This is a genomic window from Bacillus sp. AFS098217 (assembly GCF_002551815.1).
Lineage (GTDB): Bacteria > Bacillota > Bacilli > Bacillales > Bacillaceae_G > Bacillus_A.
On sequence record NZ_NVPR01000062.1, the window covers coordinates 57,672 to 105,845 of the forward strand.

Genomic DNA, 48,174 nt, shown 5'->3' on the forward strand with positions numbered 1-48,174 from the left:
TCCATCCTTGCAATTCCTTTCTTTTATCCATTCTAACTCATGCTTTATCACGTTCTACCTATATAATTTCTTAGTGAAAAAGAGCTATTAGCTTGCGCTTCTAGCTCTCTTATCCCGTTATTTGCAGGTTACATTCTTCTATCATTTCAAAGTAAAGTAATTAAAAGAAAAAGCGCGATTACAGATTATAACTGCGCTCTATTCTCTCTCTTTTTGCAGTATATCTTTTAATTCTTCAATGAATACATTTAAATCTTTAAATTGACGGTATACGGAAGCAAAACGTACATAAGCAACATCATCGATATCTCGCAAAGCTTCCATCACGATCTCACCAATCATATCACTTTTCACTTCTGATATACCTAAATTACGAAGTTCACGCTCTACATTTTGCGTTACTTCTTCTAATTGTTTTAAGGATACAGGTCTTTTTTCGCACGCTTTAATTAATCCACGTAAAATCTTTTCTTTATTAAACTCTTCTCGTGTTCCTTCTTTTTTTACAACAATAAGAGGTGGTTCTTCCACTCGTTCAAATGTCGTAAATCGATGTAAGCAACTTTCACACTCTCTCCTTCTTCGAATAGAGCGTCCTTCATCTACTGGACGTGAATCCAACACTCTCGTGCCATTATGAAAACAGGATGGACAACGCAACTCATTCACTCCCTTACAAAGTAATCTGTACTCTCTTCCATTCACCTACACGTAAATATATATACAATATTATATAACCTATTTGTCTGCGCTTACCACTTTAAGCCGATACTTATGATCATTTTCTCCCTCTTTAACGGGTAATGATATTCCCACCTCAACATTCGGCGAAAACAAAAAACTTGCACGGGAGATAAAAAACTGCCCGTAAAAGCCCGATTGGTGCGGTCTAGCCATCAATGAAAAAACAACTGATGGAAATTTCACTTTATATAAACTAAAAAAGAGGTGCATTATACACCTCTTTACATTTTAAATCAATTATGTTCTTTTTTAAAGAGCTTTTGTTTCTCTATGCTTAATTTCGAAGCTACCTGTGCCTCGAGGAAGCTCGATGCTCTCTCGCGTTTTCGCATTTAAACCTTCTGCAATATATTCTGCAGCAACATTTGGATCAATACGATCCCCGCAAGTATAAACATCAATACTCGCATAGCCGTGTTCTGGAAAACTGTGAATTGTTAAGTGTGATTCTGAAATAATTACCACTCCACTTACACCCTGTGGCGCAAACTTATGGAAGGCAACCTCACGCACTTCAGCACCAGCTCTTAGTGCTGCATCCACAAATAATTGTTCAATAAACGGCATATCATTAAGCTTGTCGAAATCGCAATCCCAAAGTTCAGCGATTACGTGACGACCCATCGTGTCCATAGTATCCATTCTACAGTTCCCCCTTGTAAATTTAATTCTAACTGTTCGAATTGAAAACTAATTTGCAATTTGGCTTGCTCCACTACCACGGGGGAAAGTTAGTCCAGAGAGGTCCTAACCCTTTAAGTAGTGACTACGTACCTCAGCTCTTAAGTTTACGAGTGTTAGTATACTTTGTTTATTTTCATTTTGCAACAACAGTTTTTTCGATTTTTTGTCATATTCTCTTCTTTACTTTTCCCAAAAAAAAATAAAAGATTCGCAAATACAGTAATCACAATGTTTCTAAGTATGTATCACTCAAAAAATTATATTCGTGTAATTTTTTTCCTTTTCAGAAAAAAATAAAAAGAAGGCAAGCAATCGCTTGCCCTCTCCCTTTTTCACTTAAATATGTTGTACGTTGTCTTGTTTTGCTAATTCGCTAACAACTAACTTTACAAGATCAACAACACGGCGAGAGTAACCCCACTCGTTATCATACCAAGCAAGTACTTTCACTTTGCGTTCGCCCATTACCATTGTGGATAAACCATCAATGATAGCTGAATGCGTATTTGTATTAAAGTCAATAGAAACTAAAGGTTCTTCGCTGAACTCTACAATTCCTTTCATTGCACCGTTTGCAACAGTTTTAAACGCTTCATTAATTTCTTCAACTGTTACATCACGTTTCACATCTACTACTAAATCAACAAGAGACACGTTTGGTGTTGGAACACGAAGTGCCATACCATGAAGTTTTCCATTTAAATGTGGAAGAACTTTTGCTAGTGCTTTCGCAGCACCTGTTGTTGTAGGAATAATAGACTGTCCACAAGCACGTGCTCTTCTTAAATCTTTATGTGGGTTATCAATATTTTTTTGGTCATTTGTATAAGCGTGAACAGTTGTCATTAAACCGTTTTCAATTCCGAACTGCTCATCTAACACCTTAACAACAGGCGCTAAACAGTTTGTTGTACAAGATGCATTGGAAATAACTGTATGTTTTGTAATATCTAATTGATCGTCATTTACACCAACTACAATTGTTACATCTTCATTTTTACCAGGTGCTGTTAAAATAACTTTTTTCGCCCCAGCTTCTACATGAAGAATCGCTTTTTCTTTTGCATTAAATTTTCCAGTTGCTTCAATTACAACTTCAACATCTAATTCTTTCCAAGGCAATTCTTTTGGATCGCGGTTGTTTAGAAGGCGAATCATTTTCCCATCTACTAATAAATGATCTTCAAATGCTTCTACTGTTCCGTCAAACTTGCCATGAATTGTATCATACTTGATTAAATGCGCTAATGTTTCTGATGGATAGCTTGCATTGATTGCTACAATTTCGAATGCGCTTTCTTTTATTGCTTGACGAAATACCATTCTACCAATACGTCCAAATCCATTAATTGCCACACGAGTCATAATATGTTATCCCCCTTGAATGCGTTATACTAATTATCTCTAATCCCAATAATAGTATAACACAAAAAGAAGATATGTCACTAAGCATTTTTATTAATTTCACAATTTTTTAGTTAATAATGTTCCATTCCTTTAAAATGCGCTGTAATTGTGCTTTTGTTTCAGTAATTGTGCCATCATTATGAATGATTTTATCAGCCAATGTTACCTTTTCTATTAAAGGCATTTGGGAATCAATACGCGCCTTCGCTTCCTCTTCTGAAAAACCATTTCGTTTCATTAAACGTTCTAACTGCGTACTAGGCGCAACAGCTACAACTAAAATTTGATCAACAAGATTCGTTAGCTTACTTTCAAATAAAAGCGGAATATCTAGCACAACCGCTTGCATTCCTTCCTTTATGTACATATCCTTTTGATCATTCATTTCTTTACGAACAGCTGGATGAACAATTCCATTTAACTGCAATCGTTTTTCCTCATTATGAAATACAATACTTCCAAGTTTCGGACGATCAAGCTCCCCATCCGCTTGCAATATCTCTTTCCCAAACACCTCTACAATTTTGTTATATGCCGGTTTCCCTTGTTCTACAACTTCTCTTGCAATAATATCTGCATCAATCACAGGAATGCTTAGTTCACGAAACATTTGTGAAACCGTACTTTTTCCGCTTGCAATGCCTCCCGTTAATCCAATTACAACTGTCATCATTCTTCCTCCTCAACAATAAAGGCGTGAAACTTATGTTCCACGCCTTCTACATTTTCCAAATTCCAATAATAATGAGTAAAATCCCAGGCAGGAAAGTGAATTTTTGTAACCATCGCATACTTGATAAAACTGTGCCAAGCTTCATTCCAATAAATAAGAACAAAGAACTCATAATCGCAACTGATATTGCCATCATTACAGGTGCATATCCTAGTAAAGATGCACCTATTCCAGCTCCAAACGAATCTATCGACAGAGCAATACCAAGAAGTAAAGCCTCTCCTCCAGAGATTGTGCCCGATTTATCAAAATCAGCGACAGTTGGTTTCCTTAAAATTTGAATGACTAATCCAAGCGAAGCAATTTCTAATTTCCAAATTTTCTCTTCTTGCTGAGGTTCCTCTTTTTTATCACCTCTAAAAAATTGATATAATACCCACACACCCATACCAACGAGGACAAGCCCACCGATGCGCGTCGCAATAACAGGTGAAAATACTTTAGCAATCATATGTCCAATTCCCATTGAAGCAAGCATCACAGCTGCCGAACATACCCCAATGATTATGATTGATTTAAACGGAATCCGCACGCTTCTTAGTCCATAAGTAAGCCCTACGCTACAACTATCTAAACTTAATGTAAAAGCTAATAAAACAAGAGAAAAATAAAGGTACATCGGTAAGCTCCTTCCCTATACACAGCTTTGCTGTATGTATATGACAAATGCCTATCCGATGTTATTGGAAAATCGCTTTCTTAGCTTCTAGGCTGACAAGTTGGACAATAATGTGTGCCGCGCCCACCAACAACTGTTTTTTCAATTACAGTACCACAGGTTACGCACGGTTCACCTTTTCTTCCATACACATTCAACAGCTCTTGAAACGAACCGATTTGGCCTTGTGAATTTATATACGTCCGAATGGTACTTCCACCGCGTTCAACTGCTTCTCTTAATGTTATAACGGTTGCCTCATAAATCTTTTCTATTTCAGCTTTCGTTAAAGATGAAGCTTCTCGTTCCGGGTAAATCCCAGAACGGAACAATACTTCATCTACATATATATTACCAAGCCCAACTAAAAGACGTTGGTCTAGCAATACAACTTTTATTTTACGATTTGTTTTTTGCAATCTTTCTTGTAAATATCCTGGCGTCAATTCAACGTCAAACGGCTCTGGTCCTAAATCAGCGAGCGGCATTTGTTCAAATTCTTCACCTTTTTTAAAGAGGTGCATCGTACCAAACTTTCTCACATCTTTATAGTGTAACTCCGTACCATCTGTAAACCGAAAACGTACATGCGTATGTTTATCTATCGGCTCATCACCTTTATGAAGTAAATATTTTCCCTCCATACGTAAATGTGAAACAATCACATACTTTGTTACATAAAGAAGTAAAAACTTACCTCTTCGTTCAATTCGTTCGATCGTTTCACCTCGCAACATTTCCTTAAAGAGTTCTGCATCATCTGGTCGTTTTACTAATTTCGGATATGTTACAATTACATCTTTAATTGTTTTTCCTGTTACAAGATTTTCAAGCGTCCTTCTAACATTTTCAACCTCTGGTAATTCAGGCATTTCATCACTTCCTTATTTTGCGTCATACCAAGTTGGACCGTAAGAGTAATCAACTTTCAGCGGAACTACAAGTTCAATCGCATGTTCCATCACTTCAGGTACAAGCTTCTCTAGTTTTTCTACTTCTTCTTTTGGCACCTCAAAGATTAATTCATCGTGTACTTGCAGAAGAAGACGCGCTTGTAATCCTTCTTCTTCTAAACGATCTGCCATAATAATCATCGCTTTTTTAATAATATCTGCCGCACTGCCTTGAATTGGTGTATTCATTGCAGTACGCTCTGCAAAACTGCGTAAATTAAAGTTACGGCTCGTAATTTCTGGAATATAGCGGCGACGATTTAATAATGTAGAAACGTACCCTTTTTGCTTTGCTTCTTGTACAATCTCATCCATATATTCTTTCACGCCAGGGAAGCTAGCGAAATACTTTTCAATAAATTCCCCTGCTGCTTTTCGTGTAATTCCTAAGTTTTGTGAAAGTCCATAATCACTAATACCGTACACAATTCCGAAGTTAACTGCTTTTGCTTGACGTCTCATGTTCGATGTTACTTCATTTTTTCCAACGCCAAATACGTCCATTGCCGTTTTCGTATGAATATCCATATCATGCTGGAACGCTTCTACTAACCCTTTGTCTTTTGCAATATGCGCCAGTACACGTAATTCAATTTGCGAATAATCGGCTGCATACATAATCCATCCTTCTTTTGAAGGAACGAACGCTTGGCGAATCTTTCTTCCTTCTTCTAAACGGATTGGGATATTTTGTAAATTTGGATCTGTAGAACTTAATCGACCTGTTTGCGTTAACACTTGATTAAAGCGAGTATGAATTTTAGAAGAATCTTCATGAACAACTTTTAACAATCCTTCAATATACGTCGAATTTAATTTTCCTAATTGACGATAGTGTAGAATCTTAGGAATGATTTCATGATGGTCCATCAGCTTGTCCAATACGTCAGCTGATGTAGAATATCCTGTTTTCGTCTTTTTTATAACTGGCAAGTTTAAGGTTTCAAATAGGACAACACCTAGCTGCTTTGGTGAGTTAATATTAAACTCTGTTCCTGCAAGCTCATAAATCTCTTGTTCCATTTCCTTGAGTCTTCCAGCAAGCTCATCTCCCATATTACGCAAGCGCTCTGTATCAACCATAACACCTTTTACTTCCATTTCAGCTAACACGCGAGCAAGTGGCATTTCGAGCTCTGTAAACAGTTCATACTGTTCATTTTTTTCTAGTTCCTCTACAAATGTTTGTTGCACATCATATAATACATGAACCTTACGAGCTACGTGTTCTGCCACTATATCTTGCTCTGGAACCGCACGTTTTGCCCCTTTTCCATATACTTCTTCATCCGATTTAACAGCATGCGTTTCTTTCATTTTCGCTACGGCACGGAAATCTTTATCTGTATCAGCTGGATCAAGTAAATAAGCGGCAATTAGTAAATCAAAGTCGATCCCCTTGATTTCTACACCTTTCCACTTAAGCGCAACAATTGCACGTTTTGCATCAAATGTATACTTTCTCATTTCATCATTTGCAAGCCACTTCGTAAAAGCTTCAGATTGAAGCGCAACATCTGATGGAATGAAATAACAACCATTTTCATTTTGAATACCAAATCCTTGAATGTCGGCTTTATGATAATTTTCTTCTTGTACTTCCACGATGATTGCACTATCTTGCTGAAGCATTTCTTCTGTGACTTCCTCAGCAATATCAAATGAAATATCATCTAGTTCAGCTGGAGCTGTTTCTATAGGAGTAGCCCCAAGTTTATTTAATAAAGAAGTAAACCCTAAATTCTCGAACATCGGGATAACGTCGCTTGCTTCATATCCTTTATATTCAATATCATCTACATGTACTGTAATTGGGGCATCAGTAATAATCGTCGCAAGCTCTTTACTCATAAGTGCCTGCTCTTTATTTTCTTCTAATTTTTCTTTTAATTTCTTTCCGCTCACTTTGTCTAGGTTCTCATACACAGCTTCTACCGTTTCAAATTGCGTTAACAATTTAATCGCCGTCTTCTCACCAACACCCGGTACACCAGGAATATTATCAGATTGGTCTCCCATTAAACCTTTCATATCAATAATTTGTTTTGGTGATAAACTATATTTTTCAAATAGAGCTTCTTTCGTATATTCATCTACCTCTGTAATTCCTTTACGCGGAATACATACAAGCGTGTTATCAGAAACAAGCTGTAGTAAATCTTTATCTCCAGAAATCACTTTAACATGAGCACCTTGTTCACTCGCTTCTTTCGCTAGCGTACCCATAATATCATCCGCTTCATAATTCTCTAATTCATAGCGCGGTACATGAAACGCGTCTAACAGTTCGCGAATAAACGGGAATTGCTCTGAAAGCTCAGGTGGCGTTTTTTGACGACCTCCCTTATATTCACTAAATGTCTTATGACGGAATGTTGTTTTGCCTGCATCAAATGCGACAAGCATATGCGTTGGCTTTTCTTCTTCTAATATTCTCATTAGCATCATCGTAAAACCATAAATTGCGTTCGTATGTATACCTTTGTCGTTATTTAAAAGCGGCAGTGCAAAGAAAGCACGATACGCGATATTATTCCCATCGACTAATACAACCTTTTTCTCCAAATTGGAAACCTCCCATACAAATTTAAAACGATTTTTCATATAGAAAAAAACCGTTCTTTCCTTCTCTCTATATTAACATGACTCAGAGAGAGAAGAAAAATAACGGTTTTTCCTACTACATATATTTTTAGACATATACATGAACATGCTACATTTTACAAAAAGGGAAGTGACGAGAACAGAGCACCTATTCTCGTCCCAATTTACTCCTTGGATGAAGGGGTTTTCATGTATTATATTAACAGAGTTTTATTAATATTTGATGAAGCCATTGTTAATATAATGTAAATATCCATCATCTAAGATATACTTCTTATTATCCCTACTGCAATTTAGCTTTTTTGCAAAGCTACTGTAAATGTCGTTCCTACACCTACTTCACTTTCTACTGTAATCGTTCCGTGGTGAGCCTCAACTAAATGCTTCACAATAGATAATCCAAGTCCTGTTCCGCCCGTATTTCGACTTCTTGCTTTATCTACACGATAAAAACGTTCAAAAATACGCGGAATTTCTTCTTTACTAATCCCGATTCCTGTATCAGACACTTTTATATATGCACTATGATCATCTTCAAATAATGTAACAGATACTGTACCTCCAGAAGGTGTATATACAATCGCATTATTAATTAAATTAATGAAGATTTGCTTCAATCGACTAGAGTCCCCGATAACAGAAACTGGTTTGTTTACGTCCACTTGTAAAACAATTTCTTTATCTTCTGACTTTTTATCTAACACCATTTGAATTTCTTCAAGTAACCCTTTTATATCAACAGTGCCCATATTTAATTTAAAGCCTTGCTGCTCAATCTTCGACAAGTCTAATAAATCTTCAATTAAGCCTTGCATACGCTCGCTTTCTTTTAAAATAATATGTAAGAAATGCTCGCAAAACTGTTGATTTTCCATCGCTCCATCAAGCAATGTTTCAGAAAATCCTTTAATAGAAGTAATCGGTGTCTTCAGTTCATGAGAAACATTCGCTAAAAAGTCTTTTCGCATTTGCTCTAGTTTCTTTAATTCTGTAATGTCATGGAATACGAGAACAATCCCTTTCCACTCATGGTTCGTCCCAATAATCGGCGCGCCATATACTTCAAAATGCTTTCGTTCAATTCCAAGCGGCAATAAGACTTGTTTACGCACTTTCACTTCTGTCATAAAAATTTCTTCTACAAGTTCAACAATTTCTGTATGATGAAATGATTCATAATATAAGCGATCTAAATACTCTTCATCTGTTACATGAAAAATCTCCTTATAGGAACGGTTTACAAGGCTAATATAGCCCCGGCTATCAATTAAAATCATACCGCTTCCCATATTTTCAATAAGTGTATGTAAACGATCTTGTTGCATTTCTTGTTCTAACGTCATCTCTTGTAAATTGCGAGCTAAAATATTCATAGCCTTGCTTAGCATTCCTGTTTCATCTGAATGACTTTCATAAGCACGTGCCTTATAATTCCCCTTCGCTAATTCAATCGCTACTTTCGTAACAGATTCAATTGGGCGGATATATTGCCCTGTAATTTTCACCCCAAGAAAAACAACGATGAGACAAGCAATTACAAATCCTATAATCAATAGTGCCCATGTTTTCTGATGGACATCTTTCAAAGGTTCAATTGTACTTTTTACAAGTAGATATCCTTGTTTTCCTTGCGTGTCTTTGATAAACACCGCATGATAAAATACATTCTTCTGATTTGTTTCCTTCGTAATCACTCTATTTTTTTGTTTTGCGGTTTCAGAGGAAAGTTCTTCAATCGTTGCCTGATCGAACACAGCGTGCTTACTTTTACTATATTGAACCTTCTTCGCTTGATCAGTAAATAGAATGGACATAGGCATTTGCTCTTCTAATTTTTCAAATATATTCGGTTCTTTTAAAACCTTATCAATCCCTTCTGCCTCTACTAATAAAGCGACGTACTGCGTCTCTTTTACCATTCTCTCCTTGACATGATCAATATAATAATTCTCAAACACCGCTTCTAGCAATACCCCTAGTCCAAATAGAATAAAAATAATAAGAGAAACAAATGTAAAAAGAAGCCTGGAGCGAAATTTATTCATCCCCTTTTGGCTCCTCTAATTTATAACCTAGCCCACGAATTGTTTTAATGTATGCTGGTTTTTTCGTATTCTGTTCAATTTTATCTCGCAAATGGCTAATATGAACGTCGACAATTCTTGTATCACCAGCAAAATCATAATTCCATACAGCACTTAATAACTGATCACGTGTTAACACACGGCCTTTATTCCTTGCAAGATAAACGAGTAATTCAAATTCTTTCGGTGTTAGTTCTAACTTTTCTCCTCGGAAATACGCCTCATAAAATTCCGGTAAAATCTTTAAATCAGCAATTGTTATATTATTTTCATCTGGTACTTCCTGAACTTGTTCCTCCTGTAGTTTTGTGCGGCGTAAAATTGCCTTTACACGAGCAACAACTTCCCTTGGGCTAAACGGCTTTGTCATATAATCATCCGCCCCAAGTTCAAGACCTAGTACTTTATCAAATTCATCATCTTTTGCAGTTAACATTAAAATAGGTGTCATAATGCGCTGCAAACGTAATTCTTTACACACTTCCATGCCATCCATCTTTGGTAGCATTAAATCTAATATAATCAGATCCGGACGTTCCGTTGTTGCCTTCTGAAGTGCTGCTTCACCGTCCATCGCCGTTATGACTTCAAATCCAGCTTGCTGTAAATTAAATTCAATTAAAGTTAAGATAAACTCCTCATCATCAACGACTAAAATTCGATTGCTCATTCTCTTCCTCCAAGTAATAGACTTGAAACCTTCTTCATCCTAGTATTTACCCCGTTATTCTCATCATACTAGAAAACAATGCCCCTCTCAACAGAATTGTCCGTTCACGAATCGTGATTGTGCTATAGTTATAAAGTGAAGCTTTAATCAATGTGGGTTTTCTCCATCCCCCACTAATTATTAACCCTTACCAATCGGACTTTTACGAACCGTTCATCTCCGACCTAACTTCTTTTGAGGCGGGAGTGTTACTGTCCGCAAATAGCGTGGTAAAAGAGAATTACATATCTAATAGAAAATAATGATAGAAAGTGAAGGGATATATTTATGTTGAAAGCAGGGCTTATTTTCATTCTTGCAGGGCTAGCTGAAATTGGCGGTGGATATCTCATCTGGAAATGGCTAAGAGAAGGTAGTTCTATCGGATTCGGTCTAATCGGAGGCATTGTTTTATGTTTATATGGTGTGATTGCCACATTCCAAGTATTTTCTAGCTTCGGACGCGTATATGCAGCTTACGGCGGTGTATTTATTGTGATGAGTTTATTATGGGGATGGATGGTCGATAAGAAAGCACCAGATGTATTTGACTGGGCTGGTGCTGCCGTCTGCCTAGTTGGTGTGTTCATTATTCTTTGGCCTCGCGGGTAAAAAAAATATATACATCAATTAAAAAAACGACATCCCCCTTCTTTTTAGATAGAAGAGAGCATCTGACCATGCATAGAAGCGGTCAGAGCCTTTTTCTGCCACATGCGAGGTAAAAGCAGAAAGAGCAAACGAGTGTAGGTTACTTTTTATTCTGCATAGCAGGGATTTAGATGTCGAAACATTAAAATGGGTATCTATTTTTACCCTTATTATTTGTAATTCGTTTTACTTTCGGATTCCCAAACTGGAATACACTAAAAATAGGCTTCTCTAATTTCTCAGAAGGGTTCGCAAAAGGATTTTTCAATTAAGTAACACTTTGATTCGATAATATTCAAAAAAAGTGCTAATCATATGCCTATTAGGCAATATGTTAGCACTTTTTTCATATCATTCACCGTTCAAACTTCGTAGTGAGTCATTAAAAATTATCTAACGCTTTTTCTAAAATAGAAGCTGATTTATAAGGAGGTGCTACCGTTAATACACCTTTTACAACTACTTCCTCTTTTTCATCATAAGCAAATACACGCATATCAATCGTATGCTCCTCTTTTGAAACTGCCACAACTTCAAACTGAATTTGCAATGTTTCATAATGGTAAACAGGCTTCACAAAAGTAAGATCCTTCCTAATAACATGACTTCCCGGACCCGGTAAGTATTTTGTAACTGCTGTTGTAATCATACCGGTTAACATAATGCTCGGCACAATTGGTTGTTCATACGGAGTTTGGGATGCGTAATCATGCTGGATATATAATGGATTTGAATCATTTGTTAATCCTAAATACAATAACAAATCTTTATCCTCAATTTTTTCAGTGATAGATAATTTCTCTCCTACTGCAATTTCATCCATTCGACGACCAATTTGAACTTTTTTCTTTAACATGCTACATTCCCCCCGAATTTTACTTTATTATCCTACCAAAAGCGATATATTATCCGAAGCGCTGCTATAATGAGGGCAAAGTATGTTACAATCTACATTTCCATCATAGAACACAATTTATGATAGCGTTTTCATATTATTTCAAAAAAATAATCTATATAAATAGTAGAAAAAGATTCGGGGCCCCGAATCTTTTTCTTAATATATCTTTTTGTATTAAACAAGAATCTTCATAACGTTACGTACAGATTCTACTGAACGATCTAACGCTTCTTTTTCTTCTTGGCGAAGTTCTAATTCAATAATTTTTTCAATTCCGTTACCACCTAGAATTACTGGCACACCTAGGTAAAGATCGCTATAGCCATATTCACCTTCAAGGTATGCGATAGCTGGTAACACACGACGTTGATCTTTTAAGATCGCTTCAGTCATCTCAACTAGAGAAGCAGCTGGTGCGTAATATGCACTACCATTTCCTAGTAAGCTTACAATCTCACCGCCACCTTTACGTGTACGTTCTACGATTGCTTCTAAGCGATCTTTAGGAATTAATGTTTCTAATGGAATACCGCCTGCATAAGAATAACGAACAAGAGGTACCATGTCATCACCGTGGCCACCAAGAACGAATCCTGTAATATCTTTTACAGAAAGGTTTAATTCTTGTGCGATGAATGTACGGAAACGAGCTGTATCTAATACACCTGATTGACCGATAACACGTTCTTTCGGGAATCCTGCTTCTTTAAATACAGAGTATGTCATTGCATCAACTGGATTTGTTAATACAACAATAATTGCGTTTGGTGAATGTTTTGCGATATCTTGTGTAATACTTTTCATAATTTTAGAGTTTGTCGCTACTAAATCATCACGGCTCATACCCGGTTTACGTGCAATACCTGCTGTAATAACAACAACGTCAGAATCAGCAGTATCTGCGTAATCAGATGTGCCGATAATGTTAGCATCAAAACCTTGTACTGGGCTTGCTTCTAACATATCTAACGCTTTCCCTTTTGTTGGATTTTCCAGTTGTGGAATGTCCACTAATACAACATCTGCAAGCTCTTTTTGTGCTAATAAGAACGCTGTTGTTGCTCCTGTAAATCCTGCACCGATGACTGATACTTTTTTGCGTTTGATTGTCATAATTTCTCCCCCAATTTGATTATGCGTTTTTGATTGCCGCTACATCCATATTGTTAATAAGCGCATCCGCAAATTCAGAACATTTCACTTCTGTTGCACCATCCATTAGACGAGCGAAGTCATATGTTACTACTTTTGAAGCAATTGTTTTTTCCACTGAAGCAGTTACTAATTTCGCAGCTTCATTCCAACCTAAATGTTCTAATAATAATACCCCTGAAAGAAGAACAGAAGATGGATTTACTTTATCTAAACCTGCATATTTCGGAGCTGTACCATGTGTAGCTTCGAAAATAGCATGTCCAGTAACATAGTTAATGTTTGCACCAGGTGCAATACCAATTCCACCTACTTGTGCTGCAAGTGCATCAGAAATATAATCGCCATTTAAGTTCATTGTTGCAACAACATCAAACTCACGTGGACGTGTTAAGATTTGTTGTAAGAAGATATCTGCAATAGAATCTTTTACGATGATTTTGCCAGCCGCTTCAGCTTCTGCCATCGCTTTATTCGCTGCATCTTTACCGTCTTTTTCAACAATGCGATCATATTCAGCCCAAGTAAATACTTTATCGCCAAATTCTTGTTCCGCAACTTCATAACCCCAGTTTTTGAAAGCACCTTCTGTAAATTTCATAATGTTTCCTTTATGAACTATTGTAACAGAAGAACGTTTTTCGTTAATTGCATATTGAATTGCAGCACGAACAAGACGCTTTGTCCCTTCTTCTGAAATTGGTTTAATACCAATTCCTGATGTTTCTGGGAAGCGAATTTTATTTACACCCATTGTTTCTTTTAAGAACTCAAGCACTTTTTGTGCTTCTGGAGATCCTTGTGCATATTCAATACCAGCATAAATGTCTTCTGTATTTTCACGGAAAATAACCATATCAGTATCTTCCGGACGTTTTACAGGTGAAGGAACACCTTCAAAATAACGAACTGGACGTAAACATACATATAAATCTAATTCTTGACGAAGCGCTACGTTTAGAGAACGAATACCACCGCCAACAGGAGTTGTAAGCGGGCCTTTAATTGCGATTAAATATTCGCGGATTAGATTCAATGTCTCTTCTGGTAACCATTCGCCTGTTTGGTTGAATGCCTTTTCTCCTGCAAGCACTTCTTTCCAAACGATTTTCTTCTCACCGTTATAAGCTTTTTCAACAGCCGCTTCTAATACACGAGATGCAGCCGCCCAAATATCTGGTCCAATTCCATCTCCTTCAATGAACGGAATAATCGGATTGTTTGGTACATTCATAACACCATTCGTTACAGTAATTTTTTCTCCTGTCATCTGTGATAACCCCCATGTTTGAAATTTCATATGTGTGAAACTGAGGGAATAACCCCTCAGTTCAAACCGTTAGTCAAATTAAAATATTCTAACCATTACATCTTCACGAAAAAATCAGACTTTTGAAAGCGCATTTACACTATCGAGATAGTGTTTTTTACTTATCGTTGCGCTAATGGAACGTATTTTTGATGCGTTGGTCCATTATAGTCAGCACGCGGACGGATTAAGCGGTTATTTTCATATTGTTCTAGAATATGAGCTAACCATCCTGACATACGGCTAACTGCAAAGATTGGTGTAAATAAATCATGGTCAATTCCTAAACAATGGTATACAGAAGCAGAATAGAAATCGACATTTGGTGGAAGACGTTTTTCTTTTGTTACGATGTCTTCGATTTTGATAGACATATTATACCATTTTTCTTCCCCTAAAAGCTCGCATAATCTCTTAGACATTTCACGTAAATGTTTCGCACGTGGATCACCATGCTCATACACGCGGTGACCGAATCCCATAATCTTCACTTTATTTTGAAGCGCATTATGAATATAGGACTCTACATTCTCTTCATCACCAATTTCTGTTAACATCTTCATTACATTTTCATTTGCCCCGCCGTGAAGAGGCCCTTTTAACGCACCGATTGCTGCTGTAATACCAGAATATACATCTGAAAGTGTAGCAACACAAACGCGTGCTGTAAATGTAGAAGCATTTAATTCATGATCTGCATGAAGTACAAGCGCTTTATCAAAAGCTTCAATTTCTACTTCATTTGGTTCGCGATCATTTAACATATATAAAAAGTTTGCAGCTAATGATAAATCTTTTCGTGGCTCAACAACTTCTAAACCTTTGCGAATTCTTGCATATGCCGCAACAAGAGTTCCTACTTGAGCCTGTAATTTAACCGCTTTCAAATAATTGGACTTTTCATCCATTACTTCAGCGCTCTCATCGTATAATGATAACATGGAAATCGCTGTTCGTAAAACAGACATTGGATGTGCAATCTTTAAATCTACTTGTTTTAAATATGCTAAAATCTCACTTGGAACTTCAAAATATTGAGATAAAGTTTCTTTGAACTCCGTTAACTCCTCTTCGTTAGGAAGCTTGCGGTGCCATAATAAGTATACCACTTCTTCAAATGTAGCATTCTCCGCTAAATCATCAATATTATACCCCACATACGTTAATGTATCATCAATAATTGAACTCACGGATGATGTTGTTGCTACTACCCCTTCTAAACCTCGAATAACAGTCATGACATTCTCTCCTTTTTCTGAAAATTCTCCCAACCTTGTATTCACTTGCTCCCCTTCTAAATTATGAGCGCTCGTTCACTCTTTAGGCAAGCAAAATGCACGATCATGCAAATTTATTGTGATGCTCCCATCATGTAGTCTGCCTTTTGTAAAGCATGAGCGTGAGTTTCTCTCCGAATCCTCACGCTTAGAACAACAGATGGTGAGGAAAACTAGTTTCGAAGAGTTTATGATAAAAACAACATAAAACAANNTTGTTTTATGTTGTTTTTATTTTATCTGGTGTAAGTCTTCGCTGTTATGTAACCTTGTAAAAAGTTTTTCTAGCTCTATTATATACAATTATCTGACTTTTGTGAATGGAAAGAATTCAAAAAATTTATATTACTATAAAATTTTTTATTTAAACATCTGTATAATGTTCATCACAGCATAGGCAATTCCAGCTCCGATTAACGGTCCTACAGCGACTCCATTAAATAATGCAACTGCAATAATAGTCCCAAATACGAGAGCAGTTGTAATATGAGGATCGCTCGTTAATAACTGCACACCACCCTTTGCCAAAAGAGCAACTGCTATCCCTGAAGCTAATGCAATCCATGCATAATAAGATTTAGTTGCTTCCCCCAGCTGCTTAAAGCCGATTTCACCTGTAGCGATTGGAACAAGAACGGCAATTGTAATAACCGTTACTCCAAGATTAATTCCTTTCGTTTGTAAATATGGAAGAAGCTTATCTCCTAAAAATGTCCACTTTAATAAAAATAAAACACCAACAGCTACTGTAAGTGATTGATTTTTAGCAATAAGTCCAATAATAAGTAGTATGAATAAAAATAAAGTTGATTGACTAATCATGATTGCACTTCCTTTCTGAAAATAATGAACCTGTTTCCAAACAAAATTACCGTTAAACACATCGTTATACAAGTTATAGAGCGATGTATTTGTTCATTGCTATAAATCAGTCAGCAAAGAATAACAGATTACAAATAGAACTTTTATATTTTAAAACTCAAACCAGAATGAAATATTTATACTGACCGTGAAAACAGATTACTCTCCTTTCTTTTCTGATAAGAAACAGGTAAAATAAAAAGGAGATAAAGTGAGGTTCTTTCCACACAGAAAAAAGAACATCCTTGCTGTTGGTTAGCCCTCACCATCAGGCTTTTACGAGCAGATGGTTCCACCGCTTAAGGTGTGTCATAACGCCCGCAAATAGCAGGATAAATCCATCATTCCACTATAACATATTACAATTCGGAATGGGAGGTCAGCACCTTTGAATCGAAACTCACTATACATCTTATTACGACTTATTACGGTCATTGTAGCAACAGTAATTGGATTTTATGTCCTTCTATATGTTTTTGGTCTTATATACCCTTTTATCATCGCCTTAGCATTTGCTTATTTGATCAATCCAGTCGTCAATTTTCTCAATCAAAAACTACAATTCCCTCGTGCATTAGCGGTACTCGTCAGTTTAATTCTCGTGTTCGGTGCCATCGTTGGACTCGTTACATACCTTGTGACAGAAGCGATTTCCGCCACAACCTACCTGCTACAAGTTGTTACTGACAAGTTTCCAACCATCTTCCAATATGCACAACAATTTGCACTTAATAATATTATGCCTCTCTATGATGATTTAATTTCTAAATTTAATCATCTCGGGGAATCACAGCAATTTACAATTACACAAAACATTCAAAACCTAGGAACAGACGCTACAAAACAAATGAAAGAACTGTTAACCGCTATTATTAGTGGATTAACCAATTTTATCAGCGCACTTCCAAGAACTTTAACTGTCCTTGTTTTCGTCTTATTAGCAACTTTCTTTATTAGTTTCGATTGGCATAAACTGGCTCATAAAGTAAGACGATTTCTCCCAAATCGCGTACACGGATATGGAAAGACTATTTTTGTTGATTTAAGGAAAGCGCTATTTGGATTTGTAAAGGCACAACTCACACTCGTATCTATGACAACCATCATTGTATTAGTTGGACTCTTAATTTTACGCGTACCATACGCAATTACAATCGCGCTCATTACGGGTGTTGTAGATTTACTTCCTTATTTAGGAACGGGGGCCGTCTTTGTCCCTTGGATTATATATGTATTTTTCACAGGAAATACAGCGTTCGCAATCGGGCTTCTCATTTTATATATCGTCGTAATTGTCCAAAGACAACTCATGGAACCAAAAGTACTATCATCCAATATCGGACTCGATCCATTACCAACACTTATTGCCTTATTCGTCGGATTTAAGCTCTATGGTTTTTTAGGATTAATCATAGGTCCCGTTACATTAGTACTATTAAACACATTGCACAAAGCTCATGTCTTTCATGATTTATGGAAGTTTATTAAAGGATCACCATTAAAATGATTTTGGGGGCTTATACGGGATAAAGCATTCCACTCAATTTGTCTCGGTAACTTTTATTCGCAACCAAATAAAACAAGGGAATTATCTATTTGCTATGGATAATTCCCTTGTTTTTTGCGTAAAATACCCTCATTGAGAACGATTTTACATTTTTATTCTGTTTTATACATATTTATCATTACCTTTTCTTCCTTTTTCTACAAATGAATAAATATACATTTTATATTTCGACAAAAAAATAACACGTAAAGCAGGGACTGCTCTACGTGTTATTTTTGCACGATAATAGTTGTATTTCTTCTCAATTTCCACTCTAGCCATTTCATTATCATAGGCTTAAGTAGCCTTCTCGTTATTGGAAAGATGAAAACAAATCCTATTATATCCGTTACATATCCAGGTACTAACAGAAGCACGCCACCTATAAAGACAAAGATCCCATCTATTACAGCATCACCTGGCATTTCCCCTCTATTTAACCTTGATTGAATTTCCCTAAGCACCTTAAATCCTTGCTGTTTTGCTAAATATGCACCAAGGACAGCTGTAAACACAATCATAGCGAACGTCGGCCACATACCAATCAAATGACTAGAACCAATAAGCACCGTCACTTCAACTGCAGGGATTAAAATAAAAAGAACCAAAAGCCATTTCATATCCTCACACCTTTCCTCTCACAGCATTTAAACAGGCCTTATAACCCTCTCCTATCAATTCACAATTCAAAGATATCCAAGAGGTTTAAATACATCAATCATGGGATAATCTTTTTCATATCACTATATAAATCCATTTTAATTTTTCGACATCTAAATCCCTGCTATGCAGAATAAAAAGCAACCTACACTCGTTTGCTCTTTCTATTTTCACTTCGCACGTGGCAGATAAAGGCACTGACCGCTTCTATGCATAGCTAGATGCTCTCTCCCATCTAAAAAGAGGGGGTTTATGTCGGTTTTTAATTGATGTATATATAGTCGTTTGACTTTTCTCAGAATGATTTTTGTATTTTAATTGTAAAAAAAGAGAAGGATTCCCACCCTTCTCTCCATATTACTTCTTATAGCACTTCCGCATGTCCATTATAAACAATTCCGCGCGCGGCATCAACTGTTACTTCTTGGCCAGTGATTAAAGTTCTTGTTACACCTTCAATACCAACGATAACTGGGATACCGATTGATACACCCACAACAGCTGCATGGCTTGTTAGGCCACCTTCTTCTACAACTAGAGCTGCAGCTTTTTCAATTGCAGGAATCATATCCTTATCAGTACTTGTTGTAACAAGGATATCACCTTCTGTTACGTTCGCTACAGCTTCTGCAGCTGTTTTCGCTACAACTACTTTACCTTTTGCTGCTTTACGACCAATCCCTTGTCCTTTAGCGATTTCTTCACCAACAACATGGATTTTCATTAAGTTTGTTGTACCAGTTTCAGCAACCGGAACGCCAGCAGTGATTACAACTGTATCACCAAGACCAAGCAAGTCTGCATCCATAGCTGTTTGAATTGCTGTGTCTATCATTTCATCTGTAGACGCTGCGCGTTTACCAGCCATATATGCTTGTACACCCCAAACAAGCGCAAGACGGCGGCATACTTGCTCGTCAGATGTTACAGCTACGATTGGAGATTTTGGACGATATTTAGAGATCATCTTTGCAGTGTAGCCACTTTCTGTTGGCGCAACGATTGCAGCCACATCAAGAGCGATTGCTGTATGTGCAACAGATTGACTAATTGCGTCTGTAATTGTTGGTGTGAACTCTTTAATACGTTTTTTGAACATATCTTCATATTGTAATGATTTTTCAACACGTGTTGAGATGTTTGCCATCATTGTTACTGCTTCTAATGGGTATAGACCCGCTGCAGTTTCACCAGAAAGCATGATTGCATCTGTACCATCGAAGATTGCGTTTGCTACGTCACTTGCTTCCGCACGAGTTGGACGTGGGTTACGTTGCATAGAATCTAACATTTGTGTTGCTGTAATAACCGGTTTGCCTAATACGTTACATTTTTTGATTAGACGTTTTTGTACTAATGGTACTTCTTCTGGCGGAATTTCTACACCCATGTCACCACGAGCTACCATTAAACCGTCAGAAACTTCTAAGATTGAATCGATGTTGTCGATACCTTCTTGGTTTTCAATTTTCGGTACGATTTGAATGTATGATGCATTGTGCGCTTCTAATAATTCACGGATTTCTAATACGTCGGCTGCTTTACGAACGAAAGATGCTGCAATGAAATCAACTTTTTGCTCGATACCGAAGACGATATCTTTTACGTCTTTCTCAGTGATACCAGGAAGCTTAATACTTACGTTTGGTACGTTTACACCTTTTTTATTTTTTACAGTTCCGCTGTTTAATACTTTTGTGCGGATATTTCCGTCTACTTTCTCGATTACTTCTAACTCAATTAGACCGTCATCGATCAGAATACGAGAACCAGTTTCTACATCGTCATAAAGACCAGCATATGTTACAGAGAACTTCTCTGCAGTTCCTAATACTAGTTCTGTAGAAATAATTACTTCTGCACCTGTTACTAATTCGGCTTGTCCGTCTACGAAGTCATGTGTACGGATTTCTGGACCTTTTGTATCAAGTAAGATTGCAACTGTTTTACCAGTTCTCTTTGAAGCTTCACGAATACTTTTAATACGCGCTCCGTGCTCTTCATGGCTACCATGAGAGAAGTTTAAACGCGCAACGTTCATACCCGCTTCGATTAATTGCTCTAATTTTTCAATGCTTTCACTTGCAGGACCTATAGTACATACAATTTTTGTTTTACGCATATTGCACCTCCGAAAGTTATGAAACCGTTCCCAAATATCCGACATTACGCCGATTAGATGGATAATTCTTTAGATAATTGATACATATCTTTATCAATCGTATGCTTTTGAGCTAACGCTTCAATAATGTCATGATCAACTAGTTTGTTGTTTTGGATACCAACGCAGCGTCCACCTCTGCCTTCGATTAACAGTTCAACCGCTCTTGCACCAAGACGGCTTGCTAATACACGGTCTTGTGCACTTGGTGATCCACCACGTTGTACGTGACCTAATACAGTTACGCGAGTATCAAAACTTGTTGCTTCCTCGATTTGCTTACCGATGTCAATCGCACTTCCAACACCTTCAGCCACAACAATAATACTATGTTTCTTACCACGCTCACTACCGCGTTTTAAACGAGCAATAACGTCATCCATGTCATACTCTTCTTCTGGAATTAAGATTGTTTCTGCACCATCAGCTAAACCAGCCCATAATGCGATATCTCCAGCGTGGCGCCCCATTACTTCAATAACATATGTACGTTCATGAGATGTAGCTGTATCACGAATTTTATCAATTGCATCAATAACAGTGTTTAACGCTGTATCGAAACCAATTGTGAAGTCTGTTCCAGGAATATCATTATCGATTGTACCTGGTACACCCACACATGGGAATCCTTGCTCTGTTAATTTCTTAGCGCCTTGGTAAGAACCATCGCCACCAATAACAACAAGTCCTTCGATACCAAATTTATTTAACTGCTCGATTCCTTTTAGTCGTACTTCTGGGTCTTTAAACTCAGGACATCTTGCTGTATATAATTTTGTACCACCGCGGTGGATAATATCGCCAACAGAACCAAGTTCTAATTTTTCAATGTGACCAGAAATTAATCCAGCGTATCCATGGTAGATACCGTATACTTCAATATCATGGAAAATCGCTTTACGAACAACTGCACGAATGGCAGCATTCATACCAGGTGAATCTCCACCACTTGTTAATACACCAATACGTTTCATTTGTACTCACCTCATAAAGATTATTTATCTTATAATAAAATAACATGAAGAAATATAAAAATACAATGGAGAAGATGTGTCTTTTCACAATAAAAACGTGCATTCGCGAAGTGGAACGCACGCTTTTATTATTTTATCCAAATGGAAGCGTTTGAAAACGAAACTTGTCCAATTTTCATATATTTTTCATAACGTTTTTCGATTAATTCCTCTTTCGAAATACCGTTTAATTGTTGGAATGTTTTTTTAAGCATCAAATCAATATTTTCTGATTGCTTTAAAATATTACGATGTGCACCACCGCGCGCTTCTGGAATAATTTCATCAATTACACCTAATTCTTTCAAATCCGCTGCCGTAATTTTCATCGCTTCTGCAGCTTCCCTTGCCTTTCCTGCATCTTTCCAAAGGATTGCTGCTGCACCCTCTGGTGTAATAACAGAATAGGTGGAATTTTCTAGCATATGAATGTAATCTCCTACTCCAAGACCAAGCGCACCACCGCTGCCACCTTCACCAATAACAATACAAATAACAGGTACAGTAAGCCCTGCCATTTCAAATAAATTACGAGCAATGGCTTCACTTTGACCACGTTCTTCAGCTGCTTTACCAGGATAAGCACCTTTCGTATCAATGAAACAGATAATTGGACGATTAAATTTCTCTGCTTGTTTCATTAAGCGCAGTGCCTTACGATATCCTTCTGGATGAGGCATTCCAAAATTACGACGAATATTTTCTTTCGTATCTTTCCCGCGCTGGTGCCCAATTACAGTTACAGGCATTCCATCATACTTCGCAATGCCGCCGACGATCGCTGCATCATCGCCAAATAGACGATCTCCGTGACATTCAAAAAAATCAGTAAATAAGTGCTCAATATAATCGAGCGTCGTCGGTCTCTCTGCATGACGAGCAATTTGAACGCGATCCCACACTTTCATATTGCCGTATATTTCTTCCTCTAAATTTTCCAGCTTCGCTTCCAAAATACGAATTTCCTCGCTGAAATCCATCTGGCTGTGTTTCGTATAGTCTTTCAGTTCATGGATCTTATTTCTTAGCTCAACAACTGGTTTTTCAAATTCTAGTTCTGCCATACAGCCATTTCCCCTCCTTGATGAACTTCTAAAATCTTACGGAGTGACTCTTTCATATTATCACGATGCACAACCGCATCCAATTGACCATGCTCTAATAAAAACTCTGCCGTTTGAAAGTCTTCTGGCAGTTTTTCACGCACTGTTTGTTCAATTACACGTCTACCAGCGAAGCCGATAAGTGCACCTGGCTCTGCAAGATTATAGTCACCAAGTGAAGCAAAACTTGCTGAAACACCGCCTGTTGTCGGATGAGTCATAACAGAAATAAATAACCCGCCAGCATTGCTATGCTTCTTCAAAGCTACGCTCGTTTTTGCCATTTGCATTAAGCTTAATATACCTTCTTGCATACGAGCACCACCCGATGCAGTAAAGATAATAAATGGCACTTGTAAGTCATATGCTCTTTCAACTGCACGCGCAATCTTTTCACCTACAACAGAGCCCATGCTGCCCATTCGAAAACGAGAATCCATTACTGCCACAACAACAAGCATTTCATCAATTGTTCCTTCACCTGTCACAACTGCTTCATTTAATTCTGTCTTCTTGCGATCACTCTCTAGTTTCTCTTCATAGTCTGGAAACTGAAGTGGATTTAAAGAAACCATTTCTTTGTCGTACTCACGAAATGAACCTTCGTCCAATATACTATCAAGGCGCTCCCATGCGTTCATCGGGTGATGATACCCACAGTTCACACATACTTTCAAATTTTTAAGAAGCTCTTTTGTATACATGATTTTTTTACATTTCGGACATTTTGTCATAACACCGTCCGGCACATCTTTTCGTACTTGTTCTGAAGGAATTGCAGCGTACTTTTTCTTTTTCACGAATAAATCTCTTAGCACATTTTGACCCCCTTTGTTGAGAGCTAAGGTTAGCGTAGGAAGAAAACGGGGCTAACACCAAAGTTTGATGTTAGCCTTATCTTCCAATCTGTCTAATAACCTCTCTCTTTACGTTTAACTTTAACGGCTATGCGATAAATTGTTTGTCATAACGTGTCATGGTCATTTCGACAAATTTTATACACTACGAATGAAACTGTATATTTTCTACTAATTCATCATAAATTTTTAGTGACTCTTTTTCTTTTTTCGCATATAGCGCTTCATGAAGTTTTTTATAAAGCGCTATAGAATCTAGCGGGATTTCACAAGAAAGAGTTGCAACATAATCATTTACAATCATCCAAATGCGATATAACAAATAATTATCTACTTGTTCAATAAGTGTTTTAAAAAACGTTTGATGAAGGACTCGAATTGAACTTTCGTTATTCTCAAGCACTCGATTTAATTTACCTAACACGTTAGAGAACGTTTCTTGCGGCAAATCACATACGATTCGAAGCATATCTTTTTCAAGCAATCGTTTCGTTTGTAATAAATCACGAATTGTCTTCTCATCTTGAAGCAGAAACGGTGCGATTAATTGAACAAGTCCGTTGTCATAAAAGTTTCGAATAAACGTCCCTTCACCGCGTCTTGTCTCAATTAACCCTACAAGTTCTAAAGCTCGCAATGCTTCACGTACAGAAGAACGTCCGACGTTTAAACGCGCACTTAACTCACGTTCAGACGGCAAACGATCCCCTGCTACTAAGCCATCCTCTTCCATAATAGAACGGATTTTCTTTACAATTTCGAGATACACTTTTGTATTTGATGGTGTCAATGGAAATTCCTCGCTTATTCTTTACCAATCAACGCTAATTGTTTTGTTTTCTCAGCGATTTCATTTGGATCTACTTGACGGCGAGCTACTCCTGTCTCCATCGCGGCTTTTGCTACATAAGCTGCCACCTGAGGCGCCACACGCGCGTCAAACGGTGCTGGAATGATATAATCCGCATTTAACTCATCAGCCGATACAAGCTCTGCAATGGCCTCTACAGCTGCCATCTTCATTTCTTCATTAATTTGTGTTGCATGTACATCAAGTGCACCACGGAAAATACCAGGGAACGCTAGTACATTATTTACTTGGTTCGGGAAGTCAGAACGGCCAGTACCAACAACAGCTGCGCCTGCTGCTTTTGCCAGTTCCGGCATGATTTCTGGGACTGGATTTGCCATTGCAAAAATAATTGCATCGTCATTCATTGTACGAACCATTTCCTCAGTTAATGCACCTGCTGCAGATACACCAATGAATACATCCGCACCTTGTATAACCTCTGCTAAAGAACCTTCTATACGGTTCTTATTTGTATATTTTGCAACTTCGTCTTTCACCGGATTCATACCAACAGGGCGACCTTCATAAATTGCGCCTTTTCGGTCACACATAATTATGTCGCGTACACCATAGCGATATAAAAGTTTAATGATTGCAATACCCGCTGCACCTGCACCATTCGCTACAACTTTAATATTAGACATTTTCTTTCCAACTAGCTTAAGCGCGTTTACAAGACCCGCTACTGTTACAATAGCTGTTCCATGTTGATCATCATGGAATACCGGAATATTTGTTTCTTTTTTCAAACGTTCTTCAATGATAAAGCAGTTTGGTGCTGCGATATCTTCTAAGTTTACACCGCCAAATGTTGGCTCCATTAATTTTACAGTTTCAATAATTTTATCTACATCGTTTGTATTTAAGGCAATTGGGAATGCATCTACGCCGGCAAAGCTCTTAAACAATACCGCCTTACCTTCCATTACCGGAAGAGATGCTTCTGGTCCGATGTTACCAAGACCAAGTACAGCTGTTCCGTCCGTCACAACTGCTACCATGTTTCCCTTCATTGTATATTCATATACCTTACTTTTATCGTCATAAATTTCTTTACAAGGTTCTGCAACCCCTGGAGAATACGCAAGACTTAAATCTTTCGCATTTTCTACTTTTACCTTTGATACAGTTTCTAATTTTCCTTGGTGCACTTTATGCATGTGAAGTGCTTCTTCACGAAGTGTTGACAAACTATCCACTCTCCTCAAATTATTCTTGCTGATATCATTGTCTCCAAGTGGTCTGACCACGAACACTACTACTATAATAATCGAAATATAGGGAAATTGTCCATTATATTTTCACTACGATATTTTCGTCACCGACAATTTCACGAAGTGCTCTTAAACATTCTTTACTTGGATGAATTGACAAACTACGAGATAATTGTACCATCTTATGTTCCTTTTCATAATAAATTAGTACTTTCGCAAAACCTGAATAGTTAAACAATATTTTTGTAACCTGATTTAACAACTTCTTGTCATACTGTGACGGTAGTTTAACATAGATGGATGCTTCTTTCATTTCATCGTATACATCCATTTGCTCCAATGGATAAAGGCCATTCACAATCCATTGTAATTTATGGTTTCGCTGCTCAATTGTCCCTTCAACTAAAACAATTTCACCTTCTTGTAACCTTTCCGAAAAATGGATATACGTCTCTGGAAATACAACTGCTTCCATTTCATCATTTTGATCGCAAAATGTTACAAACGCCATTTTTTGCAATTTTTTCGTCCGAATGACTTTCACACTTGTTATATATACGATTGCCCTTTGTACTTTCCGTTTCTGTCTCATTGCTTGTGCCAGTGACGGAATTTCCAGCTCTTTCACAAGAGTTGCATACTGCGCGGTTGGATAACTCGACAAATAAAAACCGAGCGCTTCTTTTTCTTTATTCAATTGTTCGATAAAAGATAGTTCTTCTCCTTGTACATATACTGATTTCGGTACACTTTCTTCCCCTAATTCACGCGCAAGGTTTGCATACTCCAAAGCACCCTTAATACTATTAAACAAGGTTGTCCGTGAAACTTCGAAATCGTCAAAGCAACCCGCCCAAACAAGCGCCTCTAAATTGCGCTCTGTAACAAATTTTGCTGGCATGCGTAGACAAAACTCAAATAAATCTTGGAATGGGCCTCTCTCCCTTTCCTCAATCAAGGCGTTCACTGTAGCCATCCCAATATTTCGAATCGAAAGTAGACTATAGCGAATTGCATTTCCTTCTATCCGGAAATTGTAGCTGCTTCTATGAAGAGACGGCGGTAAAACACGAAAACCTTTGCGCTTTGTTTCGCGTATATATTGCACAATCTTATCTTCGTTCCCGATTGCACTTGATAATAGTGCTGTCATAAACTCTAGCGGGTAATTTGCCTTTAAATAAGCTAGTTGATATCCGATCATACTGTATGCTACTGCATGACTTCGGTTAAAACCGTAATTTGCAAATCTAACAATTAAATCGTAAATTTGCTCTGCAGATGTTTCATTATATCCATTTTGTAAACACCCTTGGACAAAATGTTTTCGTTCCTGATCTAAAATATCCCGATTTTTTTTACTTACTGCGCGGCGAAGCAAATCAGCTTCTCCAAGTGAAAATCCGGCCAATTTTGAAGCAATTTGCATAATTTGCTCCTGATAAACAATTACACCATATGTGCTCTCTAAAATCGGTTTCAAATCAGGGTGCAAATACTGAATTTGACGCTTTCCATGTTTCGATTCAATAAATGTTGGAATTTGCTCCATCGGTCCTGGACGATACAGAGAGTTAACGGCAACTATATCTTCAAATTCATTTGGCCTTAACCCGCGAAGGACATTCCGCATGCCCCCAGATTCGAGCTGAAATACGCCTGTTGTATCCCCTCTCCCTAGTAATTGAAATGTCTTTTCATTTTGAAGAGATACATTTCTTATATCAATTTGTTTTCCAGTTGTTGTCACAATAAAATTAAGGATGTTCTCAAGTAGCGTTAAATTACGTAATCCTAAAAAGTCCATTTTCAATAAACCAAGTTCTTCTAATACATCTGCTGGATATTGCGTAACATACACGTCGTTATGCCCTTCTTGAATCGCAATACTTCCTGTTAGCGGTTCTTGGCTCATAATGACTCCAGCTGCATGAATAGACGTATGACGCGGCAAGCCTTCTACACGCTTTGCAATTTCAAAAACACGCTCATGTAAGAGATTCCCTTGTACAAATTCACGAAGGGATTGCGACTCCTCATACGCTTCTTTTAATGTAATCCCAAGCTTGGATGGAATAAGTTTTGAAAATAGATCAATATCTCTTGGCGGCAGCCCCATTACGCGGGCAATATCCCGAATCGCTGCTTTTGCAGCAAGCGTTCCAAACGTAACAATTTGCGCAACCCGGAGCTGACCATATTTATCTTTTACATAACGAATCATCTCATCACGTCTTATATCTGGAAAATCAATATCAATATCTGGAAGCGTGACGCGTTCAGGGTTTAAAAATCGCTCAAATAATAAATTGTATGCAATTGGATCAATGTCTGTAATTTCCAGTACATAAGAAACAAGTGAACCCGCTGCTGAACCACGCCCTGGACCTGTTAAAATGCCATGTTCGTGTGCATATTTCATAAAGTCCCACACAATGAGGAAATAATCACTAAAACCCATGCGAGAGATAACTTCAAGTTCATGATTCAAACGTTTAACATGCACCTCTTTCGGTACACCATATCGTTTCCGCAATCCATCTTCGCAAATACGGCGTAAATAAGCATCACTCGTCTCATTAGATGGTACAGGAAACTGCGGTAATTGATTGACATGGAATGGGATTTCTACGTGGCAACCATCAGCGATACGAACTGTATTCTGAAGCGCTTCTTCTGCGTGAGAAAATAAAGCTGCCATTTCAGCTGATGATTTTAAATAATACTGATCTGTTTTGAGCCTTGGCCTATCTGGATCTGTCATTTTCGTTCCGCTCTGAACAGATAATAAACACTCATGCACAAGTGCATCACTTTGATTCACATAACGAATATCATTTGTTGCAACGACTGGGATACTCATCTTACTGGAAAATCCCGGTACCTTTTCTTGTAAAAACAATTCATCCTGAATCGCATGGTGCTGCAAACTCATATAGAAGCTGCCAAACATATTTTGGTACATCCGAGCTACTTCTTCAGCAACCTCGTCTTTTCCTTGTAATAACAGTTGTTCAATTTCCCCGTCTTTCCCCGGAGTAATCGCAATCAACCCTTTTGCATAGTGAGCAAGCCACTTTTTCGGGATTCCGTCTTTTGACTTGGTCATGATAGCGCTAGAAATTTTCAATAAGTTTTGATAACCTGTTTCATTTTCAGCAAGTAATACGAGCGGATAGGCCTTCTCTTCTTCCTCACTAAAAACAGAGGCCGTTAATCCGATAATAGGCTGTATGCCATTTTTCTTACATGCTTTATAAAACGGAATTACTCCGTACATCACATTTTCATCTGTAATTGCGAGAGATGAAAATCCAAGCTCTTTCGCACGAATTATAAGTTCATCAATTTTACAAGCACTTTGTAACAAACTATAAACGGTTTGACATTGTAAATGCACAAACTTCACTGTTGTACCCTCTCTTTACCTATTTGACTACTTTCATTATAGGTGATGAGGAAAGCGGAAATCAAAACATACTTCTTATACTTTGTCCATATATATGAAGAAGAAAGGGGAATGACGATGGATGTAAGAGAACATACTTTTTTCTCTCTTCTTATTATGAGTTACTTTATTGCCTTTGGAGTTATGCTTGGTGGCTCATTAATTGGTGGTATTGGTGCTTTTCTTATCGGGAAACCAGCCCTCACCTATATTAATCAATTCGCACAAAATTTAAGAATTTGGGCGCTTGTTGCGGCAATCGGCGGAACTTTCGATACCTTTTATAGCTTTGAAAGAAGTTTTTTTGAAGGAGATATGAAAGATATTGTGAAACAAATTTTGCTCATTTTTTTCGCAACAGGCGGCATGCAAACCGGTCTTATTATTATTAAATGGCTTACGCAGGATCATGTATGAGAGTACCAAGTACTTCTACAGCTAAACGATGGTATTTATTTTTAGCGGGAGCTGCTGTCGGAGGGGTTTTGAGTTGGTTTATTTTTTTGTACATATACGGTGTTTTCCAACAAGAACAAGCTAGTACAATAGCAGAACAAGAACAAATCATTAAGAAACAAGAAGAAAAGCTCCGCGTTCTTCTTGAAGACCACGACAAATTGAATGAAGAAAATAAACAGCTCTTAACAATTCAAGAAATTAAAATTAAAATTGAAAACCGGGACAAATATGATTTAGACAATCTTACTCTCGAAAACATTACAACTTCGATTCATAATGACCTTCAGCACCTCTTAACGAAAAACATACAAAGCATTGCCAAAAATAAAGAGCTACTAAAAAAAGTAATTGAGAATAAAACATACAAGCATTATGACCGAACGTATCGCTTTAAAGTTGACACAATTTCTTTTGATACCGTACTCGAAATTAGCATCGATATACAGCAAAAAAAGTAGAGCTTCTCGGCTCTACTTTTCTTATTTTTGATACAAATATATTTACTTACAAATCTCACGCAAGTCTGCAAAAAGTCGATCGGCTTCTTCCCAAGAAGAAGCTTTCGCGCCAGAAGCCATCGGATGCCCTCCGCCGTTATATTGCATCGCTAATTTATTAATAACAGGTCCTTTAGAACGAAGGCGAACACGGATTACATCGTCCTCCTCTAAAAATAGAACCCAAGCTTTTAATCCATCGATATTACCAAGCGCTCCCACAACACCAGATGCCTCTGAAGGAAGTACATGAAATTCTTCTAGCACTTCTTTTGTCAGCTTAATATACGCTGCCCCTTCTTCTGTCATCGTAAAGTTTTGCAAAATGTATCCATTTAAACGAGCAATTTTTTCTTGCGTTTTATACATCTCGTTATATAACGCTGGAAAATCAATGCCCATTGCCACAAGTTCACTCACGTAGCGAAGCGTTCTTGCTGATGTGTTCGGGAATAAGAAACGCCCTGTATCTCCCACAATCCCTGCTAAAATAAGACGAGCCGCTTCTTTCGTAATTGTTAAGCCTTTATCTTTTCCATAAGAATAAAACTCATAAATGAGCTCGCTTGTAGAACTTGATGTCGTATCAACCCACGTAATATCTCCGTACGGATCTTCATTTGGGTGATGATCAATTTTAATAAGCATCTTCCCTTTTATATAACGCTGATCACAAACGCGCTCTTGGTTTGCTGTATCGCACACAATAACAAGCGCTTCTTTATATACGCTATCCTCAATTTCATCCATTACTCGTAAATACGATAAGGAAGGCTCACTGTATCCAACCATGTAAATTTTTTTTTCTGGGAACGACTCTTGAAGAATGGTCCCAAGTCCGCATTGTGAACCAAGTGCATCTGGATCTGGACGCACATGACGGTGAATAATGATCGTATCAAACTCTTTAATCGCTGCTAAAATTTGTTCGTGCATATGTATAGTCTCCTTTTTATTCATTCCTGCCCCTGTAATCAATTTTCTCACTTTATCCTCCATTATAACTGAAAACATTTTATACATGTGGACAATTGCTTTATAATAATAGTGAGAAAGTTCTGTTAATAGCGCTTCTTTTTCTCCGCTACTCTCTCATAATGAGTGGAGATACATTATATACAAAGTAATGGAGGATTGTATCATGCCAGTATTAGTCTTTTGTATTATCGTCTCATTTATGTTATATCTCTTCTATAAAACAAAATACTTCCGTACAAACCGTCCAATGGAGAAAGGATGGCTCGCGGGAAAATCAGCAATGGCACTCGGCTTATTCGTTGCGTTGTTTGGCGCAAATCAATTTTTCCTAGAGCTCTCAACAGTACGTATTATCGTTGGTGTGTTATTTCTCTTATTTGGCGGCGCAAGTATTTTTAATGGGTTCCGTCAGTATAAGCATTTCTTGCCTCTTGCAGTCGAAGAAGCAGAAGCGTACAAAACCATGTAACACTGCAAAAAGCATCAGACATTTATGCTGATGCTTTTTTACGTCCCTTTATTTTCAAAATCATGTATGCAATAAGTGCAGATGGTATATTGAAAGGATTTCCTTGTATATGAAAATGTAATTGTTCTTCTTCAAAGGACATATTTTTATAACGTTCTTGCTGCGATTTTCCTATCCGTTTCTTTTGTTCATTTAACCCTTCAATGTACAAATATTGAATAGGAATCATTGCAAGAAAATAAAACAATGCAACACCAGCAAAAAAGAGTAATTTTGATGACATATTGAATACCACCCCTCCTCTTTTTTATACCCATTATCTTACAATCTAATCATATCACGATTAAAATACCAAATACAGGGACTTTCTGTATATTTAAGGAAACATTGAACCGTCTATGAAAATCCATTTCTATTCTAACTACTTACGTTATACGATCGTTTCTCCAGATAGTTCCTCTTCAATCTAGTTAAGATAATGTAGTATGGTATTCTCTTTCGATTGATCTCCTTTCCATCCCTTCTCTTATTCAACAATTTAGTCCACTTGCAAAAAAAGAACGGAACGAATCTCCTTTTTAAAAGGATTCTTCATTCCGCTCTTTTTGTATGCTTATCGATCAATTAATTGCACCATTAATAGCGCTTTCCCAACAACATCTCCTCCGTGACGCACTTCTACATCCACCTTTCCAAATTTACGGCCAATTTCTAACACCTGCGGATGTACAGAAACAACATTATCGATTTGAACAGGCTTTACAAAGTAGATGGTTAAGTTCTCAACAATCGAATCACTTTTCTTCTGTGCACGGATTGCGCGATTTGTTGCTTCTGTGACAACAGTTGTAAATACACCATATGATAATGTTCCAAATGAACTCGTCATTTGTGGTGTCACAGAAAATTGATAACTATGTTCGTTCTTAGCTTCCTTCGGCGTTACAAATTGATTTGTAACAATATCATCAATCGTTTCTCCGACCTGTGGTTGACGCTGAATCATTTGCAGCGCTTGAAGCACATCTTGACGGCTTATGATTCCTTGAAGTTTACTTCCTTCATCGACAACAGGAAGCATTTCAATTCCTTCCCACACCATCATACGCGCTGCAGCTGCTACAGACATCTTTCCGTTTACTGTAATCGGATGTTTTGTCATCACCTTTTCAATCGGCGTTTCTTTAGCAACACCGATCATATCTTTTGAAGTTACAATACCTAATACTTTTTTGTTTTCATCCACAATTGGATAACGCCCATGCATCGTTTCTTCGTTATACGCATGCCATTGTTGTACTGTATCAGTAGGTTTTAAATATAATGTTTCTTCAATTGACGTCAAAATATCTTCAACAAGCACAATATCTTTCTTAATAAGCTGATCATAAATCGCACGGTTAATTAACGTTGCCACAGTAAATGTATCATAGCTACTTGAAATAATCGGCAATTTTAATTCGTCTGCTAATTTTTTCACATGATCTTCCGTATCGAATCCACCTGTAATTAATACCGCAGCTCCTGTTTCTAACGCCAGTTGATGTGCATTTGTACGGTTCCCGATAATCAGTAAGTTCCCTGCTTCCGTATAACGCATCATCGCTTCTAATTTCATAGCACCGATCACGAATTTATTTAATGTTTTATGTAACCCTTCTCTTCCTCCAAGTACTTGGCCATCCACGATATTGACCACTTCTGCATATGTAAGTTTTTCTATATTCTCTTTCTTCTTTTGCTCAATTCGGATTGTTCCCACACGTTCAATTGTACTAACATATCCTTTATTTTCTGCATCTTTAATCGCACGATAAGCTGTTCCTTCACTTACACTCAAGTCTTTTGCAATTTGACGTACAGAAATTTTATGCCCTACCGGCAGGCTATTAATATGTTCTAAAATTTGGTTATGTTTGGTAGCCAAATGGTTTCACCATACTTTCTTTTCCCTAAATTCTTCATATGTTGTATTTTTAGTATACTATATTTCCGAAACTGTTACACTCTCTCTTTATATATCTGTACTATTTTTTTTATAACAAAATAACTATTACATTCCATCAGTAAAATTCTTACAACAGTGTAATGTGATTGTCATCTCATTCGATAGTTTGTCCGCCAGCTCCAAGATACAATAAAGACAAGAAATCAAATAAAGGAGCGAATGAAAATGAAAAAATTGTTAGAAGTTGTAGGTGCTGTATTTTTAGCTTTCGTTGATGGGAAAAAAGTTGCAATGGAATTAAATGAAGCACCAGAACAAACAGTACCGGAATTTACAGAATCAACAAAACAAACACATACTTTCAAACCTATACTGCACACATAAAAACCCTTCACTTGTCTTTTCAAATGAAGGGTTTCTTTTCTATAGTGTAATACTTTCTCCCGCTTCTAATACCTTTCCTGTTTGATTTGTTAGTTTTTGAACGAAAAGGTGCGGGTCTTGCTCAATGACCGGGAACGTATTATAGTGCATTGGCACAACTGTTTTTGCACCAATCCATTCTGCAGCTAAAACCGCATCCTCCGGTCCCATTGTAAAGTTATCACCAATCGGTAAAAATGCTAAATCAATGTTGTTAAGAGATCCAATTAACTTCATATCAGAAAATAAAGCCGTATCCCCTGCATGATAAATCGTTTTCTCTTCTGCCGTAAATAAAATTCCAGCTGGCATTCCCGTATATGTAATCGTCTTGTTTTCTTCATCAATATAACTAGATCCATGGAATGCTTGTGTAAACTTCACTTTTCCAAAATCAAATACATGTGATCCGCCAATATGCATCGGATGTGTATTCACACCTTGCCATCCTAAAAATGTTGCCAATTCAAATGGTGCTACAACAACCGCATTATTTTTCTTCGCAAGCGCTACTGTATCACCAACGTGATCACCATGTCCATGTGATAAAATAATTACATCTACCTTTACATCTTCAGCTTTTAAATCCGTTTTCGGATTCCCTGTTAGAAACGGATCAATTAAAATGACCTTTCCATTCGTTTCAATCTTTACAACTGAATGCCCATGATAAGATACTTTCATTGTTATATTCCTCCCTTATTCACATTCACACCCTTTATTCTACATGATTTCACAATTCCCTGTCTTTTCTAACATCGATTTACTTGTCATAACTCTTTCATCCGATGTAAAGTTATATATGTAACTGAAATCCTGGAGGTGCAAATCTATGAATACTAGATTAGAAAATTTAATGCAATGGCTACAAGAACAAAACGTGGAGGCTGCATTTTTAACTTCTACACCGAACGTCTTCTACATGACGAACTTCCATTGTGAACCACACGAAAGACTACTCGGTCTATTTGTATTCCAAGAAAAAGAACCCATTTTAATCTGTCCTAAAATGGAAGAAGGCCAAGCTCGAAATGCTGGCTGGGCACATGAAATCATCGGGTTTACCGACACTGATAAACCATGGGATATGATTGCGAAAGCACTTAAAGACCGCGATATTAGTGTAAATACAGTTGCAATTGAAAAAGAACATTTAAATGTAGAACGCTATGAAGCATTAACAAAATTATTCCCAAAAGCATCTTTCAAATCTGCGGAAGAAAAAGTACGCGAACTTCGTTTAATTAAAGACGAAAAAGAACTTTCTATCTTACGCCAAGCGGCTTACATGGCTGATTATGCTGTTGAAATTGGTGTAAATGCAATCAAGGAAGATCGCAGCGAATTAGAAGTATTAGCAATTATCGAACATGAAATGAAGAAAAAAGGCATACATAAAATGTCCTTTGACACAATGGTATTAACAGGTGCAAACTCTGCCTTACCGCACGGTATACCAGGTGGTAACAAAATGAAGCGCGGTGACTTTGTATTATTTGACTTAGGCGTAATCATTGATGGTTACTGCTCTGACATTACACGTACAGTAGCATTCGGCGACATTTCCGAAGAACAAACACGCATTTATAACACTGTACTAGCAGGTCAATTACAAGCAATCGAATCATGTAAACCAGGCGTTACACTTGGCGAAATCGATCACGCTGCTCGCTCTGTAATCGCAGATGCAGGCTACGGAGAATTCTTCCCGCACCGCCTTGGTCATGGACTTGGAATTAGTGTACACGAATATCCAGATGTAAAAGAAGGCAACCACTCTCCATTAAAAGAAGGTATGGTCTTCACAATCGAACCAGGTATTTACGTACCAAATGTAGGTGGCGTTCGTATTGAAGATGATGTTTATATCACAAAAGACGGATCAGAAATTTTAACGAAATTCCCGAAAGAATTACAGTTTGTGAAATAAGAAAAAAGGTAGCGAGAGTGCTACCTTTTTTCTTTTTAGCTATCATTTTTACGAAGCTTATTCTTCCGATTACGAGCACTTTCTATATACAAAGAACTCAAAAGCGAGGTTAAAAAATTATTAAAGGAATTACGCCAATACTATTAAAAAAGAAGGTCTCTCAAAAAGTACCTTCTTTCATCTCACTAATATTGAGTTGAAACTTCACAATCCAAACCGAGAAAAGGTGTACAAAAATCGCAATAGCCATACATGCACCGCTCAAAAAAGTTAAAATCGGGTGCGAGTATGAATGCCCTAAACAATAAGATACTCCAATAAAAAACATTGTTATGTAGATATAGATTGCTCCATGTATTTGCTTCATATTTGCCCCCTTTTTCATCATATTATAGCATAAATTTTCTAACTATTCTTATTTGTCTGTTATAATCGACATTTCTCAACTGTTACACCTCTTACAGCTGCTTATATATGGTGCCCCTTGTAACTTGATTTAATCGTTTTTCTTTCCGATATAAACCGCGGCGCTGATTAATTACAACGTGGAATAACCACGGTATTAATGCTCTAACAGTATTTCTTCCATAAGTAAAAGAGCCTTATATCCCATATAAGAAGCGAAATCTTCATCAGACTCCGCTTTTTTCATGTATCACAAATCACAAAATATTTTAACATAGCAGAAACTTAAGTTTGCCATGTTTATTGAAAAGCTTTAAAAAAGAACCGATATTTCCTTATTTTTGTGGAGGTACCACTTTTAATTCTTTGACCCCTTCTTTTAATGTGATTGCACCTGTCGCCAATCTTTTCCAACTAACTTGAGCTGAATCCAAGTTAGGTTTTAAGAATTTAAATTTCTCGTGATCAGCTTTTTCAGATGCCTTCTCAATATGCCCCAGTACTCCCGAATATTGAGAATCTAAATCATGCCATTGCGCAGACAAATAAGTAAGAGCATTAATAGCTTTATCAATCGCACTATGCATCTCACTAATATTATTAAATGCAACTCCAACTACACGATTTAATGTTATTTTATAATCTACAGTCTGACGTAATTGTGCTAATTGCGGCTCTAACCAGCCTAGCTTACTTCTTGCATCACCTATCATTATACCACCAGCAATCAGTGTAGGGAGAAAAGGAATTTTCACCATTGTCAATCCTTTAGATTCTATGTCTTTTTGATAGTTTATGTCCCTTAAAACTTCATTTAGACGTTTTTGATCGGCTTCAACATCAGCTCCTTGGTTTTTTAAAATCGATTGCAAGAGATCTTTATCACTTCCAAATTCTCTAATATCTTGTCCAATATCGGCTTTTAACTTAGTTAATTCTTCTATTAACTTTTGTGCATACTCTTGGTTTTGTTGAATTTCACCGCGTAAATCTGTAATCCCTTTTTTTAAAGCATCTCCATTCCCTGTATTAATCGCCTCTACTAATATTTTATAATGATTTTCAAATTTTGTATCGTATTCAATAATGCTGGTCAATGTGTCTAAAAGCTGTTTTTTTCCTTGTGTATCCCATTTAACAGCATGTTCTCTAGCATTCTTTTGATCTTGTACAATTTTACCAGGTAAATCTGCATACCCAGTAATAGTAATGCCTTCAAAACTCACATCTGGATTATTAATTAACAAATAAGAATAGTCATTCATGGATTTTGCAAATACCGCAGCATCTTGCAAAGCTTTTTTCATCTGTTCTTCATTTGCTGAAAGAGATATATCGCTAGTAGTAGTTTGTTCAATTTCACTTGCAAAAGCTGTTATTGGTGTAACTGCATAAGTTGTTGTCATAGTTAAAAACGTTGATACAGCGAGTAGTTTGTAAGGGATTTTTTTGATCATTTCATATTCCTCCTATGTAGGCTTTGATTGTAAGTTCTATTCTTCTTTAAAAGTGAAATTAGTTCTGTATCTTTATGAATATCATTCCAACTTTGTTTAGCAGCCTTAAAATCATCAAATATTAAAGAGAATTTATAGTGAAAGGCGAAGTCTTAAATCAAACTTCGCCTTTTCGGTATATAAGGAATTATTAATTATTGTATGGCTATTTAACAATGTAATCATAGATTCTCTATGTTTCGGGCATGCAACAGAAGTAATCTTTCCCTATTATTGTGGAGTAATAGGCTCCACTTTTAATTCTTTGATACCTTCTTTTAATGTGAGCGCATCTGTGTGTAATGTTTTCCAACTGTCTTTAGCTGCATTCAAGTTAGGTTTTAAGAATTTAAATTTATTTTGATCAGCTTTTTCAGATGCTTTCTCAATATGTCCTAGTACTCCTGAATATTGAGAATCTAAATCATGCCATTGCGTGGACATATAAGTAAGAGAATTAATAGCATCATCAAGCGCTTGATGCATCTGATCAACATTATTATAGGCAGCTCCAACTACACGGTTTAATGTTACTTTATAATCTACAGTCTTACGTAATTCTGCTAATTCCGGCTCTAATTTCTTTAAACTCTCTTGTGCTGTAAGTACTATTAAACCACCAATCAACGGCAGGCCCAAAATGGCACCCTTCATTACATTGAATCCATCAGATTCTAATTGTCTATAATAATTTACTGATCCTAAAATTTTATCTAGACGCTCTTGATCGGCTGCAACATCAACGCCTTGGTTTTTTAAAATTGACTGTAAGAGATCTTTATTGCTGCCGAATTCCCTAACATCTTGTCCGATAGCGTCTCTTAATTTAGTTAATTCTTCTATTAACTTTTGTGCAACCTTTTGGTTTTGTTGAACTTCAGTTCGTAAATCTGTAATCCCTTCTTTTAAAGTATCTCCATCCCCTTTATTAATCGCCTCTACTATTGTGTCGTAATAATTATCAAATGTTGTATCGTATTCAACAATGCCTGTCAATGTATCTAACAGCTGTTTTTTTACTTGCGTATCCCATGTAATAGCATGTGCTCTTGCATTCTTTTGATCTTGTACAATTTTACCTGGTAAATCTGAATACCCATTAATATTAATTCCTTCAAAATTTACATCTGGGGTTGTAATTAACATATAAGAGTAGGCATTCATAGATTTTGCGAATAATCCAGCCTTTTGCAAGGTTTGTTTCATCTTCTGTTCATTTGCTGAAAGAGATGTATCTCCATTGTTAGTTTGTTCAATTTCACTTGCATAAGTTGCTACTGGCGAAACTACAGAAGTTGTTGTCATCGTTAAAAGCGCTGATGCAACGAGTATTTTGTAAGGGATTTTTTTCATCATTTCATATTCCTCCTATATAGGTTTTGATTTTTAGTTCTTTGCTTCTTGTGTAAAAGCGATGTCTTTCGAAATGAATTCTGCATCTTTATGAATATCACTCCAACTTTGTTTAGCAGCTTTCAAATCATCAAGTATTAAAGAGAATTTATGTTCTTGCATAGAGTCGATATTGTCATGTAAATCTGTATAATTAGCCCCCATTTTATTCCATTGTTGTTGGATATTTGTTAGAGACAGTATCGCTTGATCCACTGTTTGATACAGATCTGTCAAAGTTGCTTTCGCGTTAGTAAGCGAAATAACTGCTTGGCTAGCAAGATCGGCTTTCGTACCTAATTCTCCGATTTTTTTAGAAATTTCGTTATAGGAGTCCATATGCTTAGACGCCATGACACCAGATGCTGTTCCTAAACCGATACCAGCTGCGCCGAGAGCTGTAAGGCCACCAACAACAGCTGGTGTTGCTGCACCGCCAGTCACAACAATTACTACCGCTCCTGCAATGGTTCCAATAACTAAAAGGGCTGCTGTCAATCCACCACCAATTGACCATGCTAATACATTGTTAAAATGCTCTGTCTGAGTAGAACGTAGCTTCTCAATTTCAGCTTGAAGTTGTGGAATCAGGGCATTATTTCCGGCTAGTAGTGCCGTTAATCCACCTTGCCCATCTGGGCCACCAACATTATTTTTAAACCCTATAGAATTGTCATACAGTTTTGCTTTGAAGTCTTGTAACATCTTAATTACTTCTGTAACTTCTTTTGAATTTGTATTAATTGTAGTGATTAAATCATTTAGACCCTCTTTTAACTCTGCTTTATCTTTCTTTTGTACAGCAGCTTCCAATATATCGTAATAATTTTTAAATTGTTCATCGTAATTTACAATATTACGTGCTGTTTTTTGAATCTTCGGCTTCGCTGTATCTAACCAATAATTCGCATTGATTCGTGACAGTTCCTGATTAAGGTGAATATTTTTAATTAATTCTGCTCCTTCTGGACCTAAATCAATATTGGATAAATTTACATTTGGTTGTTTAATCATTGTTTTTGCGTACAAATCCATTACAAGAATATGAGATCCTGTTTCAGCTAATGCCTTCTTCAGCCCTTCAGGCCCTAATTCATAATTCCCTACTTTTTGTTCTTGAGCGGTCTGTTCTTGTGCAAATACATGAATAGTGTTACCGTTAGTAGCAGTTATAAATGTTGCTAGAGTGGCTACAGCTAACACTTTAAATGGAAGTTTTTTCATAACTATTCTCCTTCTCAGTTTTTTGATAGATTCTTATAATCTTTATATTTTTTATTAAATTCGCAATATTAAAACTTATTAACTTGTTCTTCAAGGTAACTTGTTACATTTTTTAATTGTCTTAATGTATCTTTTTGAGACTGCTGGTCAGTTGTATCAACATTATTAGATAATTTTGTAATATTATTTTTGATTAGATTCAAATCTTCTTTATAGCGTTTTAGTAGGTCAAGTTCTACATCTACTTGATTCGCAAATGTATGTAAATCATTTTGCATAATAAGAAGCATTGATTTTTGTAAATCTGCTACTGTTAGGTTCTTTGTTAAATCATATAATTTTTGGTTTTGTTTCTCTAAATCATCTAAATGTGCTCGCTGCTCTGCTGTTAGTCGATTTACTTCAGCGAAGGTACCATATGTTTTTTTGATTTTTTCAGGGTCAATAACTTTCGTAAGGTCATACTCTTTTGTCTTTGTAACTGCAGCTGCAGCTATTTCAGCTTGTTTGCTTTTCTCAATTGCTTCACGAGCTTCTTTTTTGGCAGCTTCAATCTCTAAAGCAGATTTACCCTTTTCTTTCAATTCTTGCTCTACTTTTTTCTCTGCTTCTAAAATAGAGTTGTTAATTTCTTTTCCTTTGTTATACGCTGCCACCGCTGTTTGAGCAACCGGATCAATGACATCTTTTGAAAGACTATAGATTTCTTGGAATATCTTAAATCCTTGTTCATTTAAAGCGCCTGGTAACAATGCTATTTGTTGTAAATCATTTTGAATTGATTTTTGGGTATTTTGTAATTCATTTTTTAGTTGGTCTATTTTCCCTGTTCCATCTGAACTTAATACACCCTGTGCTTTTGTCACATCAGTATCGAGATCTTTAAGTTTTGTATCAAGCTGTAATTTAAGATCTGTTAATTCATTAATCTGACGTTGTACGTTTTCTTGGTTTGTCGTAGCTTTATCTTGAAGAACTTCAAGTCTATCCAAGAACCCTTCTTTATCTTCTTTATTGTCTACAAACTGTTTTAATGTTGGGTAATAGCTATTAAATTGAGTTACAAATCCTTTACTTTTTGAATTTAATAGAATTAATTTTGGATAAAGTTCTGATGACCATTCGTTCATATCTTGTTTGATTAGGGATTGGTTCGTATTTAAAGATGGAACTTCCACTAGTTGTACATTAGGACTCATTAAAGCTTTATCTATATATGTTTGGATTAATTTAGATTGTGCACCTAATTTTCGTAATGATGGGGAAATATCCGTTTTCTCTTGCTGCATTTCTGCCTGAACAATTGGCGCTGCGAGAGTATTGATAGGAATAGCTGCCCCAGTAACAATTGATGTGATTAAAAATCCTGTAAGTATTTTATTTTTCATTCCGTACACCTCTTCACTATTGTCTTTTTACAATTTTATTCATATATCTTGAACGATCTACTGTTCGGTTTTCTCCTTGCACAATTGAGGAAGGAGAATTCTTTCGGATAGAGTGTTAAATCAAGAAACTCTCGTTATTATCTACTTTCATAGAATGTAAGGACCTTACGCCCTCATTTTAAACATTATGTTTTTAATAAGTAAATAATAAAATTCCCTCGATTTTATTCGAAGATTCAGATTTTTAATATTCATATTAGGGAAAACATTATATCTAGAAAATTAAATACCAAGAATCACTTCACTAAGTGAAATAATTATAATCTGATAATTGAGCATAAAATATAATACTTTTCATCTCTCTATATGAATCGCTTGATAAAAAATGTTTTCAATATAATTTAATAGTACCTTGTATATCGGTTTACTTTATTTGGGAAATGTAAAATTGCATATCAATATGGTCATATCAACGATAAATAATCTATAAAATTATTATCTATAAATAGGAATTATATTTTCCATAAACATTGCAGGGGGAAAGTTTTTTAGACGGAGAATAAGATGAGGTATGCTAAAAAAATTTCTAAATGTATAGGTATAAACTAAATACACCTGGAGAATAAAAAGCGAGAAACAAGGATAACTATATAGTAGCTAAAACGCTTGAAGAGTATAAAATGAAAAATAATAAAGAGTGGAATTTAATCCCTCATTAACGGGTAGCAAGACCTCACCTTAAGATTGAGGAGGAAGCAAAGAAGATAGGTGAGGGATCAAATATTCTGAAATGAAGTATATACATCCATTTTAATTTTTCGACATCTAACTCCCTGCTATGCAGAATAAAAAGTAACCTATACTCGTTTGCTCGTTCTGTTTTTACTTCGCATGTGGCAGAAAAAGGCCCTAACCGCTTGTATGCACGGCCAGATACTCTCTCCCACCTAAAAAGAGGGGTGTTATGTCGGTTTTTCAATTGATATATATATATATATATATATAGATGAACGGGTTCTGTTGCAAAGTTTTTGACACTTATATACAAGTGAAAGGCGAAGTCTTGAATCAGACTCCGCCTTTTCGGTGTATAAAGAATTGTTAAATTACATTTTAACGATGTAACCCTAGATTTTCTATGTTTCGGACAATTTTGTAACAGAATCTATATTCCCTATTGTTGTGGAGTAACAGGTTCCACTTTTAATTCTTTTATTCCTTCTTTTAATATAGACGCATCTGTTTTAAATGTTTTCCAACTATCTTTAGCTGCATCCAAGTTAGGTTTTAAGAATTTAAATTTGTTTTGATCAGCTTTTTCAGATGTATTCTCAATATGCCCTAGTACCGCTGTATATTGAGAATCTAAATTATTCCATTGCGTAGACATATAAGTAAGAGCATTAATAGCTCCGTCAATCGCATTATGCATCTCATTAATATTATTATACGTAACTCCAACTACACGATTTAATGTTACTTTATGATCTACAGGCTGATTTACTTTTGCTAATAATGGTGCTACTAACGGTTGTAACTCTTTTAATTGATCTTCTGCTACAATTACTATTACTCCACCAATCAACGGTAGGCCTAAAACAGCACCCTTCATTACATTGAATCCATCAGATTTTAATTTGTTATAATGATTTATTTTCGCTAAAATTTCATTTAGGCGTTTTTCATCTTCTTTAATCTCAGCTGATTGTTTTTCTAAAATCGAACTTAAGAGGTCCTTATGGTCTCCAAATGCTTTAACATCTTGTCCAATATTGTCTCTTAACTTAGTTAATTCTTGTATTAATTTTTGTGTATGCTCTTGGTTTTGTTGAATTTCAGCTCGTAAATCTGTAATCCCTTCTTTTAAAGTATCTCCATCCCCTTCATTAATCGCCTCTACTAACGCATCATAATAATTGTCGAATTGTGTATCGTATTCAACAATGCCTGTCAATGTATTTAAAAGCTGTCTTTTTACTTGTGTATCCCATTTAGCAGCATGCTCTCTTGCGTTCTTTTGATCTTGTACAATTTGATTAGGTAAATTTGGAGACTCTTTCATATCAATTCTTTCAAAATTCACATCTGGATTATTAATTAACATATAAGAATATCCATTCATGGATTTTGCAAATACCTCAGCATCTTGCAAAGCTTTTTTCATCTGTTCTTTATTTGCTGAAAGAGAAATATCCCCATTGTTAGTTTGTTCAATTTCACTTGCAAAAGCTGTTACTGGTGTAACTACATTAGCTGTTGTAATAGTTAAAAACGTCGATACAGCGAGTAGTTTGTAAGGGATTTTATTTATCATTTCATCTTCCTCCATAGGTTGTGATTTTAAGTTCTATATTCCTAGATTTTCAACGAACTACTGTTGTTTTCTCTCCTTGCACACGCTTGAGAAAGAAGAGTTCTTTCGGATAGAGTGTTAAAAACTCTCATTATTATTTGCTTCCATAGAATGTAAGGTCCTTACGCCCCCATTTAAACACTATGTTTTTTATAAGTAAACAATAAAATTCCATCATTTTTATTCGATGATTCAGATAATTTATATTAACATTGCAAAAATATTATATTCGAAAAATTAAATGATACTAACCACTTTACTAAGTGAAATAATTATACTCTGATAATTAAATATAAAATGTAATGATTTTCATTGATTTATATTAATCCCTTGCAAAAAAATATTTTTAATATAATTTAATGATCCTTTATATATCATTTTACTTTATTTGGATATGTAAAATTACATACAAAAATAGTCATACCAATCATAAATTTTCGTATTGTCTTTTTGCTTGTTTCACACACAAAAAGACTGTCTCGGTTTCTTCTTTTCATACTTGAACAGTGCTTCAAATTAAATTCTTTTCACAGAAAAAAGCCCATCTATATAAATCCATCTTAATTTTTCGACATCTAAGTCCCTGCTATGCAGAATACAAAGTAACCTACACTCGTTTGCTCNNATGTGGCAGAAAAAGGCCTGACCGCTTCTATGCATGGCCAGATGCTCTCTCCCACCTAAAAGGAGGGGGTTTATGTCGTTTTTTAATTGATGTATATATATTTTGATGCGCTTTTATCCATACATACAAAGAATATTATTCTATTATTTCATCGCTTCTTTGACAGTATCTTGAATCATAACAACCTCTGTTTTCATATCTACAGCCGGTTCCTTCTCATCAATACATTCATACCAAAACTCTAAATGCTTTTTATCAATTTCATGCTGGGAATTTTCGACATCTATCCCGCCTTCTCCTTGGACAGAGTACCAATATAAGTATTCTTCTCCATCTCTTATTTCCCGGAAAATTGTCTCTACATACATTTTTTCGTCGTTTAATGTTAATAATAATTCTTTCATATGATCATTGAGTAGCTTCATCCATTCATCAACACGGTGGCTTTTTCCTTGTTTCACCTTGAATCTTGTTAATTCTACATTCATCTTTTATTCCCCCATCTTCTTACGTACATATAAAACGTATTCCTCTGAATAATCAAAACCTAGTTTCCTCGCTAGCTTTTGAGAAGAAATATTATCTATATTACAATCCCAACATGGCGTAATATGATGTTGGATACAGTGGTCTATGAAATATGTTGCAACTAACCGAGCTAATCCTTTTCCTTGATGGTCTGGATGCGTTGCGATGTCAATTTCGGCAAAACCATTCCCTCTAAAAATTGACACACATTCTGCAACCACCTTTTGATCTTGTACAATACAAAATCCAAAACCATCATTCAAAAACGCTTCTTTTGATCCCCAATACTCTTTATAATATCGCTCCGTAAATTCGGTACTTTTTTCAATTATATTTTTATCAATCCGCTTAATCTCGTGTGTAAAATCATCTAATTCTCTCTTTCTATCTTCAAAAATATCCCTCTGAAATTGAAATGTTTTTCGCGGAATTTTCTTCAAAGAATCCTTGAAATGATTTTCAATAGCCATCTCCCACTCTTTACTAGAAGTAAAGAGTGTAAACCGTTTCTCCTTGCTTAAAACGTCTTTTTCAATATACGAAAACAAAGTATGTTGAAATTCCTGATCGTGAGCATCTCCAAATAGATAGTAAATGCCATTAACAGTCGCAATTAATCCTGTTGTTGATCTTTCATTTACAACAATCTCACCATCTATGATTCGGTCACATACTGCATAAGCAAAAGTAGATGCCTGTTTGTTCGCCTCTAAAACTGGAAGAATCGTATGATATTTTGCTAAGGCTATCTTCTTCATACATTCTCCACAATAACCGTATCTGCCTCTAAGTTTTCAAAACAAAGATTCACAGTTCGCTGCAAAGCCCTTGTTCGGTGGATAGTACCTGCTGGAATTAAAATAGAATCGTTCGGTTTTAGTACAGCTGTATCCTTATCTTGAAAATCAATCAGTAATTCTCCTTCGAGTACCATAAATAATTCATCCGAATTGGAGTGAAAGTGCCAATCATATTCACCTGTAAACACCGCAATCCGTAAACAATGGTTATTCACATTTGATACAACAAAATTTTTGTGCTGCTCTGTAATATCTTTTGTGAGTTCTAATAAATTTACCTTTTCCATCTTTATTCCCATCCCCTAATCAACTTACTACTTCCCCCAAAACCATCCAATTGCAATGATAATCGCACAAGCCCAAAAACCCATTTCTCCAAAATCAAACGTCTTTTTCTGCTTCCTTGCTTTTTTCACTTCTTCTTTTAGCTCTTGTACAGTTTGTTCTAAGCTAACAATCGCTTCTTTCATCTCATTCAGTTCACTTTTCTCCTGTATGTTTTCCTCTAGTTCTTTTGCTAAATTCATTGCTGTACGCCCTCTCTGTGATCTTCCATCTCATTCTGAATAGTGAAATATTTCAAGATAATTTTACTCACCTCTAGTCTCCGCCACCACAATCGCACCGCCGCCATCACTTGAACTACTACAATCACTATCACTGTAATCGATCATTCCACTTGATGAACTGGAAGCATAAGAAGATTGCCTTTTTCTTTGCTCCTTTCGTCTCTTTTCCCACTCATCTTTCCTTTCATGTTTTGGCCATATTTTATAAAAAGCCAGACCATATATACATACTGTTATAATCATAAAAATTGATATTAAAGTATTCTTAAGAAATCTTGGCTGTATATCTAACAAGATAAATCCACCAATAGAAAAAACACAAATGATAACATAAATAATGATAGCGATAGACCTAAGTAAATTATATGTATGGAAGCTCGAATCTTGTTGCATCGTTATATTCGTTTGTTTCTTTTGAAATGCTTCATGTTTCTGTGATCTTTTTTTCTTTTTCTTATTACTTTTTCTTCCCAAATTGCTCCCCTCTCTTGCTTTAAAGCCTCTTCTATATAATTCAAACCTATCATAAGGTAGATAATTTTAACAAGAAGAAAATCCCATTTTTAAGAATTTTAAAATAAAAAGATGCTCTCTAATTTCTCGTATTGTGAGTAAAATTAGAAAGCATCTTTTTTATTTCATTGAAAACGTACTATCTCCTGCTGAAATCCAGCCTTTTATAAATCCAGTTATAACATCCGGTGAAACTAAAATAATCACGCATGCCACAATCCCAATTCCGATTCCTCTTATCTTTTGGTCAGCGTTTTTCTTTCCTAAACTCATCATACCAATTCCTACTGCTAGTAGACAAAATGATAATATCTCAGCAATATACCCCATGTTCCCACCTCCAACTCCATTCATTCACATTATACAATATGCATTCTAATATTTAAATATAAAAAGACCCTCCTTATACGAAGAGGGTCTCAAAATCATTTCTATTATGATAAAGCAGGAGCTTTTTCAAGAAGCTCTTTCGCATCAGCATATTGTAAACCATGCGCTTCTGCAACTGCTTCAAATGTTACATAGCCGTCTAATGTATTAATACCTTTTAATAATGCAGAGTTGCTTAGGCAAGCTTGTTTGTAGCCTTTGTTTGCAA

45 protein-coding genes and 4 pseudogenes (1 of these 49 cut by a window edge) are annotated in these 48,174 nt (G+C 36.3%); 8 read left to right on the forward strand and 41 right to left on the reverse strand.

Features of this window, described 5'->3' with window-relative positions; translation table 11 throughout:
- The 10 genes from COO03_RS17500 to COO03_RS17555 all read right to left on the reverse strand — a co-directional run.
- On the reverse strand, window positions 1-5 hold the start of the coding sequence (locus COO03_RS17500) for a replication initiation and membrane attachment family protein (protein WP_097898378.1). Its footprint begins 1,402 nt before the window's first position; only the first 5 of its 1,407 coding nucleotides appear in the window; the start codon lies at window positions 3-5; its stop codon lies off the left edge, out of view.
- A 193-nt stretch (window positions 6-198) separates the two neighbouring features.
- On the reverse strand, window positions 199-660 hold the full coding sequence (gene nrdR, locus COO03_RS17505; protein ID WP_097898379.1) for a transcriptional regulator NrdR: 462 nt from the start codon (window positions 658-660) through the stop codon (window positions 199-201).
- Between the two features lie 333 nt (window positions 661-993).
- Entirely contained in the window at window positions 994-1,377 is a 384-nt protein-coding gene (speD, locus tag COO03_RS17515; protein ID WP_006096185.1) for an adenosylmethionine decarboxylase, read from the reverse strand.
- A 387-nt stretch (window positions 1,378-1,764) separates the two neighbouring features.
- Complete coding sequence (locus tag COO03_RS17525; protein WP_097898382.1) at window positions 1,765-2,793, reverse strand: glyceraldehyde-3-phosphate dehydrogenase; 1,029 nt, start codon at window positions 2,791-2,793, stop codon at window positions 1,765-1,767.
- Between the two features lie 109 nt (window positions 2,794-2,902).
- Window positions 2,903-3,505, reverse strand: coding sequence for a dephospho-CoA kinase (gene coaE / locus COO03_RS17530; protein ID WP_097898383.1), 603 nt, complete (start codon window positions 3,503-3,505; stop codon window positions 2,903-2,905).
- Between the two features lie 49 nt (window positions 3,506-3,554).
- Complete coding sequence (ytaF, locus tag COO03_RS17535) at window positions 3,555-4,187, reverse strand: sporulation membrane protein YtaF (protein WP_097898384.1); 633 nt, start codon at window positions 4,185-4,187, stop codon at window positions 3,555-3,557.
- An 80-nt stretch (window positions 4,188-4,267) separates the two neighbouring features.
- A complete protein-coding gene (mutM, locus tag COO03_RS17540; RefSeq protein WP_097898385.1) occupies window positions 4,268-5,098 on the reverse strand; it encodes a DNA-formamidopyrimidine glycosylase in 831 nt (276 codons plus the stop codon).
- A gap of 12 nt (window positions 5,099-5,110) precedes the next feature.
- The gene (gene polA / locus COO03_RS17545; protein ID WP_141523131.1) at window positions 5,111-7,744 is read right to left on the reverse strand and encodes a DNA polymerase I; all 2,634 of its coding nucleotides are present in this window, start codon (window positions 7,742-7,744) and stop codon (window positions 5,111-5,113) included.
- A gap of 332 nt (window positions 7,745-8,076) precedes the next feature.
- Window positions 8,077-9,828 (reverse strand): two-component system histidine kinase PnpS, encoded by a 1,752-nt coding sequence (gene pnpS, locus COO03_RS17550; protein ID WP_097898387.1) that lies wholly within the window; start codon window positions 9,826-9,828, stop codon window positions 8,077-8,079.
- Window positions 9,821-10,537 (reverse strand): response regulator transcription factor, encoded by a 717-nt coding sequence (locus tag COO03_RS17555; RefSeq protein WP_097898388.1) that lies wholly within the window; start codon window positions 10,535-10,537, stop codon window positions 9,821-9,823. Before COO03_RS17555 ends, pnpS begins: the two co-directional genes overlap by 8 nt.
- 327 nt (window positions 10,538-10,864) lie before the next feature.
- Here COO03_RS17555 and COO03_RS17560 point away from each other — a divergent pair, with 327 nt between their 5' ends.
- Entirely contained in the window at window positions 10,865-11,188 is a 324-nt protein-coding gene (locus tag COO03_RS17560) for a YnfA family protein (protein ID WP_097898389.1), read from the forward strand.
- 421 nt (window positions 11,189-11,609) lie between these two features.
- On the opposite strand, the gene COO03_RS17565 is transcribed toward COO03_RS17560, so the two are convergent.
- The 5 genes from COO03_RS17565 to COO03_RS17585 form a co-directional block, all read right to left on the reverse strand.
- On the reverse strand, window positions 11,610-12,083 hold the full coding sequence (locus COO03_RS17565) for a MaoC/PaaZ C-terminal domain-containing protein (RefSeq protein ID WP_097898390.1): 474 nt from the start codon (window positions 12,081-12,083) through the stop codon (window positions 11,610-11,612).
- A 216-nt stretch (window positions 12,084-12,299) separates the two neighbouring features.
- On the reverse strand, window positions 12,300-13,238 hold the full coding sequence (gene mdh / locus COO03_RS17570; RefSeq protein ID WP_097898391.1) for a malate dehydrogenase: 939 nt from the start codon (window positions 13,236-13,238) through the stop codon (window positions 12,300-12,302).
- 19 nt (window positions 13,239-13,257) lie between these two features.
- Window positions 13,258-14,547 (reverse strand): NADP-dependent isocitrate dehydrogenase, encoded by a 1,290-nt coding sequence (gene icd, locus COO03_RS17575; protein ID WP_097898392.1) that lies wholly within the window; start codon window positions 14,545-14,547, stop codon window positions 13,258-13,260.
- Window positions 14,548-14,708: 161 nt separating this feature from the next.
- The gene (citZ, locus tag COO03_RS17580) at window positions 14,709-15,857 is read right to left on the reverse strand and encodes a citrate synthase (protein ID WP_170958121.1); all 1,149 of its coding nucleotides are present in this window, start codon (window positions 15,855-15,857) and stop codon (window positions 14,709-14,711) included.
- Window positions 15,858-16,223: 366 nt separating this feature from the next.
- Window positions 16,224-16,685, reverse strand: coding sequence for a DUF441 domain-containing protein (locus COO03_RS17585; RefSeq protein WP_097898393.1), 462 nt, complete (start codon window positions 16,683-16,685; stop codon window positions 16,224-16,226).
- A 427-nt stretch (window positions 16,686-17,112) separates the two neighbouring features.
- Between COO03_RS17585 and ytvI the strand changes: the two genes are divergently transcribed.
- Window positions 17,113-18,231: a sporulation integral membrane protein YtvI gene (ytvI, locus tag COO03_RS17590; protein WP_097898394.1), complete on the forward strand. Its 1,119-nt coding sequence runs from the start codon at window positions 17,113-17,115 to the stop codon at window positions 18,229-18,231.
- 269 nt (window positions 18,232-18,500) lie between these two features.
- Here ytvI and COO03_RS17595 read toward each other — a convergent pair whose 3' ends face one another.
- From COO03_RS17595 to dnaE, 8 genes are all read right to left on the reverse strand, one after another.
- Window positions 18,501-18,890: an FxsA family protein gene (locus COO03_RS17595; protein WP_097898395.1), complete on the reverse strand. Its 390-nt coding sequence runs from the start codon at window positions 18,888-18,890 to the stop codon at window positions 18,501-18,503.
- Window positions 18,891-19,294: 404 nt separating this feature from the next.
- Window positions 19,295-21,052, reverse strand: coding sequence for a pyruvate kinase (gene pyk, locus COO03_RS17600; RefSeq protein WP_097898396.1), 1,758 nt, complete (start codon window positions 21,050-21,052; stop codon window positions 19,295-19,297).
- A 53-nt stretch (window positions 21,053-21,105) separates the two neighbouring features.
- Window positions 21,106-22,065, reverse strand: a complete 960-nt coding sequence (gene pfkA / locus COO03_RS17605; protein ID WP_097898397.1) for a 6-phosphofructokinase — start codon at window positions 22,063-22,065, stop codon at window positions 21,106-21,108.
- Window positions 22,066-22,193: 128 nt separating this feature from the next.
- Entirely contained in the window at window positions 22,194-23,168 is a 975-nt protein-coding gene (gene accA, locus COO03_RS17610; protein ID WP_097898398.1) for an acetyl-CoA carboxylase carboxyl transferase subunit alpha, read from the reverse strand.
- Window positions 23,156-24,025 carry an acetyl-CoA carboxylase, carboxyltransferase subunit beta gene (gene accD, locus COO03_RS17615; RefSeq protein WP_097898399.1) on the reverse strand — a complete coding sequence of 290 codons (870 nt, stop codon included), beginning with the start codon at window positions 24,023-24,025 and terminating at the stop codon, window positions 23,156-23,158. Before accD ends, accA begins: the two co-directional genes overlap by 13 nt.
- Before the next feature lie 184 nt (window positions 24,026-24,209).
- Window positions 24,210-24,854 (reverse strand): FadR/GntR family transcriptional regulator, encoded by a 645-nt coding sequence (locus COO03_RS17620; protein ID WP_097898400.1) that lies wholly within the window; start codon window positions 24,852-24,854, stop codon window positions 24,210-24,212.
- Between the two features lie 14 nt (window positions 24,855-24,868).
- On the reverse strand, window positions 24,869-26,077 hold the full coding sequence (locus COO03_RS17625) for an NAD(P)-dependent malic enzyme (protein WP_170958224.1): 1,209 nt from the start codon (window positions 26,075-26,077) through the stop codon (window positions 24,869-24,871).
- Between the two features lie 133 nt (window positions 26,078-26,210).
- Complete coding sequence (dnaE, locus tag COO03_RS17630) at window positions 26,211-29,540, reverse strand: DNA polymerase III subunit alpha (protein WP_097898402.1); 3,330 nt, start codon at window positions 29,538-29,540, stop codon at window positions 26,211-26,213.
- A 42-nt stretch (window positions 29,541-29,582) separates the two neighbouring features.
- Here dnaE and COO03_RS17635 point away from each other — a divergent pair, with 42 nt between their 5' ends.
- Window positions 29,583-29,996, forward strand: a complete 414-nt coding sequence (locus tag COO03_RS17635) for a YtrH family sporulation protein (protein ID WP_141523362.1) — start codon at window positions 29,583-29,585, stop codon at window positions 29,994-29,996.
- On the forward strand, window positions 29,993-30,496 hold the full coding sequence (gene ytrI, locus COO03_RS17640) for a sporulation membrane protein YtrI (RefSeq protein ID WP_097898404.1): 504 nt from the start codon (window positions 29,993-29,995) through the stop codon (window positions 30,494-30,496). Before COO03_RS17635 ends, ytrI begins: the two co-directional genes overlap by 4 nt.
- A gap of 42 nt (window positions 30,497-30,538) precedes the next feature.
- Here ytrI and COO03_RS17645 read toward each other — a convergent pair whose 3' ends face one another.
- Window positions 30,539-31,471, reverse strand: coding sequence for a DHH family phosphoesterase (locus tag COO03_RS17645; RefSeq protein ID WP_097898430.1), 933 nt, complete (start codon window positions 31,469-31,471; stop codon window positions 30,539-30,541).
- A gap of 205 nt (window positions 31,472-31,676) precedes the next feature.
- Between COO03_RS17645 and COO03_RS17650 the strand changes: the two genes are divergently transcribed.
- Entirely contained in the window at window positions 31,677-31,982 is a 306-nt protein-coding gene (locus COO03_RS17650; protein ID WP_097898405.1) for a YtpI family protein, read from the forward strand.
- A 22-nt stretch (window positions 31,983-32,004) separates the two neighbouring features.
- Here COO03_RS17650 and COO03_RS17655 read toward each other — a convergent pair whose 3' ends face one another.
- The gene (locus COO03_RS17655; RefSeq protein ID WP_097898406.1) at window positions 32,005-32,265 is read right to left on the reverse strand and encodes a DUF3949 domain-containing protein; all 261 of its coding nucleotides are present in this window, start codon (window positions 32,263-32,265) and stop codon (window positions 32,005-32,007) included.
- A 330-nt stretch (window positions 32,266-32,595) separates the two neighbouring features.
- Entirely contained in the window at window positions 32,596-33,909 is a 1,314-nt protein-coding gene (locus tag COO03_RS17660; RefSeq protein ID WP_097898407.1) for a DRTGG domain-containing protein, read from the reverse strand.
- 246 nt (window positions 33,910-34,155) lie between these two features.
- Here COO03_RS17660 and COO03_RS27145 point away from each other — a divergent pair, with 246 nt between their 5' ends.
- Entirely contained in the window at window positions 34,156-34,314 is a 159-nt protein-coding gene (locus tag COO03_RS27145) for a hypothetical protein (RefSeq protein WP_097898408.1), read from the forward strand.
- 39 nt (window positions 34,315-34,353) lie between these two features.
- Here COO03_RS27145 and COO03_RS17670 read toward each other — a convergent pair whose 3' ends face one another.
- On the reverse strand, window positions 34,354-35,037 hold the full coding sequence (locus COO03_RS17670) for a metal-dependent hydrolase (RefSeq protein ID WP_097898409.1): 684 nt from the start codon (window positions 35,035-35,037) through the stop codon (window positions 34,354-34,356).
- A 148-nt stretch (window positions 35,038-35,185) separates the two neighbouring features.
- Here COO03_RS17670 and pepQ point away from each other — a divergent pair, with 148 nt between their 5' ends.
- Window positions 35,186-36,283 carry a Xaa-Pro dipeptidase gene (gene pepQ, locus COO03_RS17675; protein ID WP_097898410.1) on the forward strand — a complete coding sequence of 366 codons (1,098 nt, stop codon included), beginning with the start codon at window positions 35,186-35,188 and terminating at the stop codon, window positions 36,281-36,283.
- 42 nt (window positions 36,284-36,325) lie between these two features.
- A pseudogene (locus COO03_RS17680) lies at window positions 36,326-36,430 on the forward strand (DUF2785 domain-containing protein); the annotation flags it as partial.
- Between the two features lie 13 nt (window positions 36,431-36,443).
- Here COO03_RS17680 and COO03_RS17685 read toward each other — a convergent pair.
- From COO03_RS17685 to COO03_RS17750, 14 genes and pseudogenes are all read right to left on the reverse strand, one after another.
- A complete protein-coding gene (locus COO03_RS17685) occupies window positions 36,444-36,650 on the reverse strand; it encodes a hypothetical protein (RefSeq protein ID WP_097898411.1) in 207 nt (68 codons plus the stop codon).
- Between the two features lie 121 nt (window positions 36,651-36,771).
- Window positions 36,772-36,893, reverse strand: a pseudogene (locus COO03_RS27745) (RNA polymerase sigma factor); the annotation flags it as partial.
- Between the two features lie 160 nt (window positions 36,894-37,053).
- Window positions 37,054-38,145: pseudogene (locus COO03_RS17695) on the reverse strand (HBL/NHE enterotoxin family protein); the annotation flags it as partial.
- 270 nt (window positions 38,146-38,415) lie between these two features.
- On the reverse strand, window positions 38,416-39,540 hold the full coding sequence (gene hblA, locus COO03_RS17700) for a hemolysin BL binding component B (protein ID WP_097898413.1): 1,125 nt from the start codon (window positions 39,538-39,540) through the stop codon (window positions 38,416-38,418).
- Window positions 39,541-39,570: 30 nt separating this feature from the next.
- A complete protein-coding gene (gene hblD / locus COO03_RS17705) occupies window positions 39,571-40,800 on the reverse strand; it encodes a hemolysin BL lytic component L1 (protein WP_097898414.1) in 1,230 nt (409 codons plus the stop codon).
- Window positions 40,801-40,868: 68 nt separating this feature from the next.
- A complete protein-coding gene (gene hblC / locus COO03_RS17710; protein WP_097898415.1) occupies window positions 40,869-42,188 on the reverse strand; it encodes a hemolysin BL lytic component L2 in 1,320 nt (439 codons plus the stop codon).
- Between the two features lie 1,174 nt (window positions 42,189-43,362).
- A complete protein-coding gene (locus tag COO03_RS17715) occupies window positions 43,363-44,502 on the reverse strand; it encodes an HBL/NHE enterotoxin family protein (protein ID WP_097898416.1) in 1,140 nt (379 codons plus the stop codon).
- 807 nt (window positions 44,503-45,309) lie between these two features.
- Entirely contained in the window at window positions 45,310-45,654 is a 345-nt protein-coding gene (locus COO03_RS17720; protein ID WP_097898417.1) for a DUF6176 family protein, read from the reverse strand.
- A 3-nt stretch (window positions 45,655-45,657) separates the two neighbouring features.
- Complete coding sequence (locus COO03_RS17725; RefSeq protein WP_097898418.1) at window positions 45,658-46,452, reverse strand: GNAT family N-acetyltransferase; 795 nt, start codon at window positions 46,450-46,452, stop codon at window positions 45,658-45,660.
- Window positions 46,449-46,781 carry a cupin domain-containing protein gene (locus tag COO03_RS17730; protein WP_097898419.1) on the reverse strand — a complete coding sequence of 111 codons (333 nt, stop codon included), beginning with the start codon at window positions 46,779-46,781 and terminating at the stop codon, window positions 46,449-46,451. Before COO03_RS17730 ends, COO03_RS17725 begins: the two co-directional genes overlap by 4 nt.
- Window positions 46,782-46,808: 27 nt before the next feature.
- The gene (locus tag COO03_RS17735) at window positions 46,809-47,021 is read right to left on the reverse strand and encodes a phosphodiesterase (RefSeq protein ID WP_097898420.1); all 213 of its coding nucleotides are present in this window, start codon (window positions 47,019-47,021) and stop codon (window positions 46,809-46,811) included.
- A gap of 63 nt (window positions 47,022-47,084) precedes the next feature.
- Entirely contained in the window at window positions 47,085-47,537 is a 453-nt protein-coding gene (locus COO03_RS17740) for a hypothetical protein (RefSeq protein ID WP_097898421.1), read from the reverse strand.
- Between the two features lie 159 nt (window positions 47,538-47,696).
- Complete coding sequence (locus tag COO03_RS17745) at window positions 47,697-47,906, reverse strand: hypothetical protein (protein ID WP_097898422.1); 210 nt, start codon at window positions 47,904-47,906, stop codon at window positions 47,697-47,699.
- 104 nt (window positions 47,907-48,010) lie between these two features.
- Window positions 48,011-48,174: pseudogene (locus COO03_RS17750) on the reverse strand (alanine dehydrogenase); the annotation flags it as partial.

Bases quoted from the DNA above. Each gene is read 5' to 3' on its own strand.
- speD (WP_006096185.1), bottom strand. From the start codon at position 1,377: ATGGACACGATGGGTCGTCACGTAATCGCTGAACTTTGGGATTGCGAT.
- COO03_RS17525 (WP_097898382.1), bottom strand. From the start codon at position 2,793: ATGACTCGTGTGGCAATTAATGGATTTGGACGTATTGGTAGAATGGTA.
- coaE (WP_097898383.1), bottom strand. From the start codon at position 3,505: ATGACAGTTGTAATTGGATTAACGGGAGGCATTGCAAGCGGAAAAAGT.
- ytaF (WP_097898384.1), bottom strand. From the start codon at position 4,187: ATGTACCTTTATTTTTCTCTTGTTTTATTAGCTTTTACATTAAGTTTA.
- mutM (WP_097898385.1), bottom strand. From the start codon at position 5,098: ATGCCTGAATTACCAGAGGTTGAAAATGTTAGAAGGACGCTTGAAAAT.
- pnpS (WP_097898387.1), bottom strand. From the start codon at position 9,828: ATGAATAAATTTCGCTCCAGGCTTCTTTTTACATTTGTTTCTCTTATT.
- COO03_RS17555 (WP_097898388.1), bottom strand. From the start codon at position 10,537: ATGAGCAATCGAATTTTAGTCGTTGATGATGAGGAGTTTATCTTAACT.
- COO03_RS17560 (WP_097898389.1), top strand. From the start codon at position 10,865: ATGTTGAAAGCAGGGCTTATTTTCATTCTTGCAGGGCTAGCTGAAATT.
- COO03_RS17565 (WP_097898390.1), bottom strand. From the start codon at position 12,083: ATGTTAAAGAAAAAAGTTCAAATTGGTCGTCGAATGGATGAAATTGCA.
- mdh (WP_097898391.1), bottom strand. From the start codon at position 13,238: ATGACAATCAAACGCAAAAAAGTATCAGTCATCGGTGCAGGATTTACA.
- icd (WP_097898392.1), bottom strand. From the start codon at position 14,547: ATGACAGGAGAAAAAATTACTGTAACGAATGGTGTTATGAATGTACCA.
- COO03_RS17585 (WP_097898393.1), bottom strand. From the start codon at position 16,685: ATGATTAGTCAATCAACTTTATTTTTATTCATACTACTTATTATTGGA.
- COO03_RS17595 (WP_097898395.1), bottom strand. From the start codon at position 18,890: ATGAAATGGCTTTTGGTTCTTTTTATTTTAATCCCTGCAGTTGAAGTG.
- pyk (WP_097898396.1), bottom strand. From the start codon at position 21,052: ATGCGTAAAACAAAAATTGTATGTACTATAGGTCCTGCAAGTGAAAGC.
- pfkA (WP_097898397.1), bottom strand. From the start codon at position 22,065: ATGAAACGTATTGGTGTATTAACAAGTGGTGGAGATTCACCTGGTATG.
- accA (WP_097898398.1), bottom strand. From the start codon at position 23,168: ATGGCAGAACTAGAATTTGAAAAACCAGTTGTTGAGCTAAGAAATAAG.
- COO03_RS17625 (WP_170958224.1), bottom strand. From the start codon at position 26,077: ATGCATAAAGTGCACCAAGGAAAATTAGAAACTGTATCAAAGGTAAAA.
- ytrI (WP_097898404.1), top strand. From the start codon at position 29,993: ATGAGAGTACCAAGTACTTCTACAGCTAAACGATGGTATTTATTTTTA.
- COO03_RS17645 (WP_097898430.1), bottom strand. From the start codon at position 31,471: ATGCACGAACAAATTTTAGCAGCGATTAAAGAGTTTGATACGATCATT.
- COO03_RS17650 (WP_097898405.1), top strand. From the start codon at position 31,677: ATGCCAGTATTAGTCTTTTGTATTATCGTCTCATTTATGTTATATCTC.
- COO03_RS17655 (WP_097898406.1), bottom strand. From the start codon at position 32,265: ATGTCATCAAAATTACTCTTTTTTGCTGGTGTTGCATTGTTTTATTTT.
- COO03_RS27145 (WP_097898408.1), top strand. From the start codon at position 34,156: ATGAAAAAATTGTTAGAAGTTGTAGGTGCTGTATTTTTAGCTTTCGTT.
- COO03_RS17670 (WP_097898409.1), bottom strand. From the start codon at position 35,037: ATGAAAGTATCTTATCATGGGCATTCAGTTGTAAAGATTGAAACGAAT.
- pepQ (WP_097898410.1), top strand. From the start codon at position 35,186: ATGAATACTAGATTAGAAAATTTAATGCAATGGCTACAAGAACAAAAC.
- COO03_RS17685 (WP_097898411.1), bottom strand. From the start codon at position 36,650: ATGAAGCAAATACATGGAGCAATCTATATCTACATAACAATGTTTTTT.
- hblA (WP_097898413.1), bottom strand. From the start codon at position 39,540: ATGATGAAAAAAATCCCTTACAAAATACTCGTTGCATCAGCGCTTTTA.
- hblD (WP_097898414.1), bottom strand. From the start codon at position 40,800: ATGAAAAAACTTCCATTTAAAGTGTTAGCTGTAGCCACTCTAGCAACA.
- hblC (WP_097898415.1), bottom strand. From the start codon at position 42,188: ATGAAAAATAAAATACTTACAGGATTTTTAATCACATCAATTGTTACT.
- COO03_RS17715 (WP_097898416.1), bottom strand. From the start codon at position 44,502: ATGATAAATAAAATCCCTTACAAACTACTCGCTGTATCGACGTTTTTA.
- COO03_RS17720 (WP_097898417.1), bottom strand. From the start codon at position 45,654: ATGAATGTAGAATTAACAAGATTCAAGGTGAAACAAGGAAAAAGCCAC.
- COO03_RS17725 (WP_097898418.1), bottom strand. From the start codon at position 46,452: ATGAAGAAGATAGCCTTAGCAAAATATCATACGATTCTTCCAGTTTTA.
- COO03_RS17730 (WP_097898419.1), bottom strand. From the start codon at position 46,781: ATGGAAAAGGTAAATTTATTAGAACTCACAAAAGATATTACAGAGCAG.
- COO03_RS17735 (WP_097898420.1), bottom strand. From the start codon at position 47,021: ATGAATTTAGCAAAAGAACTAGAGGAAAACATACAGGAGAAAAGTGAA.
- COO03_RS17745 (WP_097898422.1), bottom strand. From the start codon at position 47,906: ATGGGGTATATTGCTGAGATATTATCATTTTGTCTACTAGCAGTAGGA.